Origin of the sequence: Streptomyces sp. NPDC008317, from assembly GCF_042955955.1 — a bacterium.
GTDB lineage: Bacteria > Actinomycetota > Actinomycetes > Streptomycetales > Streptomycetaceae > Actinacidiphila.
Genome location: NZ_JBIBFQ010000006.1, coordinates 398547 through 453078 on the forward strand (window position 1 = coordinate 398547; position 54532 = coordinate 453078).

General features: G+C 72.1%; 57 protein-coding genes and 1 riboswitch (2 of these 58 only partly in view). Of the genes, 21 read left to right on the top strand and 36 right to left on the bottom strand.

Annotation, left to right across the window (positions count from 1 at the left end):
• From ACFY9V_RS21925 to ACFY9V_RS21935, 3 genes are all read left to right on the top strand, one after another.
• Nucleotides 1-345, top strand: partial view of a hypothetical protein gene (locus tag ACFY9V_RS21925; RefSeq protein WP_355337414.1) — the 3' portion only. The gene continues 147 nt to the left of window position 1, outside the view; 345 of the gene's 492 nt are visible here — the last part of the coding sequence; the start codon falls outside the window, past its left edge; its stop codon occupies nucleotides 343-345.
• A 77-nt stretch (nucleotides 346-422) separates the two neighbouring features.
• Nucleotides 423-1085 carry a futalosine hydrolase gene (locus tag ACFY9V_RS21930; RefSeq protein WP_391162483.1) on the top strand — a complete coding sequence of 221 codons (663 nt, stop codon included), beginning with the start codon at nucleotides 423-425 and terminating at the stop codon, nucleotides 1083-1085.
• On the top strand, nucleotides 1075-1959 hold the full coding sequence (locus ACFY9V_RS21935; RefSeq protein WP_355337408.1) for a 1,4-dihydroxy-6-naphthoate synthase: 885 nt from the start codon (nucleotides 1075-1077) through the stop codon (nucleotides 1957-1959). The genes ACFY9V_RS21930 and ACFY9V_RS21935 overlap by 11 nt, the downstream gene beginning before the upstream one ends.
• Before the next feature lie 163 nt (nucleotides 1960-2122).
• Here ACFY9V_RS21935 and ACFY9V_RS21940 read toward each other — a convergent pair whose 3' ends face one another.
• A complete protein-coding gene (locus ACFY9V_RS21940; protein ID WP_033173507.1) occupies nucleotides 2123-2506 on the bottom strand; it encodes a cold-shock protein in 384 nt (127 codons plus the stop codon).
• Nucleotides 2507-2671: 165 nt separating this feature from the next.
• On the opposite strand from ACFY9V_RS21940, the gene ACFY9V_RS21945 reads away from it, so the two are divergent.
• Nucleotides 2672-2920, top strand: a complete 249-nt coding sequence (locus ACFY9V_RS21945) for a hypothetical protein (protein ID WP_355337403.1) — start codon at nucleotides 2672-2674, stop codon at nucleotides 2918-2920.
• A 58-nt stretch (nucleotides 2921-2978) separates the two neighbouring features.
• Here the strand turns inward: ACFY9V_RS21945 and ACFY9V_RS21950 are convergent, their stop codons facing one another.
• Entirely contained in the window at nucleotides 2979-3632 is a 654-nt protein-coding gene (locus ACFY9V_RS21950; RefSeq protein ID WP_391043085.1) for a haloacid dehalogenase-like hydrolase, read from the bottom strand.
• A gap of 363 nt (nucleotides 3633-3995) precedes the next feature.
• Nucleotides 3996-5018, bottom strand: a complete 1023-nt coding sequence (locus tag ACFY9V_RS21955; RefSeq protein WP_391162484.1) for a hypothetical protein — start codon at nucleotides 5016-5018, stop codon at nucleotides 3996-3998.
• 126 nt (nucleotides 5019-5144) lie between these two features.
• Here ACFY9V_RS21955 and ACFY9V_RS21960 point away from each other — a divergent pair, with 126 nt between their 5' ends.
• A complete protein-coding gene (locus tag ACFY9V_RS21960) occupies nucleotides 5145-7673 on the top strand; it encodes a helicase-associated domain-containing protein (protein ID WP_391162485.1) in 2529 nt (842 codons plus the stop codon).
• Here the strand turns inward: ACFY9V_RS21960 and ACFY9V_RS21965 are convergent.
• Together ACFY9V_RS21965 and ACFY9V_RS21970 are read right to left on the bottom strand one after the other, a co-directional pair.
• Complete coding sequence (locus ACFY9V_RS21965; RefSeq protein ID WP_391162487.1) at nucleotides 7636-8715, bottom strand: VanZ family protein; 1080 nt, start codon at nucleotides 8713-8715, stop codon at nucleotides 7636-7638. The two genes, ACFY9V_RS21960 and ACFY9V_RS21965, sit on opposite strands and share 38 nt — an antisense overlap.
• 74 nt (nucleotides 8716-8789) lie before the next feature.
• Nucleotides 8790-9617, bottom strand: coding sequence for an LPXTG cell wall anchor domain-containing protein (locus tag ACFY9V_RS21970; RefSeq protein ID WP_391162488.1), 828 nt, complete (start codon nucleotides 9615-9617; stop codon nucleotides 8790-8792).
• 44 nt (nucleotides 9618-9661) lie between these two features.
• Between ACFY9V_RS21970 and ACFY9V_RS21975 the strand changes: the two genes are divergently transcribed.
• Both ACFY9V_RS21975 and ACFY9V_RS21980 read left to right on the top strand, forming a co-directional pair.
• Nucleotides 9662-11308, top strand: coding sequence for a DNA repair helicase XPB (locus tag ACFY9V_RS21975; RefSeq protein WP_355337392.1), 1647 nt, complete (start codon nucleotides 9662-9664; stop codon nucleotides 11306-11308).
• Between the two features lie 109 nt (nucleotides 11309-11417).
• Nucleotides 11418-12005, top strand: a complete 588-nt coding sequence (locus ACFY9V_RS21980; RefSeq protein ID WP_391162489.1) for a hypothetical protein — start codon at nucleotides 11418-11420, stop codon at nucleotides 12003-12005.
• 76 nt (nucleotides 12006-12081) lie between these two features.
• On the opposite strand, the gene ACFY9V_RS21985 is transcribed toward ACFY9V_RS21980, so the two are convergent.
• From ACFY9V_RS21985 to ACFY9V_RS21995, 3 genes are read right to left on the bottom strand one after another with little or no spacing between them, the layout of a single operon-like run.
• Nucleotides 12082-12558, bottom strand: coding sequence for a hypothetical protein (locus ACFY9V_RS21985; RefSeq protein WP_391162490.1), 477 nt, complete (start codon nucleotides 12556-12558; stop codon nucleotides 12082-12084).
• Nucleotides 12555-13931: a glycosyltransferase 87 family protein gene (locus ACFY9V_RS21990; protein WP_391162492.1), complete on the bottom strand. Its 1377-nt coding sequence runs from the start codon at nucleotides 13929-13931 to the stop codon at nucleotides 12555-12557. Before ACFY9V_RS21990 ends, ACFY9V_RS21985 begins: the two co-directional genes overlap by 4 nt.
• 59 nt (nucleotides 13932-13990) lie before the next feature.
• Nucleotides 13991-14161, bottom strand: a complete 171-nt coding sequence (locus ACFY9V_RS21995) for a hypothetical protein (protein ID WP_391162493.1) — start codon at nucleotides 14159-14161, stop codon at nucleotides 13991-13993.
• A gap of 392 nt (nucleotides 14162-14553) precedes the next feature.
• Here ACFY9V_RS21995 and ACFY9V_RS22000 point away from each other — a divergent pair, with 392 nt between their 5' ends.
• Entirely contained in the window at nucleotides 14554-16668 is a 2115-nt protein-coding gene (locus ACFY9V_RS22000; RefSeq protein WP_391162494.1) for a HelD family protein, read from the top strand.
• Nucleotides 16669-16711: 43 nt separating this feature from the next.
• Here the strand turns inward: ACFY9V_RS22000 and ACFY9V_RS22005 are convergent, their stop codons facing one another.
• The 3 genes from ACFY9V_RS22005 to ACFY9V_RS22015 form a co-directional block, all read right to left on the bottom strand.
• Entirely contained in the window at nucleotides 16712-17116 is a 405-nt protein-coding gene (locus ACFY9V_RS22005; RefSeq protein WP_188285367.1) for a VOC family protein, read from the bottom strand.
• Nucleotides 17117-17168: 52 nt separating this feature from the next.
• The gene (locus ACFY9V_RS22010) at nucleotides 17169-17588 is read right to left on the bottom strand and encodes a helix-turn-helix domain-containing protein (RefSeq protein WP_391043567.1); all 420 of its coding nucleotides are present in this window, start codon (nucleotides 17586-17588) and stop codon (nucleotides 17169-17171) included.
• Nucleotides 17589-17691: 103 nt separating this feature from the next.
• Nucleotides 17692-18402, bottom strand: a complete 711-nt coding sequence (locus ACFY9V_RS22015) for a copper homeostasis protein CutC (RefSeq protein ID WP_391162496.1) — start codon at nucleotides 18400-18402, stop codon at nucleotides 17692-17694.
• Nucleotides 18403-18462: 60 nt separating this feature from the next.
• Between ACFY9V_RS22015 and ACFY9V_RS22020 the strand changes: the two genes are divergently transcribed.
• The gene (locus ACFY9V_RS22020) at nucleotides 18463-19143 is read left to right on the top strand and encodes a hypothetical protein (protein WP_391162498.1); all 681 of its coding nucleotides are present in this window, start codon (nucleotides 18463-18465) and stop codon (nucleotides 19141-19143) included.
• Between the two features lie 15 nt (nucleotides 19144-19158).
• Here ACFY9V_RS22020 and ACFY9V_RS22025 read toward each other — a convergent pair whose 3' ends face one another.
• Nucleotides 19159-19425 carry a DUF4031 domain-containing protein gene (locus tag ACFY9V_RS22025; protein WP_355337366.1) on the bottom strand — a complete coding sequence of 89 codons (267 nt, stop codon included), beginning with the start codon at nucleotides 19423-19425 and terminating at the stop codon, nucleotides 19159-19161.
• 25 nt (nucleotides 19426-19450) lie between these two features.
• Nucleotides 19451-19804, bottom strand: coding sequence for a hypothetical protein (locus tag ACFY9V_RS22030; protein ID WP_391043064.1), 354 nt, complete (start codon nucleotides 19802-19804; stop codon nucleotides 19451-19453).
• 89 nt (nucleotides 19805-19893) lie between these two features.
• Between ACFY9V_RS22030 and ACFY9V_RS22035 the strand changes: the two genes are divergently transcribed.
• On the top strand, nucleotides 19894-20862 hold the full coding sequence (locus ACFY9V_RS22035) for an SIS domain-containing protein (protein ID WP_391043062.1): 969 nt from the start codon (nucleotides 19894-19896) through the stop codon (nucleotides 20860-20862).
• Nucleotides 20863-20902: 40 nt separating this feature from the next.
• The gene (murQ, locus tag ACFY9V_RS22040) at nucleotides 20903-21847 is read left to right on the top strand and encodes an N-acetylmuramic acid 6-phosphate etherase (protein ID WP_355337360.1); all 945 of its coding nucleotides are present in this window, start codon (nucleotides 20903-20905) and stop codon (nucleotides 21845-21847) included.
• Nucleotides 21848-21865: 18 nt separating this feature from the next.
• Here murQ and ACFY9V_RS22045 read toward each other — a convergent pair whose 3' ends face one another.
• The 11 genes from ACFY9V_RS22045 to thrC form a co-directional block, all read right to left on the bottom strand.
• Nucleotides 21866-22630, bottom strand: coding sequence for an enoyl-CoA hydratase-related protein (locus tag ACFY9V_RS22045; RefSeq protein WP_391043565.1), 765 nt, complete (start codon nucleotides 22628-22630; stop codon nucleotides 21866-21868).
• A 47-nt stretch (nucleotides 22631-22677) separates the two neighbouring features.
• On the bottom strand, nucleotides 22678-23589 hold the full coding sequence (locus ACFY9V_RS22050) for a cytochrome P450 (RefSeq protein ID WP_355337357.1): 912 nt from the start codon (nucleotides 23587-23589) through the stop codon (nucleotides 22678-22680).
• Nucleotides 23590-24183: 594 nt separating this feature from the next.
• The gene (locus ACFY9V_RS22055) at nucleotides 24184-25533 is read right to left on the bottom strand and encodes a cytochrome P450 (protein WP_355337354.1); all 1350 of its coding nucleotides are present in this window, start codon (nucleotides 25531-25533) and stop codon (nucleotides 24184-24186) included.
• Nucleotides 25534-25587: 54 nt separating this feature from the next.
• Nucleotides 25588-26205 (bottom strand): ATP/GTP-binding protein, encoded by a 618-nt coding sequence (locus tag ACFY9V_RS22060; RefSeq protein WP_355337351.1) that lies wholly within the window; start codon nucleotides 26203-26205, stop codon nucleotides 25588-25590.
• Nucleotides 26180-26554, bottom strand: coding sequence for a DUF742 domain-containing protein (locus tag ACFY9V_RS22065; RefSeq protein WP_355337348.1), 375 nt, complete (start codon nucleotides 26552-26554; stop codon nucleotides 26180-26182). The genes ACFY9V_RS22060 and ACFY9V_RS22065 overlap by 26 nt, the downstream gene beginning before the upstream one ends.
• Entirely contained in the window at nucleotides 26551-26955 is a 405-nt protein-coding gene (locus ACFY9V_RS22070; protein ID WP_355338031.1) for a roadblock/LC7 domain-containing protein, read from the bottom strand. Before ACFY9V_RS22070 ends, ACFY9V_RS22065 begins: the two co-directional genes overlap by 4 nt.
• An 8-nt stretch (nucleotides 26956-26963) precedes the next feature.
• The gene (locus tag ACFY9V_RS22075; protein WP_355337346.1) at nucleotides 26964-28145 is read right to left on the bottom strand and encodes an ATP-binding protein; all 1182 of its coding nucleotides are present in this window, start codon (nucleotides 28143-28145) and stop codon (nucleotides 26964-26966) included.
• 297 nt (nucleotides 28146-28442) lie between these two features.
• Nucleotides 28443-30068 (bottom strand): chaperonin GroEL, encoded by a 1626-nt coding sequence (gene groL, locus ACFY9V_RS22080; RefSeq protein ID WP_188285378.1) that lies wholly within the window; start codon nucleotides 30066-30068, stop codon nucleotides 28443-28445.
• Nucleotides 30069-30376: 308 nt separating this feature from the next.
• Entirely contained in the window at nucleotides 30377-30583 is a 207-nt protein-coding gene (locus tag ACFY9V_RS22085) for a cold-shock protein (RefSeq protein ID WP_093715500.1), read from the bottom strand.
• A gap of 476 nt (nucleotides 30584-31059) precedes the next feature.
• Complete coding sequence (locus ACFY9V_RS22090) at nucleotides 31060-31335, bottom strand: MoaD/ThiS family protein (RefSeq protein WP_188285379.1); 276 nt, start codon at nucleotides 31333-31335, stop codon at nucleotides 31060-31062.
• Nucleotides 31332-32624, bottom strand: coding sequence for a threonine synthase (gene thrC, locus ACFY9V_RS22095; protein ID WP_355337341.1), 1293 nt, complete (start codon nucleotides 32622-32624; stop codon nucleotides 31332-31334). The genes ACFY9V_RS22090 and thrC overlap by 4 nt, the downstream gene beginning before the upstream one ends.
• A 17-nt stretch (nucleotides 32625-32641) precedes the next feature.
• Nucleotides 32642-32771, bottom strand: a riboswitch (SAM riboswitch).
• 205 nt (nucleotides 32772-32976) lie between these two features.
• Between thrC and ACFY9V_RS22100 the strand changes: the two genes are divergently transcribed.
• Together ACFY9V_RS22100 and ACFY9V_RS22105 are read left to right on the top strand one after the other, a co-directional pair.
• Nucleotides 32977-33945, top strand: a complete 969-nt coding sequence (locus tag ACFY9V_RS22100; RefSeq protein WP_391162499.1) for a glucosyl-3-phosphoglycerate synthase — start codon at nucleotides 32977-32979, stop codon at nucleotides 33943-33945.
• Nucleotides 33946-34062: 117 nt separating this feature from the next.
• Nucleotides 34063-35484 (top strand): trehalose-6-phosphate synthase, encoded by a 1422-nt coding sequence (locus ACFY9V_RS22105; protein ID WP_355337335.1) that lies wholly within the window; start codon nucleotides 34063-34065, stop codon nucleotides 35482-35484.
• Nucleotides 35485-35499: 15 nt separating this feature from the next.
• Here the strand turns inward: ACFY9V_RS22105 and otsB are convergent, their stop codons facing one another.
• The 3 genes from otsB to ACFY9V_RS22120 form a co-directional block, all read right to left on the bottom strand.
• Nucleotides 35500-36342, bottom strand: a complete 843-nt coding sequence (gene otsB, locus ACFY9V_RS22110; RefSeq protein WP_391043051.1) for a trehalose-phosphatase — start codon at nucleotides 36340-36342, stop codon at nucleotides 35500-35502.
• 71 nt (nucleotides 36343-36413) lie between these two features.
• The gene (locus ACFY9V_RS22115) at nucleotides 36414-36650 is read right to left on the bottom strand and encodes a DUF3263 domain-containing protein (protein ID WP_188285385.1); all 237 of its coding nucleotides are present in this window, start codon (nucleotides 36648-36650) and stop codon (nucleotides 36414-36416) included.
• Between the two features lie 74 nt (nucleotides 36651-36724).
• Entirely contained in the window at nucleotides 36725-37975 is a 1251-nt protein-coding gene (locus ACFY9V_RS22120; protein ID WP_355337328.1) for an extracellular solute-binding protein, read from the bottom strand.
• A gap of 406 nt (nucleotides 37976-38381) precedes the next feature.
• Here ACFY9V_RS22120 and ACFY9V_RS22125 point away from each other — a divergent pair, with 406 nt between their 5' ends.
• The 3 genes from ACFY9V_RS22125 to ACFY9V_RS22135 all read left to right on the top strand — a co-directional run bounded on the left by ACFY9V_RS22125 (nucleotide 38382) and on the right by ACFY9V_RS22135 (nucleotide 41652).
• On the top strand, nucleotides 38382-39314 hold the full coding sequence (locus tag ACFY9V_RS22125; RefSeq protein ID WP_355337325.1) for an ROK family protein: 933 nt from the start codon (nucleotides 38382-38384) through the stop codon (nucleotides 39312-39314).
• The gene (nagA, locus tag ACFY9V_RS22130; protein ID WP_391043049.1) at nucleotides 39314-40477 is read left to right on the top strand and encodes an N-acetylglucosamine-6-phosphate deacetylase; all 1164 of its coding nucleotides are present in this window, start codon (nucleotides 39314-39316) and stop codon (nucleotides 40475-40477) included. Before ACFY9V_RS22125 ends, nagA begins: the two co-directional genes overlap by 1 nt.
• Nucleotides 40478-40692: 215 nt before the next feature.
• The gene (locus ACFY9V_RS22135) at nucleotides 40693-41652 is read left to right on the top strand and encodes a 1-phosphofructokinase family hexose kinase (RefSeq protein WP_355337319.1); all 960 of its coding nucleotides are present in this window, start codon (nucleotides 40693-40695) and stop codon (nucleotides 41650-41652) included.
• 19 nt (nucleotides 41653-41671) lie between these two features.
• Here the strand turns inward: ACFY9V_RS22135 and ACFY9V_RS22140 are convergent, their stop codons facing one another.
• Nucleotides 41672-42706, bottom strand: coding sequence for a carbohydrate-binding protein (locus ACFY9V_RS22140; RefSeq protein ID WP_391162500.1), 1035 nt, complete (start codon nucleotides 42704-42706; stop codon nucleotides 41672-41674).
• A gap of 224 nt (nucleotides 42707-42930) precedes the next feature.
• On the opposite strand from ACFY9V_RS22140, the gene ACFY9V_RS22145 reads away from it, so the two are divergent.
• The 5 genes from ACFY9V_RS22145 (at nucleotide 42931) to ACFY9V_RS22165 (ending at nucleotide 48749) form a co-directional block, all read left to right on the top strand.
• Nucleotides 42931-43896, top strand: a complete 966-nt coding sequence (locus ACFY9V_RS22145; RefSeq protein ID WP_391162573.1) for an SAM-dependent methyltransferase — start codon at nucleotides 42931-42933, stop codon at nucleotides 43894-43896.
• A gap of 119 nt (nucleotides 43897-44015) precedes the next feature.
• Entirely contained in the window at nucleotides 44016-45677 is a 1662-nt protein-coding gene (locus tag ACFY9V_RS22150) for an Eco57I restriction-modification methylase domain-containing protein (protein WP_391162501.1), read from the top strand.
• A 65-nt stretch (nucleotides 45678-45742) separates the two neighbouring features.
• Nucleotides 45743-46471: a PaeR7I family type II restriction endonuclease gene (locus tag ACFY9V_RS22155; protein WP_391162502.1), complete on the top strand. Its 729-nt coding sequence runs from the start codon at nucleotides 45743-45745 to the stop codon at nucleotides 46469-46471.
• An 86-nt stretch (nucleotides 46472-46557) separates the two neighbouring features.
• On the top strand, nucleotides 46558-47700 hold the full coding sequence (locus ACFY9V_RS22160) for an NADH-quinone oxidoreductase subunit D (protein ID WP_355337313.1): 1143 nt from the start codon (nucleotides 46558-46560) through the stop codon (nucleotides 47698-47700).
• A gap of 80 nt (nucleotides 47701-47780) precedes the next feature.
• Nucleotides 47781-48749, top strand: coding sequence for a sigma-70 family RNA polymerase sigma factor (locus tag ACFY9V_RS22165; protein ID WP_391162503.1), 969 nt, complete (start codon nucleotides 47781-47783; stop codon nucleotides 48747-48749).
• Nucleotides 48750-48762: 13 nt separating this feature from the next.
• Here ACFY9V_RS22165 and ACFY9V_RS22170 read toward each other — a convergent pair whose 3' ends face one another.
• The 8 genes from ACFY9V_RS22170 to folP form a co-directional block, all read right to left on the bottom strand.
• Nucleotides 48763-49797, bottom strand: coding sequence for a hypothetical protein (locus tag ACFY9V_RS22170; RefSeq protein ID WP_391043041.1), 1035 nt, complete (start codon nucleotides 49795-49797; stop codon nucleotides 48763-48765).
• A 456-nt stretch (nucleotides 49798-50253) separates the two neighbouring features.
• Nucleotides 50254-50694, bottom strand: a complete 441-nt coding sequence (locus ACFY9V_RS22175) for a rhodanese-like domain-containing protein (RefSeq protein WP_391043039.1) — start codon at nucleotides 50692-50694, stop codon at nucleotides 50254-50256.
• Nucleotides 50691-51218 carry a cysteine dioxygenase gene (locus ACFY9V_RS22180; protein ID WP_355337304.1) on the bottom strand — a complete coding sequence of 176 codons (528 nt, stop codon included), beginning with the start codon at nucleotides 51216-51218 and terminating at the stop codon, nucleotides 50691-50693. Before ACFY9V_RS22180 ends, ACFY9V_RS22175 begins: the two co-directional genes overlap by 4 nt.
• Nucleotides 51219-51675: 457 nt before the next feature.
• Complete coding sequence (locus tag ACFY9V_RS22185) at nucleotides 51676-52170, bottom strand: DUF3180 domain-containing protein (RefSeq protein WP_355337301.1); 495 nt, start codon at nucleotides 52168-52170, stop codon at nucleotides 51676-51678.
• A 106-nt stretch (nucleotides 52171-52276) separates the two neighbouring features.
• Nucleotides 52277-52900: a 2-amino-4-hydroxy-6-hydroxymethyldihydropteridine diphosphokinase gene (gene folK / locus ACFY9V_RS22190; protein ID WP_355337298.1), complete on the bottom strand. Its 624-nt coding sequence runs from the start codon at nucleotides 52898-52900 to the stop codon at nucleotides 52277-52279.
• On the bottom strand, nucleotides 52897-53256 hold the full coding sequence (gene folB, locus ACFY9V_RS22195) for a dihydroneopterin aldolase (RefSeq protein WP_355337295.1): 360 nt from the start codon (nucleotides 53254-53256) through the stop codon (nucleotides 52897-52899). Before folB ends, folK begins: the two co-directional genes overlap by 4 nt.
• A 136-nt stretch (nucleotides 53257-53392) precedes the next feature.
• On the bottom strand, nucleotides 53393-53926 hold the full coding sequence (locus ACFY9V_RS22200; RefSeq protein WP_355337292.1) for a nuclear transport factor 2 family protein: 534 nt from the start codon (nucleotides 53924-53926) through the stop codon (nucleotides 53393-53395).
• Nucleotides 53923-54532: the 3' portion of a dihydropteroate synthase gene (gene folP, locus ACFY9V_RS22205; protein ID WP_391162504.1), read on the bottom strand. 260 nt of this gene lie beyond the right edge of the window; the window shows 610 of its 870 coding nt (coding positions 261-870); its start codon lies off the right edge, out of view; the stop codon is at nucleotides 53923-53925. The genes ACFY9V_RS22200 and folP overlap by 4 nt, the downstream gene beginning before the upstream one ends.

The window sequence follows — 54532 nt, forward strand, 5'->3', positions numbered from 1 at the left end:
CACGGCAAGCTGCTCCCCCAGGCGATCTTCGAGGCGTGTCTGACGGCCGCCCCCAAGCACCACCTCACGGTCGGCCTGGGCGACCAGGTACGCATCGGCGTCGACCCGAAGCTGGCGAAGAAGGGCTGGCTGCTCGCCAACGGCACCCAGCTCGTCACGCAGGAACTGCTCAAGAACCAGACGTACTGGACGCTCGACAGCGGCACCCTGTTCACCGTGCAGGACCAGCAGACCGGCCAGTCCACGCAGGTCAAGGAAGTCACCTTGAACATCGTGGAGTCCGGCGACCTGACGGGCCGCAAGACGTACGGCATCTGGAAGATCAAGCTCGTCCGCGGCAAGTGACACCCGACCGCGCCGCCGGTCCCGCGCCCGGCCCGGAACCCGGTCCCGCGCCCGCGCCTTACGGCAGGCTCCTCGTCGTGACCGCGGTGGACGCCGAACGCGCGGCCGTCGAGGCCGGGCTGAGCGCGGCGCCACCGCCCACCGCCGTGACGGCGGACGTGATCGCCGCCGGCGTGGGTCCGGCGGCAGCGGCGGCGGGCACCGCCACCGCGCTGGCGCTGGCCGAGGCGGCGGGCGCTCCGTACGGCCTGGTGGTCTGCGCCGGGATCGCGGGCGGTTTCGCGCCGGTCGCGCCCGTGGGCCATGTGACGGTCGCGGAGACGGTCGTGGCGGCGGACCTGGGCGCGCAGACCGACGAGGGCTTCGTACCGGTCGTGGAGCTGGGTTTCGGCACCTCTGAGCACCGGCCGCCCGCGCGGCTGAGCCGGGGCGTGGCGCGGGCGCTGGGCGCGGCGTACGGCCCGCTGCTGACCGTGAGCACGGTCACCGGCAGCGGGGAGCGGGCCGCGGAGCTGAGCGGCCGTCACCCGGGCGCCGTCGCGGAGGCAATGGAGGGCTTCGGGGTGGCGGAGGCCGCCGCGGCGCGCGACGTGCCGATGCTGGAGATCCGCGCGGTGTCGAACGCCGTCGGCCCCCGTGACCGCGAGGCGTGGCGGATCGGCGACGCGCTGGCGGCCCTGACGGTGGCGTTCGGGAAGCTCCCGGCCGCCTTGGAGGTTGAAGCCACACATGACGACTGACACCGCGAACACGGGCCCGGCCGGGGCGCCGCACGACGCCGCGCTGCGGATCGCGTACTCCCCCTGTCCCAACGACACCTTCGTCTTCCACGCGTGGGCGCACGGCCTGGTGCCGCAGGCGCCGCCGCTCGACGTGACCTTCGCGGACATCGACATCACCAACGGGATGGCCGAGCGCGGCGAGTTCGACGTGCTGAAGGTGTCGTACGCGGTGCTGCCGTGGGTGCTGGACGAGTACGCGCTGCTGCCGTGCGGCGGGGCGCTGGGGCGCGGCTGCGGGCCGCTGGTGCTGACCCGGGAGCCGGGCGCGGACCTGGCGGGCAAGACGGTCGCGGTGCCCAGCGAGCGGTCGACGGCGTATCTGCTGTTCCGGCTCTGGGCGGCGACCGAGGTGCCGGGCGGGGTCGGGGCGATCGTGGTGCTGCCGTTCCACGAGATCATGCCCGCGGTACGGGACGGCCGGGTGGACGCCGGTCTGGTGATCCACGAGGCGCGCTTCACGTACCGGAACTACGGCCTGCACAAGCTCGCGGACATGGGTGAGCACTGGGAGGCGACGACCGGGCTGCCGATCCCGCTGGGCGCGATCATCGCCAAGCGCTCGCTCGGCAAGGAGCGGCTGCACGCGCTCGCCGAGTCGGCCCGTACGTCGGTGCGGATGGCGTGGGACGACCCGGAGCCGTCGCGCGACTACGTGCTGGAGAACTCGCAGGAGATGGACCCGGCGGTCGCGGACCAGCACATCGGGCTGTACGTCAACGAGTTCACCGCCGATCTCGGCGAGGACGGATACGCCGCCGTACGCGGACTGTTGACGCGGGCCGCCGCCGAGGGACTGGTGCCGCCGCTCGCCCCCGACGCGCTCGCATTCTGACCGAGATTTTCGTCGGGTGGCCGGAATTCACCGTGCCCGTTGCGCACTTGCGCACTTGCGCACTTCGGCACTTGCGTACTTCGGCACTTCGCCGCTTTACCGGAAGGCGGGCTTCCGGCAAAGCGGCGCTAAAAACGGTCGACTTCCCTACGTCATAGCGGACTCATACGTCGAGCTGATCGGCGACAACGCGCAGTACGGAAGCGATCTTGTGTCCGTGCGCCTTGTCGGGATACCGGCCGCGCTGGAGGGAACGCGCGACGTCTTCGAGCAGCGTGGTGAGGTCCTGGACGATCGGCAGCAGCTCATCGGGTTTACGGCGCTGTGCCGCCGCCACCGAGGGAGCGGGATCCAGAAGTGTCACCGAAAGCGCCTGATCACCGCGCTGTCCTGCGACGACGCCGAATTCCACGCGCTGGCCGGGCTTGAGCGCAGCGACTCCGTCAGGCAGCACCGACGAGTGCACGAAGACGTCGCCGCCGTCATCGCGGGAGAGAAAGCCGAAGCCCTTCTCGCTGTTGAACCACTTGACTTTGCCGGTAGGCACGTCCGACCTCGTCCTCATTGCTCGAAACGACTCTGAATAAGACTTCAGCGGGTCCATCGGAGACCCGCTGGCACCAAGGCTAATGGCCTGGTGCTGTGTGACAAGACGCCAAGGTCCCGTTCCCCGGCCGTTCGACCGCCCCCTGAACGGATCTACCCTTGTCCGGTGAGCAAACAAACCATGGGCGCCGGTGACCTCCTGGTCCGTGTCGGCGCGATCGTCTTCCTCGTGGGCGCGGTCGGCACTCTCGTCACCGTCGCGCCGCTGTTGCTGGGCACGCATACGCTGCCGACGCCCGCGTATTTCGTGTCCATGCTGATGGGCGTGGGTATGGCGGTGGCGCTGTGCGGGCTGCTGCGGTCCGCCCTCGCGCAGCGGCAGACCTCACGGGAGCGGGGCGCGGCCGGTTCCTGAACCGGCCGCCGGGCTCTCCCGCCGAAGCCGGCGGCGGCTTGCGCCGTCCCCGGTGCGCTCAGGCAGCCGCGGACGTGTGGGCCGCGAACCAGGCCGGAAATTCGGTGAGATCGTCCAGGACGACATCGGCTCCGGCCGCCCGCAGCTCCGCCGCGTCGCACGGGCCCGTGGCCACCGCCACCGACAGCGCGCCCGCCTTCCGCGCGCCGCGCACGTCCCCGACGTGGTCGCCGACGTACACGCTCGCGCCGTACTCGATCAGCGCCTGCGCCTTCTGCTCCGCCCACAGCCAGCCGCGCACCTCGGCCTCGATCCCGACGTGCGCCAGGTGCAGTTCCGCGTTGGGCCCGTACTTCGCCGTCACCACCACGGGCCGCCCGCCGCCCGCCCGCACCGCCGCGACCGCCTCCGCCGCACCGCGCATCGCGGGCGTCGGCGCGATGGCGTGGTCCGGATACAGCGCCCGGTACAGATCGCCGATCTCGGCCACGCGCTCCGCGGGGAACCAGTTCGCCAGCTCGTCGTCCAGCGGCGGGCCCAGCCGCGTGACCGCCAGCTCCGAGTCGATCCACACGCCGGTTTCCGCCGAGAGCCGGTCGTACACGGCCTTGATCCCCGGGCGGGAGTCGATGAGGGTCATGTCGAGGTCGAAGCCCACCGTGAGGGTGGGCCGGGGCGGTACGGGGCTGAGGTCGCTGGTCACGCCCTCCATTCTCCCCTGCCGGGTCAACCCGATTTTCGCCCCCGCAGGGGGCGCGGGGAACTGCGCGACCAGCCCCCACCGGCCGGTGGTCGGGACTCCATCGAATTGCCCCTCTGGGGCCGGTGGTGACCTGCGGGAGCATCGTGGCTGAGCGCGCAGTTCCCCGCGCCCCTAAAAGATCGGCCCGCCGCCCAGCGCAAAGGGGCCGCCTGGGGCCGCGCCCCTAAAAGATCGGCCCGCCGCCCAGCGCAAAGGGGCCGCCTGGGGCCGCGCCCCTAAAAGATCGGGCCGCCGCCCGGCGCAAAGGGGGCGATCGGGGCCGCGCCCCGGGGAGGACCCGCCTTCGCGAGGGGGGCGTACCGGGGCGGAGCCCTAGGCGCGGCGGCGGGCGCGGAGGATCAGGTAGAGGGCGGAGCCAACGGCGGCGACGCGGACCGCGAAGGGATAGGCGTCCTGGAAGGCGTGGCCCATCTGCCCCTGGGCGATGGGATCGCCCCACTTGCCGGTGTCGCGCCCCCAGACCCAGACGACGAGCCCGAGGGCGGCGGCCCCGGGAATCCCGAGGATGCCGAATTTGGCCTGGCGTCGGGTGAGTTGGCGGGAGAGATAACCGGCGAGCCAGCCGAGGCCGAGGGGAATCCAGGAGCCGATGACGGCGCCCGCGACGAGAAGGGCGGCGGCGAGCAGGAGCAGCGGGCTGCCCCAGGTGACGGTACGGGCGGCGCGGCGGCGCGGCAGCCAGCGGCGGCGCGGACGGGCGGCGACCTCCTCCTCGTACGCGGCCTCCTCCTCGGCCTCTTCCTCGACCGGCGCACGCGGCGCCCCGGGCCTGACCCTGGCCCGGGTGTCACCGTCGTCGTCCAGATCCTCGTCGTCGAAGGGGATGAAGACGCCGCCGGTCATACCGGGCAGGCCCGTGAGTTCGTCACCGGCCCTGAGGTGACCGTCGCGGCGCTCGTCCCGGTCCCACCAGTCGTCCTTCTTTCCCGCGCCCCCGCCGCCGCCCCTGCCGCCGCCGCCCTTGCCGCCGTCGGCCTTCTCCGTACCGTCCCTGCCCGCCGTCTTCCGCATCGACGGCACGCCGTACGGGCCGTAGGGGCCCCCGGCGGGCGCGGACGGGGACGAGGGCGGTGCCGGGGCCTCGGGGGCGGCGGCGCCGGACGAGGCGTCGCCGGAGCCGCCTGCCGCAGCCTCCACGACGGCGTCCGGGCTGCCGATCCGGCCCAGGATGCGGCGGACGGTCGCCGGGTTGTCGCTGTCCTTGCGCTCCCGGTCGATGTCGGTGCGGAGCTGCGCGACCAGCCGCATGCGCTGGGAGGCGGGCAGCGCGGTCTGCGCGAGGTCGCCGATCCGGCTGAGGTAGTCGAACACCATCTGGTCGCTCTCGACACCCACCGCCAAGCCCCTTTGTCCGCGCCCGTGTCCGACCCTGCACCGACCGTACCCGCCCGCCGTCACCGCTGTCCTCATCCGCGGCCGCCGTCCATGGCCGCCGCGACGAGGGGGGCTAATGTGGAACGGATGACGACCGGAGGGCAAGGATCTGTCCCGCGCACGCTCGCGGAGGACCTGCGCGCACGTGACGACGAGGCGCTGGGGCGGCTGCTGCGCGCCCGGCCGGACCTGCTGAGCCCCGTACCGAACGACCTGACGCAGCTCGCGACCCGCGCCTCCACCCGTACGTCGGTGGTCCGCGCGCTGGAGCACCTGGACCGCTTCACGCAGCAGGTCGCCGAGGCCCTGTCGGTGACGCGGGACCCGTGCTCGTACGGGACGCTGCTCACGCTGATGACGGGCGGCCCCGAGGGCACCGGCCACGCGGAGCCGCTGGACGCGGAGCTGGTGGCCGCGGTGACCGCCGCGCTGCCGCGCGCCGTGGACGTCCTGCGGGCGCGGGCGCTGCTGTGGGGCCCCGACGACCGGCTGCGGCTGGTGCGCACCGCGCGGGACGTGCTGGCGCCCGCCGCCACCGTGCCGTCCGCGACCGGCCTCGGGCCCTCGGTGAGCGAGGCGACCTCGGGCATGTCGCCCTCCCGGCTCCAGGAGATCCTGGCGGACGCCGGGCTCGATCCGACGCACGACCCGATGAGCGCGGTCACCGCGCTGGCCGGACTCTTCGCGGACCGCGACCGCACGGCGGCGCTGCTGGACACCGCGCCGGACGGGGACGCGCGCAAGGTGCTCGACCGGCTGGTGTGGGGGCCGCCGTACGGCGAGGTACGGGACGCGACCGTGCCGGTGCGGGCCGCGGACGCGGTGACGCCCGTGCAGTGGCTGCTCGCCCGCGGCCTGCTGCTGCCCGCGGGCCAGCACAATGTGCTGCTGCCGCGCGAGGCCGCGCTGAGCCTGCGCGGCGGCCGGGCGCACCGTACCCCGGAGCCGCTGCCGCCCGCCGTCGCGCCGGTGCCGCGTACCGAGCGGACCGTGGACATGACGGCGGCGGGGCAGGCGTTCACGGCCGTCAGCACGGTCGGCGAGCTGCTGAAGGAGTGGCAGACCGGCGGTCCTTCGGTCCTGCGCGCGGGCGGCATCAGCGTCCGCGACCTCAAGCGGACCGCGACCGCGCTCGACCTGACCGAGGCGCAGGCCGCCTTCTGGCTGGAGCTGGCCTACGCGGCCGGGCTGATCGCGACGGACGGGGAGCTGGACGAGGCGTACGCGCCGACGCCCGCGGCCGACGAGTGGCTGCTGCTGCCCGCGCAGGAGCGGTGGGCGACGCTGGCCGCCGCCTGGCTGACGGCGACGCGGACGCCGGGCGTGGTCGGCAGCAAGGACGCCAAGGGCCGCGCGCTGTCGGCGCTCGGCCCCGACCTCGACCGGTCGCTCGCGCCCCGGGTGCGCCGCCGCGCGCTGCGCGTCCTCGCCGATCTGCCGCCGGGCTCGGCGGCGGCCCCCGACGAATTGCTGGCCCGGCTGCGCTGGGAACGGCCGCTGCGGCCCGGCGCGGACGCGCTCCGCGCCGACCTGCTGCGCTGGACGCTCCAGGACGCCGAGAATCTGGGCCTGACCGGGCGCGGGGCGCTCGCCGCGCACGCCAGGCCGCTGCTGGGCGGCGCGGGGACCCGCACGGCGGCGGAGTCCGCCGCGGCGGCCGGTGCCGCGGCCGGGCTGCTCGCGCCGCTGCTGCCCGAGCCGCTGGACCACGTACTGCTCCAGGCCGACCTGACGGCGGTCGCGCCGGGGCCGCTGATGGCGCCGCTCGCCGAGACGCTCGGGGTGCTGGCCGACATCGAGTCCAAGGGCGGCGCGACGGTCTACCGCTTCACACCGGAGTCGGTACGGCGCGCCCTGGACGCCGGGCGCACGGCGGCGGAGCTCCAGGACTTCCTGACCTCGCACTCGCGCACGCCGGTGCCGCAGCCGCTGAGTTACCTGATCGACGACGTGGCGCGCAGGCACGGCACGCTGCGGGTGGGGGCCGCGTCGGCGTATCTGCGCTGCGACGACGACGCGCTGCTGACCGAACTGCTCGCCGACCGGCGCGCGTCGGGCCTCGGGCTGCGCCGCCTGGCGCCGACGGTGCTCGCGGCCCAGTCCGAACCGGCCGTGCTGCTCGACAAATTGCGCGCGATGGGTCTGGCGCCGGCCGCCGAGTCCGCGGACGGCGATGTGCTGATCACCCGCGCCGATGCCCGCCGCACCCCGCCGCGTACGCCGCCCACGCCCGTCACGGACGGGCCGCCGGTGCCCGCGGGGGCGCTGCTGGGGGCCGCGGTGAAGGCGGTCCGCGCGGGCGACCGCGCCTCGACCGCCGTGCGCCGCTCGCCGGACTCCGCGGTGTCCTCGACCGCCGCCGGGAGCGCGGACGGCGGCCTGCCCCGTACGCCAGCGGCCGACACGCTCGCCACCATGCAGGCGGCGGTGCTGAGCGGCGAGTCGCTGTGGATCGGTTACGTCAACGCGGACGGTGCGGCGAGTCAGCGGGTGATCGCGCCGGTACGGGTCGAGGGCGGCTATGTGACGGCGTACGACCACACCGTGGACGAGGTGCGCACCTTCGCGCTGCACCGGGTCACGGGCGTTTCGGAGCTGGCCGACGACCCGGCCTGACGCGCGCCCGCACGGTCCCTTCCGGCCGCACGGTCCCTTCCTGCCGCAGGCCCCGCCGGACGTCGCGGCGCCCGTCCTGGCGCGGTCCGCTGTCCGGGCGCCTGCGCTGCCACCAGTGGTGGCGGCGCGGGTAGAGGGCGCGGCCGAGGCGCAGGCCCAGCAGCAGGTAGCCGATGAGGGCGCCCGCGGTGTTGAGGATGACGTCGTCGATGTCGAAGGACCGGCCCACGATGATGACGCCCTGGGTGGTCTCCACCGTCAGCATCACCAGACCGGTCAGCACGCCCACCCTGAGCAGGCCGCGCGCCTTCGGGAACAGCATCGGCAGCAGGATTCCGAAGGGCACGCCGAGCAGGATGTTCCCGCCGATCTGCTTCACCGCGTCGCGCGTGCTCGGCCCGTTGAGGTAGGCCCTGATCGAGTGACCCGGATGCAGATTGGAGTGGATCAGCGAGACGGAGGCCGGTGACGGCACCAGCGTGACCTTCGCCAGCGCCACCGCGAAGGCCACCATCCCGACGATCGCCGCCGCGAGCACCACCACGCGGGCGAGCGTCGCGCCCCACGAACGGCGTTGCAGCAGGGGGACGTACGGCTCCTCGACCGGCTCGGGCTCGACGACGGGGGCGGCCTTGGGCTTCGGCCCGAACCTGGACTTCAGCGTGGGCCTCGGCTCGGGCTGCGGGGTCGCCTTCGGACCGGCCTCGGCGGCCGGGGGCGCGGCCTTCGTCCAGGGCCAGGTCCGGGCGGGCGCCGTGTCCCGAGCCGTCGTCCGCGCCGTCGCTGCCGTCTTCGCGGGTGCTTTCGCCGGTGCCTTCTGACGGGTCCTGGCCTGGGCGCTGGTACGCGGCTGAGCGGCCTTGCGTACGGGGGTGCGTGCGGGCTTGGCCGCGGACCTCGCCGTGGGGGCCGGGTCCGCCGTGGCCTTCGGCGCCTTCGCCTTCGGCCCGTCCTTCGGTTCCTTCGGCGCCGTGCGGAACAGCGCCATCCTCACCGCCATGAACCCTTGCCCCCTCGCATAGGCACCGTCATGGCGGCGCATACCCGCGACCGGCCGCCGTACGCCGTCCGCACACGACGACTCGGACGGCCGATCTCCTTGGGCGGCAGGGGACTTCAGCCGTGGCGGCCCCTGCGGCGCGTCGCCGCGACGAGCAGCCCGCCCGCTCCCAGCGCTCCGGCCGCCGCGACGGCCAGCCACTCGGTCTCCGCACCGGTGTGCGGGAGGTGTCCGGGGGGCGAGGTCGGAGGTGACGTGGGCGGGGAGGTCGGGGGCGTCGTCCAGCCCGTCGTGGGCGGAGTGGTGGGGGGCGTCGTGGGGGGTGTCGTCGGAGGCGAGGTGGGCGGCGAGGTGGGCGGCGTCGTCCAGCCCGTCGTGGGCGGGGTCGTGGGGGGCGTGGTCGGAGGCGAGGTGGGCGGCGTGGTCGGCGGGGTCGTCGGAGGCGTCGTCCAGCCCGTCGTCGGCGGCGTGGTGGGCGGGGACGTGGGAGGCGAGGTCGGAGGCGTCGTGGGAGGCGTCGTGGGAGGTGACGAGTACGGCGGGGTCGTCGGCGGGCACGACGTGCTCTCGCCGGGCGACGGCCACCCGGTGTCGGGGGCGGACGACCATCCCGTATCGCTGTACGAGGGCCCGTCCGCCGGGCTCGGGGCCGCGCCGGCCGCCGAACCGGGGAGCAGCAGCCCGGCCGCGGCCATGACCGCGGCGCCGACGACGGCTGTGGAGGCCGCTACGGCCCGCAGCTTCCCCCGCTCACGCGGGTCTGCGGGGGGAAGCGCGGGGGGAGGAGACAGTGGGTTGTCCATAGCGGGCAGATAACAGCAGGTCGGGTGCGACGCGCCGGTCGCCACGTACGCGATCGGCGCAGCTTCGCTCGGATGGCGAACGGTTGCGCGCAGGGTTGGCCGCCATCGGGGTGAACCGCGACACGCGGTCTTGACCGCCATTCGCAGTACAATTCTCTGTTCGGTCCCGTCAGCGGAGGTAATGCGTGTCCTGTCTCATCGTGCAGAGCGACAAAACGCTCCTCCTGGAGGTCGATCACGAGCAGGCGGACGCCTGCCGCCGCGCCATCGCGCCCTTCGCGGAGCTGGAGCGCGCCCCCGAGCACATCCACACCTACCGGCTGACCCCGCTCGGCCTGTGGAACGCGCGGGCGGCGGGCCACGACGCCGAGCAGGTGGTGGACGCGCTGGTCGAGTACTCGCGCTATCCGGTGCCGCACGCGCTGCTGGTCGACGTGGCCGAGACGATGGACCGCTACGGGCGGCTGCGGCTGAGCAAGCACCCCACCCACGGCCTGGTGCTGACCAGCACCGACCGCCCGGTCCTCGAGGAGATCCTGCGCTCGAAGAAGATCCAGCCGCTGGTGGGCGCCCGGATCGACCCGGACACGGTGCTGGTGCACCCCTCCGAGCGCGGCCAGATCAAGCAGGTGCTGCTCAAGCTCGGCTGGCCCGCCGAGGACTTCGCCGGTTACGTGGACGGCGAGGCGCACCCGATCGAGCTGGACGAGACCGGCTGGGCGCTGCGGCCGTACCAGCGGCAGGCCGTGGAGAACTTCTGGCACGGCGGCTCCGGTGTCGTCGTGCTGCCCTGCGGCGCGGGCAAGACGCTGGTCGGCGCGGGCGCGATGGCCGAGGCCAAGGCGACCACGCTGATCCTGGTGACGAACACCGTCTCGGCGCGGCAGTGGAAGAGCGAGCTGATCAAGCGGACGTCGCTGACCGAGGAGGAGATCGGCGAGTACAGCGGCACCCGCAAGGAGATCCGGCCGGTCACCATCGCCACGTACCAGGTGCTGACGACCAAGCGGAAGGGCGTCTACGCGCACCTGGAGCTGTTCGACTCCCGCGACTGGGGCCTGATCCTCTACGACGAGGTGCACCTGCTGCCCGCGCCGGTCTTCAAGTTCACCGCCGACCTCCAGGCCCGGCGGCGGCTCGGCCTGACCGCGACGCTGGTGCGCGAGGACGGCCGCGAGTCCGACGTCTTCTCCCTCATCGGCCCGAAGCGGTTCGACGCGCCCTGGAAGGAGATCGAGGCGCAGGGCTACATCGCGCCCGCCGACTGCGTCGAGGTCCGCGTCAACCTCACCGACTCCGAGCGGCTCGCCTACGCGACCGCCGAGCCCGAGGAGAAGTACCGCTACTGCGCCACGACCGCCACCAAGCGGCGCGTCACCGAGGCCCTGGTCGCCCAGCACAAGGGGCAGCAGACCCTCGTCATCGGCCAGTACATCGACCAGCTCGACGAGTTGGGCGAGCACCTCAACGCCCCCGTCATCAAGGGCGAGACCACCAACGCCCAGCGCGAGAAGCTCTTCGGCGCCTTCCGCAACGGCGAGATCTCCGTCCTGGTCGTCTCCAAGGTCGCCAACTTCTCCATCGACCTCCCCGAGGCCACCGTCGCCATCCAGGTCTCCGGCACCTTCGGCTCCCGCCAGGAGGAGGCCCAGCGCCTCGGCCGCGTCCTGCGCCCCAAGGCCGACGGCCACGAGGCCCGCTTCTACTCCGTCGTCGCCCGCGACACCATCGACCAGGACTTCGCCGCCCACCGCCAGCGCTTCCTCGCCGAACAGGGCTACGCCTATCGCATCATCGACGCCGACGGCCTCCTGGAAGGCGAGACGGCCTAGACCGTTTCCGATCTCCTGGCCGTTTCCGATCTCCAAGGCCACGAAGGGGATCTCCGTATACGCGGGCACGGCGTCCGACGACCGGGGAGAGGGCGGTGAGCAGCGCTTCATGCCACACGGGACTGCGCTCACCGCGCTGAGGGACGCCGTCGCCGCCGGACGCGACCAGTACGAGGTGCGGCTCACCTCTCCGGGCCTGAGGAAACTCGCCGCCTACGCCTATGTGGCCGAGCAGTTCGGCTACCGGTACGCGGGCCCGGCGCCCGGCAGCCGTTCGATGAACCAGCCGCTGATGACCTTCCGGCGGAGCCCGGAGTCGGGGGATCTCGCCGCGCGGACCGCGGCCCGGTATCCCGACCCGGCCGGGGGCGGTCCACTGCCGGGGATGGTCGAGGGACGCGGGCTGCGGCCCGCGAGGTCGGCGGCGGGTGACGTGCACCTGATCCATTCGCGGATGGTCGTCGACGCGTGCCTTCGCTACGGCCGACGGGTGCTGAAGAACATCCTGGTGCTGCTCGTCGTCATAGCGGTCGTCCTCTTCTTTCCCGGATACACCGTGCGTCACGTCCTCGTCGGCGCGGGCGTATGGCTGGCTTTCTTCGCCGTGTATCTGATCGGGCTCGGCATCGCGCGGCTCAGACTCGCGCGGCATCGGAACCGCTTGGCGGCAAGCGGAGTCCGGTGGCCGCCGCCGTAGATCCAGGCGGCGGGCGGAAGTCCGCGGAGGCGACTGCGACCGCTGCCGTGCGGGCCCGGCGTCATGACGACGGGGCTCAGCCGGCGGCGGGGAGGTGGATGTAGATCAGGAGGGTGGTGACGGCGAGGAGCGGGGCGGCGAGGGAGGCGACGGCGCGGGTCGTGCGGTGGCGCAGGCGCCAGGGGAGGGCCCAGGACACGACGAGCGCGACGACGGCGAGCAGGAGGACGGCGGGGGCGACCAGGAGCATGGTGGTCAGCGCCTGGCAGCCGTTCGGCGTGCAGGAGTCCGTCGCCATCGGGGAGAACATCGCGATCAGGCCGCAGAAGGCGATGACCGGGCCGCCGAGGACGGTGGCGATCAGCGGGGCGACGTAGGCGTGGCTGTCGTGGTCCGGCGGCCTGAAGCGGGGCACGAAGGGAGGCATGACGGGGGCGGGGCCGTAGACGGGGCTCTGCCGGACCTGCGGACGGGTGCCCGCGCCGTGCTGCCACTCGTGCGGCTGCGGCGGGCCGTACGGGTCCTGCGGGACGTACGGGCGGCTGTTGGTCATGTCATCCATTCAACGGACCGGACGGCCGGGCCGGATCCGGCGTCGTACTCAGGTCGGCGTGGGCGGGTACTCAGGGCGGTGCCGGCCAGCAGGGCGAGGCCGAGCAGGGGGTAGGGGGCGGCGAGGGGCTGTTCCCACCAGGAGAAGCGCAGGTCGCGGTCGCCCTGGTGCGGCACGAGCCACATGCTGCGGCCGTAGAAGACGGCGGCGCACCCGAGGAGCACGGCGCGGCGGCCGAGCAGGACGGCGGCGCGCGGGCCGCGCGACCGTGCCGTACGGGAGCCGGGGCCGGGACCGGGCCCGCTGCCTGGGCCTGGGCCCTCTGCGGACAGGCGCGTGGCCAGGAACGCCAGGAGGGGCACGCACCAGACCCAGTGGTGGGACCAGCTCACCGGCGAGACCAGCAGCGCGGTGACGGCGGCGCAGAGCAGGCCGAGCGCGGGCCGGCCGCCGCGGTGGGCGCGAGCGGCGACGGCGAGTCCCGCGGCGGCGGTGACCAGGGCGGACGCGGCCCAGAGCAGGCCGGGGGCCGGGGTGTGCAGGACACGGGCGAGCAGACCCTGGAGGGACTGGTTGTCGACGATCCAGACCTCGCCGACCCGGTCGGTCTCGTAGAGCCGGGCGGTCCAGAAGTCCAGCGAGGCGCCGGGCAGGACGGCGAGCCCGAGCGCCGCGCTCGCGGCGAATCCGGCGGCGGCGCGGGCCGCCTCCCGGCGGCGGCCGGTGAGCGCGAGGTGCACGGCCAGCAGCGCGGGCGTGATCTTGACGCCCGCCGCGAGGCCCAGCGCGAAACCCTTGCCCCGCGCGCCCTCGGGGCGGGTGAGGTCCCACAGGACGAGGACGGCGACGGCGAGGTTGATCTGCCCGAAGACCACCGTCTGGAAGACGGGTTCGAGCCAGAGCGCGCCCGCGGTGCCGAGCAGGACGGGCGCCGCGTACCGCCGGGACCGTACGGCGTCGGCGGCGGCGGTCCCGGTGTCCGCGGCCAGCCGCAGGGAGAGGCGGACGAGGGCGGCCAGCAGGGCCAGATTGGCGGCGACGCAGGCCGCGCGGGCGGCCGACAGCGGGAGCCGGGCGACCGGGGTGAAGAGCAGGGCCGCGAAGGGCGGATACGTGGCGGGCAGCCGCCAGCGAGTGACGCGGAATCCGTACAGGTCCCGGCCGCCGAGTACGGCGGCGCCTTCGGCGCGGTAGACCTGAAGGTCGGCCATCGGGACCGGGCGGCGGAGCCACCAGGCAGCGAAGAGGGCGAGGGAGAGCGCGAGCGCGGCGAGCGCCAGCGCGGTGGTGCCGGGACAGCGGGCGCTACGGGGACGGCGAGGGTCGGCGGGACGGTCGGCGGGGCGCGCCGGGCCGAGCGCGGGAGCGGTCACCGCGGCGACAGTAGTGGACCTGCCCGCCGGTGATCGTCAACGCGGCGCGGGGCCGCCGCTCAGTGGCGCTTGCCCTCGTTGCCGAGCAGCACCACTTCGACGGCCGTGACGGCGAAGACACGGACCGCGCGCAGCGTGCTTCCCAGCAGGTGGCGGGGGTGATCGGGGCGGGCACCGAGAGCGGTGCCGCCGTGGACGGTGGGACCTGGGGCAACGGTGGTGGTGGTCATGAATCCACCGTACGAAATCAGGCATACGGCCTACGTCGGGCTCAGGGCTTAACTCGCACGCTCCGTGTCCGACTCTGGTCTGACACCGGACCCTGACCCGGGTATCAGGGTCACCCCTGAGGCCCTACGACCTGCGGCTCCCCCGGGCCCCCGGGCCCCCGATCCCCCGCGCCGCCGCGCTGCCCGAGCCCCGCCCGCGCCGCGTCCCCGCCCCGTCCGACCGCAGGTCGAACGGGGGGTGAAATTCGTTCGCGGCTCCCCGCGCGGACGCGTATGATCGCCGGTCTTGCCGCCTCCCCACGGGAGTGCCGCCGGCCGGACGGAAACCGGTCGGCTCGTCGCCTCGCCGACGACCCCTCGCGTACGCACTCGTATCAGCCGGAGGCAAAGCCGTGCCCTCGCACGTCCCGACCCAGGGCAGCAGCCCCAGCCCGCAGGACCGCACCGACCACTCCCCCGACCCGCTCGGCAGGGAACGCTCCCACCTCGCCTCGTCCCGTACCGCGCTGCGCGCCATGCGGCACGACGTGGAGTCGCTCGACATCACGGACGTGACGGGAAACTGGGTCAACGCCAAGATCCTCGCCGCCGAGATCGACGACCGCATCAAGGCGCTCTCCGACCTCGCCGACACCCCGCTCTTCTTCGGCCGCCTGGACTACCTGCACGCGCCCGGCACGGAACTGGCCGAGGGCGCGACCGGCGAGCAGTTCTACATCGGCCGCCGCCATGTGCACGACGCGGACGGCGACCCGATGGTGATCGACTGGCGCGCGCCGGTCTCGCAGCCCTTCTACCAGGCGTCGCGCCGCAAGCCGATGGACGTACGGCTGCGCCGCAGGTTCGGCTACACCGGCGGGGACCTGACCGCGTACGAGGACGAGTACCTCACCGACCCGCCGGAGGGCGCGGCGGATCCGGGGACGTCGAGCAAACTGCTCCAGAGCGAGATCGAACGGCCCCGCGTCGGCCCCATGCGCGACATCGTCGCCACCATCCAGCCCGAGCAGGACGAGATCGTCCGCGCCGACATCACCGGGAGCGTCTGCGTGCAGGGCGCGCCCGGCACCGGGAAGACCGCCGTCGGCCTGCACCGGGTCGCGTATCTGCTCTACGCGCACCGCGAGCGGCTGGCGCGGACCGGCACGCTGGTGATCGGGCCGAACCGGTCCTTCCTCCAGTACATCGAGCAAGTGCTGCCCGCGCTGGGCGAGTTGCAGGTCAAGCAGGCCACCGTGGACGACCTGGTGGCCCATGTCGAGGTGCGCGGCACCGACTCGGCGGCGGCGGCCACGGTCAAGGGCGACGCGCGGATGGCGGAGGTGCTGCGACGGGCGGTGCGGTCCGGCATCCGGATGCCCACCGAGCCGGTGATGGTGGTGCGCGGCTCGCGGCGCTGGCGGGTCCCGGCGTACGAACTGGAGGAGATCGTCAAGGAGTTGGCGGCCCGCGACATCCGGTACGGCGCCGCGCACGACGCGCTGCCGCAGCGGATCGCGCACGTCGTCCTCGTACAGATGGAGCGCTCGGGCGAGGCGCCGGACGACCGCGTGCAGGACGCGGTGGCGCGAACTCCCGCCGTGAAGGCGGCCGTCAAGGCGTGCTGGCCCGCGGTCGATCCGGCCAAGACGGTGCTGCGGCTGCTGTCGGACCCGGAGTTCCTGGCCGAGGCGGCGGACGGGGTGCTGGACGCCGAGGAGCAGCGGACGATCCTGTGGGCGAAGCCCGCGCGGGGGCTCGCGTCGGCCAAGTGGTCAGCCGCCGACGCGGTGTTGATCGACGAGGCGTACGACCTCGTGCAGCGGACGTCGTCGCTCGGGCATGTGGTGCTGGACGAGGCGCAGGACCTGTCGCCGATGCAGTACCGCGCGGTGGGGCGGCGCTGCTCGACCGGGTCCGCGACCGTGCTCGGCGACCTCGCGCAGGGCACCACGCCCTGGGCCACCGGCTCGTGGGCCGAGGCGCTGGGCCATCTCGGCAAACCGGACGCCCGCGTCGAGGAGTTGACGGCCGGTTTCCGTGTGCCGCGCGAGGTGATCGCGTACGCCACGCGGCTGCTGCCGCAGATCGCGCCGGGCCTCGCGCCCGCCACGTCCGTCCGTGAGGCGGCCGGCACGATGTCGGTACGGGCCGTCGCCGCCGGCGCGCTGGACGCGGCCGTGCTCGCGGCCTGCGACACGGCGCTCCGGCACGAGGGGTCCGTCGGCCTGATCGCCGCCGACCCGCGGATTCCCGTACTGGCCAAGGCACTTGAGGCCGCCGGAATCCAGTACGTCTCGCCCGGTGAGGAGACCTCCGCCGAGGCCCGCGTCACGCTGGTGCCCGCGTCCCTGGCCAAGGGCCTGGAGTACGACTACGTCGTGCTCGACGAGCCCGCGGACATCGTGGCCGCCGAGCCCGACGTCCGCACCGGCCTGCGACGCCTGTACGTCTGCCTCACCCGCGCCGTCTCCGGCCTCGCGGTGCTGCACACCGCGCCGCTCCCCGAGGCCCTGGCCCCGGCCTAGGCCGCGTCCGCAAGGTCTCGTCTGGCGGGCGCGCCGCTGCGCGCTACGCCTGCTCGATGCGGAAGAAGTTGCCCGCCGGATCCCGTACGGCGCCGTCCCGCACCCCCCACGGCTGGCTGGCGGGCTCCTGGAGCACCTCGGCCCCCGCCGCCCCCGCGACGGCCTCGAACGTCGCGTCGAGGTCGTCGCTGCGGAAGTGCAGCGGCCGCAGTTCCCCCTTGGCCAGCAGCGCCGCCAGCGTGTCCCCGTCCTCCTTCGACCGCCCCGCGTGCGGCTGCGACAGCACGATCTGGATCTCCGGCTGGCTCTTGGTCGTCAGCGTGATCCACCGGAAGCCGTCGTGCTCGACCTCATTGCGCACGGTGAGACCGAGGGTGTCCCGGTAGAAGACGAGGGCGGCGTCGGGGTCGTCGACGAAGACGTGCACGGCACTGATGGAAACGGTCATACGGCCGATGCTAGGGGCTGTGCGGCCGATATCGGAGGCGACGGGCGCGGGCTCACAGCGGCGAGCGCGCGGCGGCGCCGCCCGTCTTGCGGGGGCGGGTCACCAGCATGACCTGGCAGCCGGGGACGACCTCCAAGTCGCTGTGGTCGCGGGCGCGGTAGGCGCTGGGGGTCTCGCCGACGATCTGGGTGAAGCGGGCGGAGAAGGAGCCGAGGCTGGTGCAGCCGACGGCGAAGCAGGCGTCGGTGACGCTGACGTCGCCGCGCCGCAGGAGGGCGGTGGCGCGCTCGATGCGGCGGGTCATGAGGTAGGAGTACGGGGTCTCGCCGTACGCCGCGCGGAACTGGCGGCTGAAGTGGCCGGTCGACATCAGCGCGGTCCGGGCCAGGGCCGGGACGTCGAGCGGCTGGGCGTACTCGCGGTCCATACGGTCGCGGGCACGCCGAAGGAGCCGCAGCTCGTCCAGGTCCATGACGCTCATGGCTCCATTGTGGCGCGGGGGTACGACAACCGCCGGTACGCGCCCCGGCCCGGCGGGACCGTCCGGGGCGGCGCGACGGCCGTACCGCCCGACCTCAGGAGACCGGGACCGGGGTGTCCAGGGCGGCGCGCCAGCGGGCGACCGCGCGGACGTCGACCGGGGAGGCCCAGCCCGCGGGGCGCACGGCGCCGCCGACGTGGAAGCCGTCGAGCCCGGCGCCGCGCAGGTGCGGCACATGCTCCAGGAGCAGGCCGCCGCCGACGAGGAGCTGGGGTTCGTACCCCGGCTCGCCGCTGCGCGCGGCCTCGTCGCAGAGCACCGGGAGCCCGGCGGGCACGCCGTCCGCGGCGCCCGCGGTGAGGTATGTGTCGAGGCCCGGCAGCCCGGCGAGCTGGAGGCGGAGCGCGTCGCGGTCGGCGGCGCGGTCGATGGCCCGGTGGAAGGTCCAGCGGCAGCCGTCGATGACGTCGACCAGCGCGTGCACGGCGTCGAGGTCGGCGCGCCCGCCGTCGTCGAGGAAGCCGAGGACGAACTCGTCGGCGCCCTCGGACCGCAGGGACTGCGCGGCGGCGCACAGGGCGTCGAGGTCGCGCGCGTCACCGGCGCTGAATCCGTCGGACAGCCGCAGCATGACGCGCAGCGGGATGTCGACGGCCGCCCTGATCGCCCCGAAGGTGGCGCGGGAGGGGGTGAGCCCGTCCGCGGCCATGTCGGTGACCAGTTCGAGGCGGTCCGCGCCACCGTCCCGGGCCGCTACGGCATCGTCCGCGCCGAGGGCGATCACCTCGAAGATTGGTCTAGACATATGAGCAAGGGTGCCACATGCGTCACTCCCGCGCGAGACGTGTAGCGCACAATTACCGGCATGTCCTTCACGCCCGCCGCCCCTCACCCCCGCTACGACGCCCTGCTCGCCGAGTGGTGCGACCTGCTGCGCCGCTGCCAGGAGCCGACAGCGGACGACGCGCCCGCCCCCGACCCCGCGCCGTACGGCGCCGATCTGCTCGGCCGCTGGGCCGAACCGCAGCGGCGTTACCACACGCTGGACCATCTCCAGGCGGTCCTGGACCACGCCACCGAACTGACCGCGTACGCCGCCGATCCGGACGCGGTGGCCCTCGCCGCCTGGTTCCACGACGCGGTCTACCGCCCCGACCGCTCGGAGAACGAGGAGCGCAGCGCCCACCTCGCCGAACGCGCCCTGCCCGAGGCGGGCGTGGCCGCCGACCGCACCGCCGAGGTCGCCCGCCTGGTGCGTCTGACGGTCACCCACGACCCGGCCGAGGGCGACCACAACGGCGAGGTCCTCTGCGACGCCGACCTCGCCGTCCTGGCCGGCGACCCCGCCGCCTACGCGGCCTACGCCGCCGCCGTCCGCTCCGAGTACGGCTTCGTCCCCGACGACGCCTTCCGCGCCGGCCGCGCCGCCGTCCTGCGCCAACTCCTCGCCCTCCCCGACCTGTTCCGCACCCCTTACGGCAAGGACCAGTGGGAGCGCACGGCCCGCCGCAATCTGACGACGGAGCTGGAGCTGCTCACGGCCTGACGGAGCCGGACCCGCTCACGGCCTGACGTATTTGCGCCGCCGCAGGCCCGCGGCGGTCAGCAGGCGGACGATCTCCTTGCTGCCGGTCTCGACCGCGCCGAGGGCGACCGCGTCGGCGTACCGCTCGGAGGGGATGTCGTAGTGGTCGCGTTCGAAGGCGCGGGACGGGGCGCCGAGGCGGGCGGCGAAGGCGTGCAGTTCGGCGTAGGAGACGTCGCTGACCAGGTGGGACCAGTGGCGGCCGTGGCCGGGCCAGGTCGGCGGGTCGATGTAGAGGGTCATGAGGGGTCCGACTCGGTGTCGTGGGTCATACCGGGTTCACCGGGGTCAGGGCGCCGACGGGGGCGACGACGGCGCCGCGGGCCTCGCAGACCCAGTGCGGGTCGGGGCCGAGTTCGGGTTCGACGGCCAGGGCGTGCGGGTCGTCGCAGTCCGGGCACAGCGGCCAGCGCCCGTAGCGTTCGAGCAGGGCGTCCTGGACGTCCTGGGCGAGCAGCCCGGGGATGTACTCCGCGCCGTCCGGCCACTGCTCCAGCCACCAGCGGCGCTTGCTGACGGCGTCCTCGACCAGCGAGACGATATCGGCCTCCGCGACACCGCGGGCGCTGAGGTCGGACAGCACGAGAGCGCGGGCACCATGCAGCACGGTTTCACCTTCCATCCCTCCATTGTCGCAAGCCCGGCGGACGCGGACGCCGTGATCGTCGGGTGCCTTGACGTACGGCCGTCTCTGAAAATACCTTTCAGAAGGTGACCTATAGCGTGAAGGAAACTTTCTCCCCGAGCGTCCGCGCCCTCCGCGGCGTGTCCGGCGCGCCCGTCCTCCCCGTCACGCCCCCCGACCCGGGGGCCCTCGCCGCCAAGGTCCGCACCCTCGCGCCGTCGATGACCCGGTCCATGCACCGGGTCGCGGAAGCCGTCGCGGGTGATCCGGCGGGCTGTGCCCATCTGACCGTCACGGCGCTCGCGGTGCGTACCGGCACCAGCGAGGCGACCGTCGTCCGCACCGCCCGGCTGCTGGGCTACCCCGGCTACCGCGATCTGCGGCTGGCGCTGGCCGCGCTCGCCGCCCAGCAGGCCACCGGGGCGCCGCCCGCCGTCACCGCCGACATCGCCGTCGACGACCCGCTCGCCGACGTGGTCACCAAGCTGGCCATGGAGGAGCAGCAGACCCTCGCCGACACCGCCGCCCAGCTCGACATGGGCCAACTGGAGGCCGCCGTCGCCGCGTTGGCCGCCGCGCGGCGGACCGACATCTACGGGATAGCCGCGTCCGCGCTGGTCGGCCAGGACCTGGCGCAGAAGCTGCTGCGGATCGGCCTGATCGCGCACGCGCACGCCGACCCGCACCTGGCGGTCACCAACGCCGTACAGCTCAAGCCGGGCGATGTGGCGCTGGCCATCACGCACTCGGGCAGTACGCACGACGTCATCGAGCCGCTGCGGGCCGCGTTCGACCGGGGGGCGACGACCATCGCCATCACCGGCCGGGCGGACGGCGCGGTCACGCAGTACGCCGATCTGGTGCTGACCACGTCCACCTCCCGCGAGAGCGAGCTGCGGCCCGCCGCGATGTCCAGTCGTACGAGTCAGCTCCTCGTCGTCGACTGTCTGTTCATCGGCGTCGCGCAGCGCACCTACGAGACCGCGGCCCCGGCGCTGTCCGCCTCGTACGAAGCGCTCGCGCACCGGCACAGTCCCCGCTCGGGCCGCGCCTGACGGCCGGTCCGCACCACTCCACGACCCCCACAGCAGAAGGATGAACGAGCCGCATATGTCGCACTACACCGAGCTGCGCCGCGAGCTGGAGACCCTCACCACCGAGGCGTTCCGGCCCGAGCTCGCCGAGATCGACCGGATGCCCACCCTGGAGATCGCGCGGACCATGAACGGTGAGGACGCCACCGTTCCGGCCGCGGTCGCCGGGCAGTTGCCCGTGATCGCCGCCGCCATCGACGGGATCGCCGCCCGGATGGAACGCGGCGGACGGCTGATCTACGCGGGCGCCGGTACGGCGGGCAGGCTCGGCGTGCTCGACGCGAGCGAGTGCCCGCCGACCTTCAACACCACGCCGGGACGCGAGGTGCTCGGACTGATCGCGGGCGGCCCGTCCGCGATGATCACCTCCATCGAGGGCGCGGAGGACAGCAAGGAGCTGGCCGCCGCCGACCTCGCCGCGCTCGGACTGACCCCGGCCGACAGCGTCGTCGGCGTCTCCGCCTCCGGGCGCACTCCCTACGCGGTCGGCGCGGTGGAGTACGCGCGCGCCACGGGGGCGCTCACCGTGGGCCTGTCCTGCAACGCGGACTCGCCGCTCGCGGCGGCGGCCGACCACGGCATCGAGGTCGTCGTCGGGCCCGAACTGATCGCCGGTTCCACCCGGTTGAAGTCCGGCACCGCGCAGAAGCTCGTGCTCAACATGCTCTCGACCATCACGATGATCCGGCTCGGCAAGACCTACGGGAACCTCATGGTCGACGTGCGGGCCTCCAACGAAAAGCTGCGGGCGCGCTCGCGGCGGATCGTCGCGCTGGCCACCGGCGCGGACGAGGAGGCGATCGAGGACGCGCTGACCGCCACCGACGGCGAGGTCAAGCACGCCATCTTGACGCTGCTCGCCCATGTGGACGCGGCCACGGCGGCCCGGCTGCTGACGGAGTCGGGCGGCCACCTGCGGCAGGCACTGGAGGCCGCGCCGAAGTAGCCGCGCGGGAGCGGGAGTTCACTGGCGCTTGGCGGACTCGGCCGCCATCATCACCGAGGCCAGCCATTCGCCGTCGAAGAGGGTGGCGTCCGCCAGGCGGTGGGCGCCGCCGTACGCGTTGAGCATCGTCTTGGCGGCGCGCAGCGCGGCCGGGGAGCGGCGGAGCATGGGCCGCGCCCACTGGTCGACGGCGGCGTCCAGCCCGGCCTCGGGCACGGCCTTGTGCAGGACGGACAGCTCGACGGCCCTGGCCGCGTCGAACGCCTCGCCGGTGAGGACGAGTTCGCGGATGCGGGCGGCTCCCACCTCGTTGAGCAGCCGGGGCAGGATGCCGCCCCAGGCGGGCGGCAGGCCCAACGCCAGCTCGGGCAGCCGGAACCGGCTGGTGTCGGCGCCGACCCGCAGGTCGCAGAACATCGCGAGCGCCACGCCCGCGCCGATCACGTCGCCGTGCACCCGCGCGACGGTGACGGCGCCGAGCGTGGCGAGCGCCTCGCACACCTGCCGCGCCTTGTTGCCCATGGTGCGCAGGCCGGACCCCGTGGGGTCGGCGGCCAGCGACTCGGCGAATTCCCTGCGGTCGCCGCCGAGGCAGAAGTGCTCGCCGGCGCCGGAGAGTTCGAGCACCCGTATGCCGGGGTGGTCCTGCACCGAGCGCAGTACGGCCAGCAGTTCGTCCAGGACCGGGCCGGTGACGGCGTTCCCGGTCTCCGGGGTGTTCAGCCGTACGCGCAGCAGCGCTCCTTCCTGGCTGACGCGCAGGACCTTGAAGTAGTTCATCATGCTGTCGTTCGCCACCGGTTCTCTCGTACGGTCGTGCCGCGTGCGGCCTACAGGTCTCTGGGGCCCGCCTGTTCGGGGACGCGGGCGGACGCGGAGTCGGACACCGTCAGTGTCGTCATCCGCCGGAAGGCGACCCGCGGCGCCCACTCGGGGTCGCGGTGGACGCTCAGTCCCGGCAGCTTCCTGAGCAGCGCGGTCAGCAGCGCGGTGGCCTCCATCCTGGCCAGCGGGGCGCCGACGCAGTAGTGGATGCCGCCGCCGAAGCTGAGGTGGCTGACCTTGCGGCGGATGTCGAAGATGTGCGGGTCGGCGTACTGCGCGGGGTCGTGGTTGGCGGCGGCGAGCATCAGGTGGACGGTCTCGTCCTTGGGCACCTCGATGCCCGCGAGCGTCATGTCGTCGCCCGCGACCCGCGTCACGACGTGTATCGGCGGGTCGTAGCGCAGCACCTCCTCGACGGCGCCGGGGATGTCCTGCGGGTGGGCGCGCAGCCAGCCCATCTGGCGGGGGTGCTCGGCGATCAGCCACGTCATGGTGGACAGCAGATTGGAGGTGGTCTCCAGGGCGGCGAGCACCACCAGCAGCGCGAGGTAGTAGACGGCCTCGTCGGCGCGGTCGCGGTCCGGCTCCAGCCCGTCCCAGGTGCGCAGCCACTGCGAGACCGGGTCGTCCCCCGGTGACCTGCGCCTTTCGCGCACCAGCGCGGCGAAGTACTGGTGCAGTGTCACGGTGGCTTCGTCGGAGATCGCGAGCTGGCTCGGGGTGGGCAGCAGCTCCTGGGTGAACACCTGGGCGTGGGTCAAGTCCCGCAAAAGGGGGAAGTCAGCGGAGGGCAAACCCATCCACTCCCCTATCGCGCGCACCGGCAGCTCCTCGCTCACCAGTGAGACAAAATCGGCCACTCCGTCGCGCAGGCGTTCCGCGAGCCGGCCGACCAGGCGGTCCGTTGTCTTTTCCACCGATATCCGAATGTCACCGAGCGCCCTCCGGTCGAACATATTTCCGACCGAGCGGCGCATCAATGTGTGATGCGGTGGATTGAGCCGGACCAGAGTCTGACCGATCTGCCGTGAGGAAGGCGCGCTCCAGCGCGTTCCCTGGCCTTGCCTGGCGGCCCATTCGTTGTCGGTCACACGCCAGGCCCGGTCCCTCAGCACCTGGTCACTGAGGCCGAACGACGTGATCAGGTGGCCGCCCCAGGGCGCTGGGACGACATCCCCCATCGAGCGAAGCTCGTCGTAAAGAGGCAGCGGACTTTCCTGTCCGCCGGGCTTACGGAGTCGGGAAAAAAGTGATACAACTCTTCGCCGGTCGGTGGGGGCGACCGAATACGGTGTGACCATGGCGGCATTTCTCCTTGGTCCTCAATGCCAGGCCGGATTGACCTGTCCTGCATACCCCGGGCGCGAGATGCGTATCCGATCGGACACTGCTCGTAATTGTGGCAAGCGTCACACCGTCGGCGATGATTTCCGGCCAGGTCCGTTCTTTATCGAAACCGGCCGACCGCGAAGCCGCGGTCGGCCGGTTTTCGACTTGTGCGTCGCCGCGTGTTACGCCTTGAGCCAGTTGAGGAACGAGCTCCAGCGGCTGGCCGCCTTCGGCTTGCCCTGCGTGTGGTCGGCCGGAGCCTGAGCCGACTGGCTCTCCTGCGAGCGGACCGGCTGCCGCGCCGGGGTGAACCGGGCGGGCAGCGAGGTGAGCGCGCGGTGGAAGGGGCCCGGACGCCAGGTCAGGCTCTCCACCGGCACCGCCAGGTCGATGTCCGGCAGCGTGTTGAGCAGCTTCTCGATGGCCCGCAGCGAGATCAGCGTGGCCGGGTCCTTGGCCGGGCAGACATGGGGACCCGCGCCCCAGCCCAGGTGCGCCCGCTTGCTCATCGTCTGGCCGCCGCCGCCCAGGCTCGGGTCGGTGTTGGCCGCCGCGTAACTGATCACCACGGGGTCGCCCGCGCGCAGCGTGATCCCGGCGAGGTCCACGTCGTGCACCGGGTAGTGCACGCCGTAGTTGGCCATCGGCGGGTAGTTCCACAGCACGTCGTTGAGCGCGTCCTCGACCAGCAGGCCCGCCATGTGCTGGCTGTCGGCGTACTTGTCGTCGGACAGCAGCAGCCGCAGCGCGCTGGAGATCATGTTCTGCACCGGCTCGGTACCCGCGGCGATCATCGGGAAGAGCTGGTGGATCATCTCCTCGGTGGTCAGCGCGGAGCGGTGCTGCATCATCCAGGAGGTGATGTCCTCGCCCGGCGTGGTCCGCTTCAGCTCGACCAGTTCGACCAGCGCCCCGGTCAGCACCTCCAGCGACTTCTCGACATCGATGCCATCGAAGATGCCGGAGATCCCGAACACCAGCCGGTTGCCGATGTCCTCGGTGCAGCCGAAGAGGTCGTTGAAGACCAGCAGCGGCACCTGCTGCGCGTAGTCGGCGACCAGGTCGGCCCGCCCCTTGGCGCTGAACTGGCTGATCAGATACGAGGCGACCTGGTCGACGTGCCGGCTCAGCCGGTGCGAGTCGACCATGGCCAGGCTGTCGGTCGCCGCCTGCCGCAGCCGCATGTGCTCGGCGCCGTCGGAGAACAGCAGATTCGGCCGGTAGGCCATCATCCCCATCACCGGGCTGTCCGCCGGTATCTGACCCTCGTTCATCGCGCGCCAGCGGCGCGAGTCGCGGGCGAAGGTGCCCGGGTTCTGGAGGACCCGCAGCGCCTCGGTGTAGTCCGTGACGAGTTCGGCCTCCACGCCCGGCGCCAGCTCCACCGGAGCGCTCGGGCCGAACTGCCGCATGTAGGAGTAGAACGCCTCCGGAGCGGCGGCGAACTCCGGGCCGTACAGCGGCACACTCTGGCCGCTGTCGTGCGCGGGGCAGCCGGGCGGCGGGGCCTGGAAGTCCGGAGGGGTCTGCATGCCTGTGCTCCTCGTTGAAATACCTGAGCTACCTGAACTACCTGCGGTGACCTACTAGTTGAGGCGAGACTGCAAATACTGCACCAGAGCGATCAGTGAACCCGCCGATGACCGCTCGTCGCGTGCGTCGCACGAGACCACCGGGGTCTCGGGAAGCAGATCCAGCGCCTCGCGCACCTCTTCGAGCGAGTGCGGGGGCGCACCGTCGAAGCGGTTCACGGCGATGGCGTACGGCAGACCGTGCCGCTCCACGAGGTCCATCACGGGGAAGGACTCCTGGAGCCGCAGCGGGTCGACCAGCACGAGCGCGCCGAGCGCGCCGCGCGACAGGTCCTCCCACAGCCGCACGAACCGCTGCTGGCCCGGCGTACCGAACATGTACAGCACCAGTTCGTCGCTGAGGGTCAGCCGGCCGAAGTCCATCGCGACCGTGGTGGTGGTCTTGTTGGGCGCGCCCCTGAGGTCGTCGATGTCCGCGCTGGCCTGCGTCATCACTTCCTCGGTGCGCAGCGGCGGGATCTCCGACATGGTGCCGATGAACGTCGTCTTGCCCACGGCGAAGTGCCCGACCACGAGGATCTTGGCGACCGTCCGTACCGAACTGGGCAGATAGACGTTCTCGCGCGGCGTCTGGGGAGCACTGTCCCTATCCGAAGCGAGCCCGGAGCCCATGCAGCACCTCCTCCAGCAGTTCCCTCTCGACCAACTGCGCGCGGGGAACGGGTGCCCGCGCGAGCAGATACCCGTCCTCCACCAGATCCGACAGAAGGATCTTGACCACGCCCATCGGCAGCCCGGTGTGCGCGGCGATCTCCGCGACCGCGAGATAACCGCCCGAGCACAGTTCCATCACCCGCAGCTTCTCGGGATCAAGAACCCTTGTCCGGGGCGCGTTTTCGGATACGGCGACCAGTGTGATCATCGTGAAGCCGCCGTCGACCGGAAGCTCGCGACCGTTGGTGATCACATACGGGCGTACTAATTCCGTGGCTTCTAACTCCAGCTCCGGTTCGCCCGTCAATTGACGTCAGCGTTCTCGCGAGGAGGTGTGGTCAGCACCTTGCCGAGTTGGCCGACGAGCTGCTGCATCCGGAAGGTGATCTCCGCGAGGTCCGCGTCCGGGGACGCGGAGACCGCGAGATAGGCGCCTTCACCTGCCGAGATGAGGAAGACCCAGCCGTGGTCGAACTCCACCAGGGTCTGCCGCCACTCCTGGCGGCGGTCGTCGCCGCCGACGAAGTCGGACACCGTACGGCTCAGCGACTGCATGCCGCTCATCGCCGCCGCGACGGTGTCGGCGTGGTCCCTGCCGACCTCGTTGGAGCGGGCCATCAGCAGGCCGTCGGCCGACACCAGGATCGCGTGCCGGGCCTCGGGCACCTCAAGGGCGCTGTCGAGCATCCACGACAGATCTCTTCCGATCATTGGGCTCATTGGGCGTCCTGCCCTTCGCTGCTCGCGCCGATGGAACGGCGGCCGGACTGAGTGCCCCGCTGGAACGCGCCCATGCGGGAGGCGACTTCGTGGCTGTCGCGCACCGGCTCGGGCGCCCGCTCGACTCTGTCCCCGGCCCTGTCACCGGTTCTGTCGTCGGACCGCTCCTCGGCCGTGGGCACTATCGAGATCGGGTGCCGGAAGCGCCGCCGCTTGGGCAGGCCGCCGAAGGTGGTGGCGGGCACCACCGGCTCGGGCGCGCTCTGCTCCACCGGCTCGGACGCTTCACCCACGACGGGAGTCTCCTCGGGCTCGATGGTGGTGGTGAGGAGTTCGTCGGGGAGCAGCAGCACGGCGCGCACTCCGCCGTACGGCGAGGTGGAATCCACCGAGACGCTGAATCCGTAACGGTTGGCGAGTACGCCGATCACCGCGAAACCGAATTGCGGCGGATTTCCGAGGCCGGAAACACCCGGAGTGCGCTGGCCGGTGAGGAGTTCTCCCGCCAGCGTCTTCTCTTCGTCGCTCATGCCGACACCCGCGTCGTCGACGACGATGCAGACGCCCTTGGGCACGGGCTGGATATTAATTTCGATGGACGTTTCAGGGGCCGAATAACTCGTGGCGTTGTCGAGCAGTTCGGAAAGGGCGAGTGCGACCGGTTCGACCGCGCGGCTCACCACCGCGAAATTGCTCTGCGAACGGATTTCCACGCGCGTGAAATGCCGGATGCGGCCCTTGGCGCTGCGGACCACGTCGTAGACGGACGCCGCGTTCTTGCGGCGGCCGAGCCAGCCGTCGCAGAGCACGGCTATGGACTGGGCGCGCCGGGTGAACTGCGCGTTGCCGTGGTCCACGTCCAACAGGCCCTGGAGCGCCGCGTGCTCGCCGTTCTCCCGCTGGAGCTTCGCGATGGCGACCTGCTGCTCGCCCGCCAGACCCTGGAGGGTGCGCATGGCGGCCTTGAGCACGCTCTTGGTGCCCTCCTCGGCCCGGCGTCTGGCCTCATCCACGATCTGCTCGCGGCCGACTTCCAGGGAGGCGCGGCGCGCCGACTGCTCGGCGAGCGCGGCACGGAGCTTCGCATTAGTTTTCCGGCTGAGCGCAATCGCGGTCGCGGCGACAGGAGTACCTGCGATCAGGCCCCAAAGTGCTGGATCATGTAAGTAGGACGTCATGAGGCTCTCTTCAGGCGAGGGGCCGCCATTTGCGGAATCTCTTTCAAATCCGAACAAAAATGCGGAACACTTGCGCATGACACTTGCCAAGCAATGAGAGCCTAGCAGCAGGTTTGACCCCGGTACCCCCCGTACTTGTCCTGCTACCGGCATCTGACGGTAATTCAAAATTGCCCCGTTTTGGGACAGTCTTGGTGAATTGTTCCGAACAATGCGCCGGACACAAAGACGGCACCCCCCGGGTGACCGGGGGGTGCCGTCGTGCGGTCCTGCTGATCCGGGCTCGCGCCCCGTGGATCAGAAGTCCATGTCACCGCCGGGCATGCCGCCCGGAGCGCCGCCGGGGGCGGCCTTCTCCGGCTTGTCGGCGATGACGGCCTCGGTGGTGAGGAACAGCGCGGCGATGGAGGCCGCGTTCTGGAGCGCGGAGCGCGTGACCTTCGCCGGGTCGATGATGCCCTCGGCGATCATGTCGACGTACTCACCGGTCGCGGCGTTGAGGCCGTGGCCGACGGGCAGGTTGCGCACCTTCTCGACGATGACGCCGCCTTCGAGACCACCGTTGACGGCGATCTGCTTCAGCGGGGCCTCCAGCGCGAGCTTCACGGCGTTGGCACCGGTCGCCTCGTCGCCCTCGAGCTCCAGCTTCTCGAACACCGCGGTCGCCTGGAGCAGGGCCACGCCGCCACCGGCGACGATGCCCTCTTCCACGGCGGCCTTCGCGTTGCGCACCGCGTCCTCGATGCGGTGCTTGCGCTCCTTGAGCTCGACCTCGGTGGCGGCACCGGCCTTGATGACGGCCACGCCGCCGGCCAGCTTCGCCAGGCGCTCCTGGAGCTTCTCGCGGTCGTAGTCCGAGTCGCTGTTGTCGATCTCGGCGCGGATCTGGTTGACCCGCCCGGCGACCTGGTCGCTGTCACCGGCACCGTCGACGATGGTGGTCTCGTCCTTGGTGATGACGACGGTACGGGCGCGGCCGAGCAGGTCCAGGCCCGCGTTCTCCAGCTTGAGGCCGACCTCTTCGGAGATGACGGTGCCACCGGTGAGGATGGCGATGTCGCCGAGCATGGCCTTGCGACGGTCACCGAAGCCGGGCGCCTTGACGGCGACGGACTTGAAGGTGCCGCGGATCTTGTTGACCACCAGGGTCGACAGGGCCTCGCCCTCGACGTCCTCGGCGATGATCAGCAGCGGCTTGCCGGACTGCATGACCTTCTCCAGCAGCGGGAGCAGGTCCTTCACCGAGGAGATCTTGGAGTTGACGATCAGGATGTACGGGTCGTCGAGCGACGCCTCCATACGCTCCAGGTCGGTCGCGAAGTAGGCGGAGATGAAGCCCTTGTCGAAGCGCATGCCCTCGGTGAGCTCGAGCTCGAGCCCGAAGGTCTGCGACTCCTCGACGGTGATGACGCCTTCCTTGCCGACCTTGTCCATGGCCTCGGCGATCAGCTCGCCGATCTGGGTGTCGGCGGCGGAGATGGAGGCGGTCGAAGCGATCTGCTCCTTGGTCTCCACGTCCTTGGCCTGCTCCAGCAGAGCGGCGGAGACGGCCTCGACGGCCTTCTCGATGCCGCGCTTGAGGGCCATCGGGTTGGCGCCGGCCGCGACGTTGCGCAGACCTTCCTTGACCAGCGCCTGGGCCAGGACGGTCGCGGTGGTGGTGCCGTCACCCGCGACGTCGTCGGTCTTCTTCGCGACCTCCTTGACCAGCTCCGCGCCGATCTTCTCGTACGGGTCCTCGAGCTCGATCTCCTTGGCGATGGACACACCATCGTTGGTGATCGTGGGGGCGCCCCACTTCTTCTCGAGGACGACGTTGCGGCCCTTCGGGCCGAGGGTGACCTTGACGGCGTCGGCGAGCTGGTTCATCCCGCGCTCGAGACCGCGCCGTGCCTCCTCGTCGAACGCGATGATCTTTGCCATGTGAAGTGTCCTCCGCGGACTGGGGTTCCCCCACCGGAGCAGGGGGCGACGGCTCGGACCGTGTGGTGCCCGCGACGGACGGCCGACCTGGTCGCCGGTTCCTTCCCGGCGGCCGGGCGGGCCTCACCGACCCGGTCCTTCAGCACTCTCACTAGGAGAGTGCTAACGCCAATGATTAGCACTCGACCCCATCGAGTGCAAGCGCCTGTGGACAACTCCGGGCCACGCACGAAGGGCCCGTCCCCCCTGAGAGGTACGGACCCTTGGTGCGTGAGTGCGTCGTGTCGGTCGCCGAGCGCGCCGGGCCGTCAGGCGGTGGCCAGCCGGACCATGTCCGCCTGCGGCCCCTTCTGACCCTGCGAGATCTCGAACTCGACCCGCTGGCCTTCTTCGAGGGTGCGGTAACCGTCCATCTGAATCGCGCTGTAGTGGACGAAGACATCCGCACCACCGTCGACCGCGATGAAGCCGTAGCCCTTCTCCGCGTTGAACCACTTGACGGTGCCCTGAGCCATTCCTAACTCCCCTATTACTGGCCCTATCGCGGCCCCGCACTCCGCGGGTCCGGGTCAGACCTCACCGCCGGGGAAGCCGTTGTCTGAGCGACAGGGGATCCCTGGTGGTGTGCGCCGGAACGCGTCGACCGCGGCTGAATGTATCTGCACGGATGCCCTCTGCAACAGGTCAATCGGACGAGAATTCGGGGAGCGACCGATCGGAAATACACCAGAATAGGGCGCTATGGCGGGGCATCTCGGACCGGACATACGTCGCCTATGCGACAATCCACACGTGAATTTGGCGATAAATCGCCGCACTGACCGTTCGCGGCGGCAACTTGCCCGTGGCAACAGTACAACCTTTCAACTACCGCCCCGGACACGGCCGTTCGGCCCGGTCCGGCCCCCCTACAGCACTGTGCCCCATCCACCGCAAAAGGGTGAACGGGGCACAAAACGGCAGGTGTAGCCGGGCCGTTACGGGAAGTTGATCAGCCGCCCGCTACCGCCGGAATGATCGAAACGCTCGCGCCGTCGGGGACAGCGGTGGCGAGACCGTCGGAAAAGCGAACATCGTCGTCGTTGACATAGACGTTCACGAAACGACGGAGTTTTCCGGTGTCGTCGAGAACGCGCGCCGAAATGCCCGCGTGATTCTTCTCCAGCGAGTCGATCACCTCGGCCAGCGTGCCGCCCTCGGCCGGAACCTCGGCCTGGCCGCCGGTGTAGGTGCGGAGAATGGTGGGGATACGAACAGAAGCACTCATGCGAGGCCAGCCTCTCGGAACGCGTCAAGGGTCGGGCGGATGGTGGCGGTCGGGCCGGTGGTCGGTGCCACCGCGTCCAAAGTCTTCAGTCCGTCGCCGGTGTTGAGGACGACGGTCTCGGCGGCCGGGTCGAGCTGCCCGGTCTCGATCAGCTTCTTCAGCACCCCCACGGTCACCCCGCCCGCGGTCTCCGCGAAGATCCCCTCGGTGCGCGCGAGCAGCTTGATCGCGTCCACGACCTGCTCGTCGTTCACGTCGTCGACCGCGCCACCGGTCCGCCGGGCGATGTCCAGCACGTACGGGCCGTCCGCCGGATTGCCGATCGCCAGCGACTTGGCGATGGTGTCCGGCTTCACCGGCCGCACCACGTCGTGCCCCGCCTTGAACGCCGCCGAGACCGGCGAGCAGCCCTCGGCCTGGGCGCCGTAGATCTTGTACGGCTTGTCCTCGACCAGGCCGAGCGCGATCAGCTCGCGCAGGCCCTTGTCGATCTTGGTGAGCTGGGAGCCGGACGCGATCGGGATCACCAGGTTGTCGGGGATGCGCCAGCCGAGCTGTTCGCAGATCTCGTACGCCAGGGTCTTGGAGCCCTCGCCGTAGTAGGGCCGCAGATTGACGTTGACGAAGCCCCAGCCCTCGCCGATCGGGTCGCCGATCAGCTCGGAGCAGAAGCGGTTCACGTCGTCGTACGAGCCCTCGATGCCGACCAGTTCGCCGCCGTAGACCGCGGCCATGACGACCTTGCCCGCCTCCAGGTCGTGCGGGATGAACACGCAGGAGCGGAAACCGGCGCGCGCGGCGGCGGCGCCGACGGCGCCCGCGAGGTTGCCGGTGGAGGAGCAGGAGAGCGTGGTGAGGCCGAAGGTGCGAGCGGCCTCCAGGGCGATGGCGACGACGCGGTCCTTGAAGGAGTGCGTCGGATTGCCGGAGTCGTCCTTGATGTGCAGGCCGCCGGTGATGCCCAGTTCACGGGCGAGGTTGTCGGCCTTGACGAGCTTGGTCCAGCCCGGGTGGAGGTTGGGCTTGTCGGTGACGTCGGCGGGGACCGGCAGCAGCGGCGCGTACCGCCAGATGCTGGTGGGTCCCGCCTCGATCCGCTTGCGCAGCGACTCGGGGTCGCCGAGCGGCAGGTCGTACGCGACTTCGAGGGGCCCGAAACACTCCTCGCAGGCGAAGATCGGGCTCAGCGGGAAGCGGGTGCCGCACTCCCGGCAGGACAGCGCGGAGGCGGGTCCGAAGGGGGGAGTGCTGGTGCTGTCGTGGGTGCTGGCGACGGTCTGCACAGCCATGATGGCGAGGCCCTTTCTCCTCATCTTCCTTGTGACGTACGTCGCCACAAGACGGAATTGGCACCTTCCCCACCGTGTGACCTCGCGGTCGGCGGGAGGGTTGCCGGGGCTTCAACGGGCCGTTCCCTCTGCCCCTCTGGATGAGCGGTATGGCGCCTGCCCGCCTTCTGTGCGGCGGCGACGCGTTTGTCCCGCGCTACGACCCCCGGCATGCGGCGGTCATACGCGTTGTTCAAGACTGTAACCGACAAGCGTGACAGTTGAGATAGTCGTCCGAACGGCGAGATGGCCGCTGGGGCGGCCGTCCGGCTGGTTTCTGAGGGCTCCCACCGTACGAAAAGGGGACGGGATCGTGCTCGATGAGGTGGAGCGGTGGCTGGAGCGGCGGTCCTGGTCCGCCGCCGACCGGCCGCTCGACCTGCTGCTCGCCGCGAAGCGGGCCGCGGGGCCGCAGGGCACGGTCAGCGTGGTGCTGCCCGCGCTCGACGAGGAGGCGACGGTCGGCGAGATCGTGGCGACGATCCGCCGCGACCTGATGACCGACGAGGTGCCGCTGGTCGACGAGCTGGTCGTGGTCGACTCCGGCTCCCGCGACCGTACGGCGCAGGTCGCGGCGCGGGCCGGGGCGCGGGTGGTGCAGCGCGACGCGATCCTGCCGCGGCTGCCCGCGCTGCCCGGCAAGGGTGAGGTGCTGTGGCGGTCGCTGCTGGTCACCCGCGGCGAGATCGTCTGTTTCGTGGACGCGGACCTGCGCTCGTTCGACTCGCGCTTCGTGTCGGGGATCGTCGGGCCGCTGCTCACCGAGCCGGACGTGGAGCTGGTCAAGGCGATGTACGACCGGCCGCTGGAGACCGGCGGCGCGGTGGTGCCGGCGGGCGGCGGGCGGGTCACCGAGCTGGTCGCCCGGCCGCTGCTCAATCTGCACTGGCCGCGGCTGGCGGGCTTCGTCCAGCCGCTGGGCGGGGAGTACGCGGCGCGGCGCTCGCTGCTGGAGCGGCTGCCGTTCCCCGTCGGGTACGGCGTGGAGCTGGGCATGCTCATCGACGCCCTGTCCCTGGCGGGGCTCGACGCGCTCGGGCAGGTGGACGTGGGCGTCCGGCACCACCGGCATCAGGACGGGCAGGCGCTCGGGCGGATGTCGGCCGCCATCTATCGCACGGCGAGCCTGCGGCTGTCCCGGGCGCCCCTGGTCCGCCCCCGCCTCACCCAGTTCCACCGGGACCCCTCCGGGGGGTTCACCCCGCTCACCCACCCCGTCGACGTCGACGAACGCCCGCCCATGGCCCACCTCCCCGAATACCTCGCCCGCCGCGCCGCCTGACGGCTCCCCCGCCAGGCGCCCGCGCCGCCGGGGCCGCGGGGCTGACCGGCGCGGTCTCCTACGGAGCAGGAGGGTCCACGACGTTTGGGGCGGAGCCCACGCGGCTAGGCTGGCGGCATGGTCGAAACGCGTGCGGCACGGATTCTGGTCGCTTCGAATCGGGGGCCGGTTTCGTATGCGCTGGGGGACGACGGGGAGCTGAGCAGCAGACGCGGCGGCGGCGGCCTGGTGTCGGGCCTGAGCGCGATCGGACCCGAGGCGGACGCGGTGTGGGTGTGCGCGGCCCTGGGCGAGGGCGACCGTGAGGCGGTACGGCGCGGGGTCGGCGAGCCGGGCGCCCGGATGATCGCCGTCGAGGAGAGCGTCTTCGAGGCCGCGTACAACGACATCGCCAACTCGGTGCTGTGGTTCGTCCACCACCTGCTCTACCAGACGCCGTTCGAGCCGCTCTTCGACGAGGACTTCCGCGGCCAGTGGGCGGCGTACCAGGCGTACAACGAGGCGTTCGCCGAGGCGCTGGCGGAGGAGGCGGCGGACGGCGCGCACGTCCTGGTGCAGGACTACCACCTGTCGCTGGTCCCGGCGCTGCTCCGGGCCCGCCGCCCCGACCTGCGGATCGGCCACTTCACGCACACCCCGTGGGCGCCGCCGGACTACTTCCGGCTGCTGCCCGACGACATCGCCGCAGAACTGCTCGAAGGCATCCTCGGCGCGGACCGCGCCGCGTTCCTGACCCGGCGCTGGGCCGACGCCTTCGCCGCGTGCTGCGTCAGCGTGCTGGGCGCCACGCTCGGCGACGACGGCCGGGCGGTCACCCACCGCGGCCGTACGACCCGGCTCGGCGTGCACGGCCTCGGCGCCGACGGCGACTTCCTGCGCGAGCGCTCGCACCGCCCGGACGTCGCCGAGCGCATCACCCGGCTGCGGTCGGAGACGGGTGCCGACCGCAAACTGATCGTGCGCGTGGACCGTACGGAACTGTCCAAGAACATCGTGCGCGGCCTGCTCGCCTACCGGCAGCTCCTCCAGGAGCACCCCGAATGGCTCAGCCGGGTCGTCCACGTCGCCTTCGCCTACCCCTCCCGGCAGGATCTCGCGGTCTACCGCGAGTACACCGAGGGGGTCGCCCGGCTGGCCGAGGAGATCAACGCCGAATTCGGCACGCCCGACTGGCAGCCGGTGCTGCTCAAGGTCGACGACGACTTCGCCCGCTCCCTGGCCGCCTACCGGCTCGCCGACGTGGCCCTGGTCAACCCGATCAGGGACGGCATGAACCTCGTCGCCAAGGAGGTCCCCGTCGTCTCCGACAACGGGGTGGCCCTGGTGCTGTCCCGCGAGGCGGGCGCCTTCGCCGAGCTGGGCGACGACGCGATCGTCGTCAACCCGTACGACATCCGCGAGACCGCCGCCGCCCTGCACACGGCCCTCACTCTCCCGGAGGCGGACCGCGCCGAGCGCACCAAGCGCCTCGCCGACGCGGCCACCGCGCTCCCCCCGTCCCGCTGGTTCCTGGACCAGCTGCACGCCCTGGACGGCTGAGCACCGGGTCCGGGCTCAGTCCAGGGCGTCCGCGAGGGCGTCGAGGAGGGAGACGACGCCCTCGGGGCCGGGGACGGCGAGGTCGGCGGCGCGGAGGACTTCCTCGGGCGTCTCGGGCGCGGCGCTGGCGACGAGCAGGCCGGGCAGGCCGTCCTCGCGCAGGGCCTGGACGGCGGCGAAGGCGGCGAGGTCGCCGAGGTCGTCGCCCGCGTAGAGCACCGAGCCGGCGCCGACCTCGCGGAGGTAGGCGGCCAGGGCGACGCCCTTGTCCACGCCGGGCGGGCGCAGTTCGAGGACGAAGCGGCCGGGCTCGACCATGAGGCCGTGCCGGGCGGCGAGTTCGGCCAGCGGACCGCGCAGCGCCTCGAAGGCGGCGTCGGGGTCCTCGGCGCGGCGGGTGTGGACGGCGACCGCGCGGCCCTTGTCCTCCACCCAGGTGCCGCGCCAGGCGCCGTTGCGGTCGAGGAAGCCGGGCAGCTCGGCGCGGACCGAGGTGACGCCGGGGTGGTCGCCGGGGGTGTGGACGGAGCCGGTGGGCGCGTCCCAGCGCTCGGCGCCGTAGTGGCCGAGCACGACGAGGTGTTCGAGTCCCGCGACCCCGGCGAAGCCGCCGTAGCGTACGGCGACGCCCGCCGGGCGGCCGGTGACGACGGCGACGGCGGCGAGGTGCGGGGCGAGCCTGACGAGGGCGGGGACGGCGCCGGGGTGGGCGCGGGCCTGCTCGGGGTCGGGCACGATCGGGGCGAGGGTGCCGTCGAAGTCAAGGGCGACGACGGCGCGTTCCGGCCGCGCGAGCAGCGCCGCGAGACCTTCCTTTCCCTCGGGCGTGGTGGGGGCGGGGATGTCGGCGGAGGCCATGCAGCCGACCCTACCCGCGTCCCCCGGGCGCATGCCCGGCGTACGGTGGCACGCGCGCCCCGCGCGGGCCGTCAGCGCAGGTCGCGGCGGGCGTCGCGCTCCTTGCGCAGCCGGTTGACCGTCACCGGGTCGTGGGCGACGGCCCGGGGGTCGTCCAGCAGGGCGTTGAGGAGCTGGAAGTACGCGGTCGGGGACATGCCGAGGCGTTCGCGTATGGCCCGTTCGCGCGGTCCCGGTCCGGTCCAGGTGCGGGCGGCGATGGCCAGGACGGCGATGTCGCGCGCGGAGAGCGGTTCTTCCCGTGTCATGGCGCCCCTCTCCCCTGTCGGTGCGGTCGGGCCGTCGGCGTACCCGACGGCCGTCACCGTACCGCCGAGGGCCGCTACTTGCCGGAGTCCGTCGTGAGCGCGAAGCGCTGGAGGTCGGACAGGACCGTCTTCGGGTCGCCGTGCACGGCCTGGCCGATGTTCTTCTTGACCTCGTCGCTGACCGGGCCCCACGAGGTCTTGTTGACGGGGTAGAACACGGCGTCGGGCAGCAGGTTCAGGAACTGGACCAGGTCCTTGTTGGCCGGGTTTTTCCGCATCGCCTGGGACGCGGTGATGGTCACCGGCAGCAGCCCGTACTGGTTGAGGAACTTCAGCGAATTCTGCTCGTTGAAGACGAACTGGAGGAATTTGCCGTCCGCGTCCCGGTTGCCGTTCTGCTTGAACGCCATCATCCAGTCGGCGACGCCGAGGGTGTCGCTGCTGGGGCCGCTCTGGCCGGGCAGCGGGACGACGCCGACGTCGATACCGGCGGCCTTGGCCTGGGTGAGCAGGGTGGGGTGGCCCATGACCATGCCCGCCTTGCCGGCCAGGAAGGCGGCGAAGGTGTCGCGGCGGTTGGTCTTGGCGGGGTCGGTCGGGCCGACCAGGCCGGTCTGGACGAGGTTCTTCTTGACCCAGGCGAACGCCTCGACGTTGGGCGCGGAGTCGAAGGTGTAGCTGCCGACGGTGTCGGTGTAGCCGCCCTGCGCGCCGAGCATCCACATCAGGGACTCGGCCTGCGCCTCCTCGGGGGCCAGCGGCAGTCCGTAGGGCACCTTCACGCCGTCGGCCTTGAGCTTGACCGCGTCGGCCTTGAGCTCGTCCCAGGTCTCGGGGGCGTGCTTGATGCCCGCGCTCTTGAAGAGCTTCTTGTTGTAGAAGAACATGCGCGAGCTGGAGACGAAGGGTATGCCGTACTGGGTGCGGTCCACGGAACCGGCGTTGACCATCGAGGGGATGAAGTCCGACTGCATGCTGATCGGGAACAGCTCGTCGGCGCTGTAGAGCTGCTTGCCGGCGGCGTAGGCCGCGTAGGAGCCGATCTGCGCGACGTCGGGGGCCTTGTTCGCCTTGACCATCTGGGCGACCTTGTCGTCCACGTGGTCCCAGTCGATGATCTCGACGTTGATCTTGATGTGCGGGTTGCGCGCCTCGAAGGAGCGCGCGAGGTCGTCCCAGTACGTCTTGGAGCTGTTGTTCGTCTTCGGGTCGCCGTAGTCGGCGGCGACGAAGTGCAGGGTGACGTCGCTGTTCAGCGGTGAACTGTTGCCGCACGCCGTAAGAGTGGTGATCGCCAGGGCCGACGTGATGCCGATCGCCGCCAAGCCGTGAAGTCGTCGCCGCTGCACCGTTCCTACCGCCTTCTTGCACACTTGCTCGCGTACCGCTACGGAAGCGTCGAGTCTTCCCCACACCTTTGCCCAAGGTCTACACCATGAGTGGTATCGCTTGCGCAACGGGTCCGCGCGCGGACCGGCGACGGGCACGCTCCGGGACCGGCGGGAGACCGGCACGCGAGCGGCACGCGACCTGCGCGGGACCGGCCCGGAAAGCGGCACGGAAAGCGGCACGGAACCGGCGTACGTCCGGCGGGCGTCCGTCGTGTGTCCCCCGGATGTCCCGTCGCGGCGCGCCCGAGTGTCCCGTTGCTCCGCAAACGCCGCCTGACGCGTGATCTTTCCTCGCCGAGTGGACTAGACCTTTTTAGGTGTTAGCCGCGACACTGTCCCCGTGAGACATGTCATCGCTCTCGATGTGGGCGGCACCGGAATGAAGGCCGCGCTGGTCGGCGCGGACGGAACGCTCCTGCACCAGGCGCGCCGTCCGACCGGCAGAGAACGCGGCCCCGACGCCGTGGTCGCCGCGATCCTCGACTTCGCGGCCGAACTGCGCGACCACGGCGTGCGCGAGTACGGCGAACCCGCCGCCGCGGCCGGGGTCGCGGTGCCGGGCATCGTCGACGACGTCAACGGGATCGCCGTCTACGCCGCGAACCTCCGCTGGAAGGACGTCCCGCTGCGGGCGTTGATGTCCGAGCGGCTGGACGGCGTACCGGTCGCGCTCGGCCACGACGTCCGCACCGGCGGCCTCGCCGAGGGCCGGATCGGCGCGGGCAACGGCGCCGACCGCTTCCTCTTCCTCCCGCTGGGCACCGGCATCGCGGGCGCCATCGGCATCGAGGGCCGGATCGAGGCGGGCGCGCACGGCTACGCGGGCGAGATCGGGCACATCGTGGTCCGCCCCGGCGGCCCGGAGTGCGGCTGCGGGCAGCGCGGCTGTCTCGAGGCGCTGGCCTCGGCGGGCGCGGTCTCGCGCGCCTGGGCCGAGGCGAGCGGCGACCCGGACGCGGACGCCGCGGACTGCGCGCGCGCCGTCGAGACCGGCGACCCGCGGGCGCTCGCGGTGTGGGGCGAGGCGATCGGCGCGCTGGCCGACGGCCTGGTCACCGGGCTCACCCTTCTGGACCCGCGCGTGCTGATCATCGGCGGCGGGCTCGCGGAGGCCGGGGACACCCTCTTCGGGCCGCTGCGCGCGGCCGTGGAGGCACGTATCACCTTCCAGAAACTCCCCCTCATCGTCCCCGCCGCGCTGGGGGACACCGCTGGATGCCTGGGCGCCGGCCTGCTCGCCTGGGATCTACTCTCCGTGGAGGTAACCGCCTGATGGCCCCCGTAACGACAACGCAGCGCACGGTGCTGGCGGGTGCCCGTGTGGTCCTGCCGTCAGGTGTGGTGGAAGGCGGCCGGCTGACCGTCGAGGGCACCCGGATCGCGGCGAACGAGGCCGACGAGCACGTCTCGACGGCCACCGTGGACCTCGCGGGCCACACCGTCGTGCCCGGCTTCGTGGACATCCACAACCACGGCGGCGGCGGCGCGTCCTTCACCTCGGGCACCGCCGACGACATCCTCACCGGTGTGCGCACCCACCGCGCGCACGGCACGACCACGGTGGTCGCCTCGACCGTCACCAACGCGCTGGACGTCCTGGCCAAGCAGGCCGGGCTGCTGTCCGAGCTGGTGGAGCAGGGCGACCTCGCCGGAATCCACTACGAGGGCCCGTTCATCTCGCCGTGCCGCAAGGGCGCGCACGACGAGGCGCTGCTGCGCGACCCCGACCCGGCCGATGTGCGCAAGCTGGTCGAGGCGGGCCGCGGGGCCGTCCGGATGGTCACCCTGGCGGCCGAACTGCCCGGCGGAATCGATTCCGTACGGCTGCTGGCCGACCTCGGCGTGATCGCGGCGATCGGCCACACCGACGCCACGTACGAGCAGACGCTGGAGGCCATCGACGCGGGCGCGACCGTGGCCACCCACCTGTTCAACGCGATGCCGCCGCTCCAGCACCGCGCGCCCGGCCCGATCGCGGCGCTGCTGGAGGACGAGCGGGTGACCGTCGAGCTGATCAACGACGGTACGCATCTGCACCCGGCCGTCCTGGAGCTGGCCTTCGGGAGCGCGGGCGCCGGGCGGGTCGCCTTCATCACCGACGCGATGGACGCGGCCGGTTTCGGCGACGGCCACTACGACCTGGGCCCGATGAAGGTCGAGGTGCTCGACGGGGTCGCGCGGCTGGTCGAGGGCGGCTCGATCGCCGGGTCGACGCTCACCCTGGACACCGCCTTCAAGCGGGCCGTCACGCTGGACGGGCTGTCGCTGACCGACGCCGTACGCGCCATCTCCACCAACCCGGCGCGGCTGCTCGGCCTGGACGACCGCATCGGCACGCTGGAGCCCGGCAAGGACGCGGACCTGGTGGTGCTGGACGCGGCGTACGACCTGGTGGGCGTCATGCGCAAGGGCGAGTGGGTCGTCCGGCCCGACTAGCCGTCGCCGGAGGGTGCGCCCGGCAGGTGTGTTCGGGGGCGTCCGGCAGGCGTGTGCGGGGGTGTCCGGGCGGTGAGTTCGGGGGCGTCCGGCAGGCGCGTGCGGGGGCGCCCGGGCGGTGAGTTCACCCGATTTTCGCGGATTCTCGCTAAAAGCTGCGTAACGGCGGTCGGCGCGCACTGGGCCGACCGCCGTACTTTTGTCATCATCGTCAGGTGATCATCACCGTCACGCTGAACGCCGCCCTCGATGTGACCTACCGGGTCCCGTCGCTCCGACCGCACTCCACCCACCGGGTCACCCACACCGCGGAACGCCCCGGCGGCAAGGGACTCAACGTCGCCCGCGTGCTGGCCGCGCTCGGCCGCCCCGCCGTCGTCACCGGCTTCGTCGGCGGCCCGGTCGGCGCCGAGCTGCGCGAACGGCTCGCCGAGCGGGCCGCCGAGTACGACGACGGGCTGCTGACCGACGCGCTGGTGCCCATCGCGGGCACCACCCGCCGCACGGTGGGCGTCGTGGACGACACGACCGGCGACACGACGATGTTCAACGAACCGGGGCCCACGGTCACCCCGCGCGAGTGGGGCGGGTTCCTGGAGCGCTACCGCGCGCTGCTCGCCGACGGCCGCGCGACGGCCGTGGCGCTGTGCGGCAGCCTGCCGCCGGGGCTGCCGGTGGGCGCGTACGCGGAGCTGGTGCGCGAGGCGCGGGCCGCCGGGGTGTTCGTGCTGCTGGACACCAGCGGGGAGCCGCTGCGCCGCGGGCTGGCCGCGCGCCCCGACCTGATCAAGCCGAACGCGGTGGAGCTGACCGGCCTGACCGGCTTCTCCGAGCCCGCCCGCGCGGCCGGTGACGCCCGGCGGCGCGGCGCCCGCGCGGTGGCCGCCTCGCTCGGCGAGGACGGGATGCTGGCGCTGACCGAGGAGGGCGGCTGGCAGGCGCTGCCGCCCGCGCGCCTGGCGGGCAATCCGACGGGCGCGGGCGACTCGGCGGTGGCGGGGCTGCTGTCCGGGCTCGCGGAGGGCCTGACGTGGCCGCGCCGGCTGGCGCGGGCCGTCGCGCTGTCGGCGGCCACGGTCGCGGCGCCCGCGGCGGGCGAATTCGACGCGGCCGTCTACGCGGAGCTGCTGCCCCAGGTGACGGTGGTGCCCGCGGAGCCCGGCGCGGCGGTGTGAGGGCGGGCCCCGGCGGCGGCTACTCGGTGACCTGGCCCTGCTTGAGTTCGAACTGGTCCAGGTTGACCGCGCACTGATTGCCCTGCTGGCAGCTCAGCGTCACGGTGTTGGAGCCCTCCTTGAGGTCGATCCAGGAGTAGGTGTGGTTGTTCCACGCCTTCGCCCAGTCCGTGTAGTGGCCGTAGTTCTTCAGATTGACGGGGCCGCTGCGCGCCTTGCCGTTCACCCCGAGGGTGAGCGTCGCGTCGTCGCCCGCGTTCCCGTAGTACGTGAAGAGCGTGTACGGGCCGTCCTTCGGCACCGTCACCGTCCACGTCACGGTCGCGCCGACCTGCGTCAGGTGGTCGACATAGGTGCCGCCCGCCGCGCTCGCACCCGGGTGCTCGGTGCTCGTCTGCGCGCCGCCCGTCAGGACGAGCGTCGAGGCGTCGGTCTTCTTCGAGTCGTACGGGGTCGGTTCCGCGGAGGCCGAAGGCGTCGTCTCGGTGGGCGCGGCCGAGGTGACCGCCGGGCTGGACGGCTTGTCGCTGGCCTTCTTGTCGCCGTCGCCCGAGCCGTTGGTCATCGCGAAGGCGATGCCGATGGCCACGGCCGCGACCACGGCGACCGCCGCGATCAGCAGGCCCTTGCGGTTGGGCGCGCCGCCGCCCTGCTGGCCGCCGCCGCCCGCGCGACGGGTGTGCGGGGGCTGCGCGGGAGGCTGCTGACCGGGATAACCCTGCTGACCCGGATATCCCTGCTGGCCCTGCTGCCCTTGCTGGCCGCCGTACTGCTGCTGGCCGGGCTGCTGGCCGTACGCCTGCGTCTGCTGCTGGGTCTGCTGCGGATAGCCGTAACCGGCGGGCGACTGCTGCTGCGGGTAGCCGTAGCCCGAGGGCGTCTGCGGCGGCTGCGGACGACGCTCACCGACCCGCTGGATCTGGTGGTGCGAGGTACGCGGCATGCCCGGCTGCTGCACCGGGGCCTGCTCGGGCTGCTGCTCGCCGCCCTCCGACCGGTAGAGATAACCGAACGGGTCGTCGTTCTCAGGGGCGCCGTCGTTTCCGGCAGTCATCCGCTGTCCACTCCCTCACTGCACTGCACACACGCTGCACACGCCGTCGCGGCGCCTGTGGTATCTCCGGAACACTACCGGCCCCGAGAGACACCCCGCTCAAGCCTTCGACGCATCTCCAGGTCAGGAAGGTTCCCCTGTGAGCAGGCACACTTCACCGGACACGTACCGTTAACCCCGTGGACAGCGAGTGGCGGGAGCGGTGGGTGCCCTGGCGGGAGGCCATGGACCGCGCCCTGTACGGCCCCGAGGGCTTCTTCGTACGGGAGCGGCCCGCGGTGCATTTCCGTACCTCCGTGCACGCCTCCGCGCTCTTCGCGGGGGCCGTCGCCGAGCTGCTGGTCCGGGTCGACGCGGCCCTCGGGCATCCGGCCGAGCTGGCCTTCACCGACATGGGCGCGGGCCGCGCGGAGCTGTGCTCCGGGGTGCTGGCCGCGCTCCCCGCGCCGGTCGCCGGCCGCGTACGCGTCCACGCCGTCGAACGCGCGCCGCGCCCGCCGGGCCTCGACCCGCGGATCACCTGGAGCGACCGGCCGCCGCGCGGTGTGCGCGGCCTGCTCTTCGCCAACGAGTGGCTGGACAATGTGCCGCTCGACGTCGCCGAGACGGACGGGGCGGGCGTGCCCCGCCAGGTGCTGGTCCGCCCGGCCGACGGCGCGGAGCGCCTCGGCGAGCCGGTGCGCGGCGCCGACGCGCGGTGGCTGGAGCGGTGGTGGCCGCCGTCGCCGGAGCCCGGTGCCCGCGCCGAGATCGGGCTGCCGCGCGAGGCCGCCTGGGCCGAGGCGGTCGGCTCGCTGGACGCCGGGGCGGCCGTCGCCGTCGACTACGCCCACACGCGCGCGGCGCGGCCCCCGTACGGCACGCTCACCGGCTACCGCGACGGCCGCCAGGTGGAGCCCGTCCCCGACGGCTCCCGCGACCTCACCGCCCATGTCGCCCTCGACGCCCTGCCGGGCACGGCGCTCCCCCAACGCGCCGCCCTGCGCTCCCTCGGCCTCTCCGCCGCCCGCCCCCCGCTCGCCCTGGCCGCCGCCGACCCGGCCGCCTACGTCCGCGGCCTCGCCGCCGCGGGCGAGGCCGCCGAACTGACCGCCCGCGGCGGCCTCGGCGACTTCACCTGGCTGGTGACCCCGACGGGGTCACCAGCCGCAATCGCGGCCCTCCGCACGAAGGTCAGTGCATTCATCTAGGAGCGTGATCTGCACTCGGAACATGGCCACCTGTCCCCGGCTGGCCTCCGGTCGGTGTCATCCGGCGCGGGGGTACCGAGGTTCCGGCGGCTGTCAGCCGGTGCAACTAGTCTTCCTCCATGCGTCTCTCAGCGTCCGACTTCACCCCAGTCAGACCCCCTTCGGCCAATTTCGGTGCGGTGTTCACACGACGCTGGGTAGTCGAGTTGATCCTGGACCTGTGCGGTTATGAGGTGGAGAACGACCTGACCCGGCTGTGCGCGGTGGAACCCGCAGTCGGCTCCGGGGCGTTCTTCGCCGTCATGGTGGAGCGACTTACGGAATCCCGGCAAAAGCATGCGCCGGATCTCGACTGGCAAGACCTCGCCGGGTGCCTCCAGGGGTGGGACCTGCAGATCGATCAAGTGCACAACTGCCGCGAAGCCGCAGTCGAGGCCCTCGTCAAGGCAGGTTGTCCCGCCGCGTCCGCATGGGAGTTGGCGAGCGGGTGGGTCCGGTCGGGAGACTTCCTCCTAGCGGAACACAACGCGCAGACAGCGGATCTCGTCGTAGGCAATCCGCCGTACATCCGGATCGAGGACCTCGACGCGCGACTGCTGGCCGCATACCGGAGCGCCTGCCCGACGATGGGAGGGCGAGCCGACGTGTACATCGGCTTCTTCGAGCGAGGTCTCGACTTGCTCAAGCCAGGTGGCAAGTTGGGTTTCATCTGCGCGGACCGTTGGATGCGTAATCAGTACGGGAGACGGCTGCGAGAGAAGATCGTCTCCGGTCCGTTCGCCATGGACGCTTCGCTCGTCATGCATGACACACAGGTGTTTCTCGATGAAGTGAGCGCCTATCCGGCGATCGCCGTGCTCCGTCGCGGCGCCCAGGGACCGGCCGTCCTCGGCGACGCCGTGCAGTCCTTCGGAGCTGACGGTGCCGCCGAGTTCGCGGACTGGGCACACGGTACCGGCGAGAGCCTGCGAGGTGTCGGCGTCACAGCCAGCCGTATCCCGGCTTGGCACTCGACCAGCGAATCCTGGCCCGAGGGCTCGCCCGCCGTCCTCGCCTGGTTGGAGTATCTCGCCGAGCACTGCGCGCCATTGCAGGATGAGCGAACTGGTACACGGATCAGCATCGGCGTGGCCACCGGTGCCGACGCCGTCTTCGTGACCAAGGACCCGGACGTCGCAGAGAAGGAACGCATGCTTCCGTTGTCCATGGTCACCGACACCAAATCGGGTTCGTTTGCCTGGAGCGGCCACTACTTGGTCAACCCATGGGACGAGGAAGGGCTCGTCGATATCGCCCGCTGGCCGCGCATGAGCCGGTATCTGACAAACCACGCTGCCACGTTGCTGGGGCGGTCGATCGCACGTCGGAGTGGTCCCAACTGGTATCGCACAATCGATCGTGTCTCTATGGGGCTTATCGAACAGCCAATGCTCCTTCTGCAGGACATGAAGGCGTACATCCATCCTGTGCTGGCTCCGGCCGGGTTCTATCCACATCACAACCTTTACTACCTCGTGTCCGAGGAGTGGGATCTGGAGGCGCTGGGGGGCCTTCTCCTGAGTGAGGCGGTAGAGCGCCAGGTCTCGGCGTACTGCGTAAAAATGCGGGGCAAGACCATGCGCTTCCAGGCCCAGTACCTGAGGCGGGTCCGAGTACCGGAGCTGGCGAGCATCCCTGAGGACGTGCTGACAGAACTCAAAGCCGCGTTCCGGGAGCGAGACCGTGTGCGTGCGTCCACAGCCGCGCTGAAGGCATACGGGATGAGAGCGCTTCCGGAGTGACGCGACCCCGGTGACTTTCCAGATCTCGGCCCTGAGACGGGCAGACTCATCCAGCAGGAGAACGCATGAGGCACAGTGCGCGCAAACGGGTCGATTTTGCCTTGCGGAATTGGATCGATGTCCGTTTTCAGCAAGCAACACAGTCGACCGCGGCAGGGAAGGCTCAGGAGGGCAGCCGTTCAGCGGTTACAGGAGGCCGCCATCTTGACGCGGTGGACCGTCTCGTCCGAGAGGAGCTCACAGCCACCGGTGCGCGGGGGTTGAAGTTCCTCACAGGCCGGGATGCCACGCTGCCAGGCTTCTATCGAGCCACTAAGTCTTGGGACCTTCTCGCTCTCCAGGACGGAAACCCTGTGCTCGCGGTGGAGTACAAGTCCATGAAGGGCAGTGAGGGCAAGAACCTCAACAACCGCGCCGACGAAGTATTCGGTGTCGCGGAGGACCTCCGCCAAGCCGAGATCAGGGGCCTACTCCCGGCAACGATGCGCCGGGCATATGTCTTCGTGATGGGAGTGACTCCCGACAGTCTGGCCCCGCGTCGTACTCAGAACGTGGCAGCCGGGGAAACGGACCCGATATTCGACGGCGTCGGATACCTGGAGCGGGCCGCCATCATGTGCGAACGCATGCAGGAGACAGGCCTCTACCACTTCGCTTGGGCCGTGGGCGTACACGAGTCTCCGTTCAGTTGGGTGGAGCCTCGTCCCGCTGTGACCTGGGAAAATTTCGCACGTGGGTTGGGCGAGATGTTCGAGGACGGCGAGGTGAGACCGCTCCCGAAGCGCGCGGTCTGAAAGCTGAACAGGAGCTCACTACGCCCGCGGGGTGGTCGTGCGGGGAGCCCACCCAAGTGTGGAGGCGGGCCTGAGAGGATGGCGGCATGACGGAGACCACGATCGGAGTCGGCGGGGCGGCCGAGGGCACCGACATGGTGCTGAACATCGGGCCGCAGCACCCGTCCACGCATGGGGTGCTGCGCTTGCGGCTGGTGCTGGACGGGGAGCGGATCCGCAGCGCGGAGCCGATCGTCGGATACATGCACCGGGGCGCGGAGAAGCTGTTCGAGGCGCGGGACTACCGGCAGATCGTGATGCTGGCGAACCGGCACGACTGGCTGTCGGCGTTCGCGAACGAGCTGGGTGTGGTGCTGTCGGTCGAGCGGATGCTCGGCATGGAGGTGCCGGAGCGCGCGGTGTGGACGCGGACGCTGCTCGCGGAGCTGAACCGGGTGCTGAACCACCTGATGTTCCTGGGCTCGTACCCGCTGGAGCTGGGCGGGATCACGCCGATCTTCTACGCCTTCTCCGAGCGGGAGAACCTCCAGCACGTGATGGAGGAGGTCTCCGGCGGCCGGATGCACTACATGTTCAACCGGGTCGGCGGCCTGAAGGAGGACCTGCCCAACGGCTGGCAGGGGCGGGTGCGCCAGGCGGTCGCCGGGGTGCGGTCGCGGATGGGCCGCTTCGACGACCTGGTGCTCGGCAACGAGATCTTCCGCGGCAGGACCCGCGGTGTCGGCGTCCTGTCCCGCGAGGCCGTGCACGCGTACGGCGTCAGCGGGCCGATCGCGCGCGGCTCCGGCGTCGACTTCGACCTGCGGCGCGACGAGCCGTATCTGGCGTACGGGGAGCTGGGCGACACCCTGAGGGTGGTCACCAGGACCGAGGGCGACTGCCTGGCGCGCTTCGAGGTGCTGCTGGAGCAGACGCACAACGCGCTGGACCTCGCGGACGCGTGCCTGGACCGGCTGGCGGAGCTGCCGCCGGGGCCGATCAACCAGCGGCTGCCGAAGGTGCTCAAGGCCCCCGAGGGGCACACCTACGCGTGGACCGAGAATCCGCTCGGCATCAACGGCTACTACCTGGTGTCGAAGGGCGAGAAGACGCCGTACCGGCTGAAGCTGCGCTCCGCGTCGTACAACAACATCCAGGCGCTGGCGGTGCTGCTGCCGGGCACGCTGGTGTCGGACATGGTCGCGATCCTCGGGTCGATGTTCTTCGTGGTCGGCGACGTCGACAAGTAGCGCCGCCGGGCGGTCCGCGCGTCACATTCGGGGTCACTGGTCCGTCAGGAGAGTGACGACATGTGACGGAGGACCGACCGATGGACGCACCCATGGACGACGGCTTGGACGACGGTGGGCACGACGGCCTGGAAGACGGCAGGCACGACGGCAAGGACGACAGAGAGCTGCTGGCGGCGCGGTTCGAGGCGAACCGCGCCCATCTGCGGGCCGTGGCCTACCGGATGCTCGGCTCGGCCGACGAGGCGGACGACGCCGTCCAGGAGGCGTGGCTGCGGCTGAACCGCACCGACGCCGCCGAGGTCCGCAACCTGGGCGGCTGGCTGACCACGGTGGTCGGCCGGGTCTGCCTGGACATGCTGCGCTCGCGCCGCACCCGCCGCGAGGAGCCGATCACCGCGCCGGACGGATACGAGTACGGGTACGTGGGCGCGGTGACGCTGCCCGCGCCGGGGCCCGAGCAGCAGGCCCTGCTGGCCGACTCGGTGGGGCTCGCCCTGCTCGTCGTCCTGGAGACCCTGGACCCGGCCGAACGGCTCGCCTTCGTGCTGCACGACATGTTCGCCGTGCCCTTCGACGACATCGCGCCCATCGTGGAGCGCACCCCCGCCGCCGCCCGCCAGCTCGCCAGCCGCGCCCGGCGCCGCGTCCAGGGCGGCACCGAGGTCTCCGACCCCGACCCGGCGCTGCGGCGCGCGGCCGTCGAGGCGTTCCTCGCCGCGGCGCGCGACGGGGACTTCGACGCGCTCCTGGCGGTCCTGGACCCCGAGGTCACCGTCCGCTCCGACGTCCCCGGGCGGCCCGGCGTCACCTCCACCCGCCGGGGCGCGGCCAACGTCGCGCGCGGCGCGGTCAGTTACGCCGCGATGGCCTCCACGGCGCGGCTGGTGCTGGTCGACGGGCTCCTGGCGGCGGCGGTGGACCTGGACACCGCGGACGCGCGGGTCCTGACCTTCGCGGTCTCGGCGGCGGACGGGCGGATCACGGCCGTCGACATCGTCACCGAGCCGGGGCGGCTGGCCGCGCTGGACGTGCGCCCGCTGGCGTGAATCCCCCGCGCCGTCAGGCCTGGGCGCGCAGTTCCGACATGTCGAGCTGTTCGGTCTCGTCGTGGGCCGTGAGGTCGATGACCTCGGGGCCCGACTCCGCGACGGCCTGGGCGTGTTCCGCGACGGCCTCGTCCCCCACGACGTCGTCCAGGTCGGCCACGTCGTCCAGCGCGTCCACCCCGGAGACGTCCTCCGGGTCCGCACCGCCCGCGGGCTTCTGCGTGCCGAAGAAGTCGAAGCCGCCGATGGCCCGGCTGCCGTTGCCGCCGGGGGCGCCCGGCGAGCGCTGGGGCTGCGCGTAGGGCAGGACGGCGGCGGCGACGGCCGGGACGAGGCGGTGTTCGCGGACCGGCAGTCCGGCCGGTGACGTGGCGGGCGCGGCGGTCCGGGTGTGGCTCTCGGCCTCCGCCGCGTGGCGGCCCTGCGGCTCGTCCTCGGGGCCCGCGGTGTCGCGGCGGCGGGCGTCCTCGACGGTGCGCCTGGCCTGCTGGCGGGCGGCGTTGCGGCCGAGGTCCCGCAGCGCCTGATCGGCCTTGAGGAAGGCGGCGGGGCCGACCGGCGAGGCACCGCCGGTGAGGGCGAGCTGCCGCGGGGCGGAGTCCAGTTGGAGCTGACGGCGGCTCTCCAGCACCTGGGCGCGCTCGCTCTCGGCGGTGGCGTACCGGCGGAGCAGGTCGGCGTGCTCGGTGCGGAGCCTGGCCAATTCCCCGCGCTTGGCCCGGAGTTTCTTCTCCAGGCGCCCGCGTATCTCGCGGGACTCCTCCAGGTCCGTCTCCAACTCGGCGGCCCGCTCGTCGGTCCGCCACTCCTCGCGGACGCGCGCCGCTTCGAGTTCGGCGACCGTACGGCCGGCGGAGCGGTCCCAGGTGCGGGCGAGGGCGGCGCCCGCGCACGCGGTCAGCGCGGTGGCGACGGTGAGCACCCGGATCACGCCCGTATCGCCGGAGAACAGGGCGGCGGCGGCGAGGACCGCGGCGCTGCCGACGACGGTCAGCGGCGGCAGCATCCGGTGCAGCGGCTGCGAATGGCGGTGACGTCCACGGGGCATGGCCAGAAATTTAGCGTGTGTGAAGGGATCGTGGGGAGGCGGGTCCCGAATATCTGGGCGGATTCTCACGGCGATTCGTCCGGCGAATACGGAGGGCATTCGGCGCTGCACGATGTGTCCCCCCATGTGCCGTCGGCCAATGCCGTCCTCATGTGCCGCCGCGGCGGCGCCGAGGCCCGCCCGCGCCGCCCCACCGGGCCCCGGGGCCGCCCCCGTTGGGCCCGGCGCGGGGTCCGGTGCCGGGCCCAACGGGGGCGATTACGGCGGCGCCGATACCCAGGTTCGGCGACCTGGGTCCGACGTCAACTCCGGTTCGCGGAAGGGGTTGTTGGGGTATTCCCCGACGCACTCCGGGAATTTGATCTTGAGCTTCCCCGCGACGGGATCAGAGCCGCGATCAGAGCCGCGATCGGTAGCGGGATCAGTACCGCGATCGGTAGCGGGATCAGTAGCGGATCAGAAAGCGCCTTCGGCCTGTGCCGCGATGTGCGCGGTGGGGACCGTCGGGGTGCCGTCCGGCGCGGTGACCGGCAGGCCCGCCGCGCGCCACGCCTGGAAACCGCCGTCCAGGTCGGTGGCCGCGCGCAGTCCGAGGTCCTGGAGGGAGGCGGCGGCGAGCGAGGACGCGTACCCCTCGTTGCAGATCACCACGACGGTCAGGCCGGGGCCCGTCGCCTGCGGGAGGCGGTGGGTGCCCTCGGGGTCCAGCCGCCATTCGAGTTCGTTGCGCTCGACGATGACGGCGCCGGGGATCGTGCCGTCGCGGTCGCGCAGCGCGCCGTAGCGGATGTCGACCAGCAGGGCGCCGTCGTGTTCCGCGGCGCGGGCGGCGGCCTCGGGGCCCAGCCGGTCCAGCCGGGCCCGTACGGCCGCCAGGCGCGCGTCGAGCGCGGTCACCACTCCTCCGGGCGCTCGACCAGCTCCAGGCGCAGCGTGCTGCCCTTGCGGCTGTAGCGGCGGATCAGCGGCAGCGGCGGGTAGTAGGCGTGCACCGAGACGGCGTGCGAGGACGGGGAGCTGTTGGTGACCTGGTGGACGTGGTTGCGGCCGAAGGCGCGGCCGACGCCTTCCGGCAGCACGCGCCTGCGGTCCAGGCCCTCGGCCAGTTCCAGGGAGCGCCAGCCCTCGGAGGGCAGCGGCACGGACAGCGACTGCTCGGTCAGCTCACCGGCGGCGGTGACGAAGACGCCGTACGAGCCGCCGTGGTCGTGCCAGCCGGTCTCGGCGCCGGGCGGCCAGCCGATCAGCCACGCCTCCGCGCCGCCGGGGCCCTCCAGCCGTACCCAGGTGCGGCCTTCGGGGTCGAGCGGCAGATCGCCGACGACGGCGGGGTCGGCGGCCACCTTGCGGGCGAAGTCGAGGAGATCGGCGGCGGTGGGAGCGGCGGGAGCGGTCGAGGGCGCGGTGGAGACAGTGGACACGGCGGAGGCGGAAGCGGCGGCGGGTTCGGACGAGGGAGCAGCGGAATTCAAGGGACACCACCCGGGGATACGCCGCGTCGGCGGGCAGCGGGGGCGTGCGTACGAGAGATCCCTTGAGAATGAAGCGTGCCGGGTTCGTACGAAAATCAGGCCGGGGCTGCGGCTACGACGCGAAAGATGAACGAAGGACGTCGGAGGCGCGCGTCAGCGCGCGGTCGTACAGATGCAGCCCGCGTACCGGACGAGGTCCAGGTGGACCTTCCGGTGCAGATGCCATCCGGGTTCGCTCACGTAGCGGACTGAACCACGCCACCCGCCCACCGGTCAAGCCGGACGTCCGAGTGGTGGCGTCGGCCCCGCAACGGCGGGGACCACGGGTGTCGGATACGTCTCAGGATGCGGGATACGTACCCGGGGGCGGGAGGTGCGGCCGGGACACGGGCACCTCGGGCGCGGGTCAGCGGCGGTGCGGGGTCGTGCCGTGCGGCACCGTGTCGTCGTCCTCGGGGAGGCGGCAGACCCGCTCAAGGAAGATCGCGGCGGCGATCACCGCGATCCCGGCGACGACGGCCAGGCCCGCGTAGATGGCCTGCTGGCGGCGCGGGTCCATGTCGAGGTCGTACATCACCAGGTAGAGCCCGGTGCCCGCGTACATGCCGACGACGAGGGCCGCGACCAGGGCGCTGGCCTGGCCGAAGACGACCGCGCGGGCGGCGGCCAGCGGGTCGACGCCCTTGGCGCCCGGGTGCCGTTCGCGCTGCGCCTTGAGCCGGGCGCGCAGCGACAGCGCGGTGGCCAGGAGCGCGACGGCGATCAGCGCGAGCACGATCGGCGCGGCGACCGGCACGCCCGGCAGCGTCCCGACGTGGTCCCACAGCCGCGCGGCAGCCCATGAGAGCACGCCCGCCACCGCGAAGAGCCCCGCCAGCGTCCTGATCCGCAGCGTCCTCACCGAGTGCCCGCCTCCACTTTCTGTGCAGTGCGCCGTCCGCGCGCCTGTGTGCGCTCGTCCGCCCGCGCCCGCCCGTGGCGGATGCGCGGTACGCAGGTCCCAACGATTATTCGGGCAGCCGGAGTTCCACGTCCGTGCGCCGTCGCACCCCCGCGGAGCCGACCGCCCCGATCAGTTCCGCGACCGGGCCGTGCCCCGGCAGTTCGGCCGCCGGGTCCACGTCGTACCACGGCACGAGCACGAAGGCACGCTCGTGGGCGCGCGGGTGCGGAAGTGTCAGCGCCGGGTCGTCGGAGGCCACGTCCTGGTACGCGATGATGTCGACGTCGATGGTGCGCGGCCCCCAGCGCTCGGTGCGCACCCGCAGGAACGCCTCCTCGATGGCCTGGGCGCGCTCCAGCAGCGACTCGGGCGGCAGCGTGGTGCGCACCAGCGCCACCGCGTTGAAGTACGTGGCCTGGGAGCCCTCGGGGACGCCCCAGGGCTCGGTCTCGTACACGTGCGAGACGGCCTTGACCCGGACGCCCGGGGTGTCCTCCAGCGCGTCGACCGCGCCCTGCAGGGTCTCCAGCCGGTTGCCGAGGTTGCCGCCGAGGGCGATCACCGCGGTCTTGGGGTTGTTCAGGGTGAAGTCCGCCGCGTCGACCTGCGCGACCACGGAGGCCGGTACGGGCTGCACGGTCGGGTCGAACGCGGGCTTGTGGGCGTGCTCCCGACGGGGGGAGTTCACGGGCGCCTCCGGGTGATGGTCACGGTCACGTCGTCGAAGGGCACGGTGATCGGCGCGTCCGGTTTGTGCACGGTCACCTCGACCTCTTGCACGACGTCGTGCGCCAGGCACGTGTCGGCGATGCGCTGGGCGAGGGTTTCGATGAGGTCGACCGGTTCGCCGGAGACGACGGCCGTGACCTCTTCGGCGACCACACCGTAATGCACGGTTCTGGTGAGGTCGTCATCGGCCGCCGCGGGGGCCGTGTCGAGGCCCAGCACGAGGTCCACGACGAAGACCTGGCCGTCCTCGCGCTCGTGCTCGAACACACCGTGGTGGCCCAGGGCCTTCAGGCCCCGCAGCGTGACACGATCCACGAACTCTCTCCCGCCGGTCGGTCGGACGGCCGCCGTCCGGGGTGTCCCGGCCGGCGGCGGACGGGGCGGTCCGCCCCGTCGTCTGCTCCGAATCTACCGTCGGTCACCGACAGAGCCGGTCACGGGCGGCCCCCGGTCACGCTCCCGCCGTTCCGTCGAAGCCCTCGTCGTCCAGCAGATCGTCGCCGGGACCGCCGGATCCGCCGGGGCCCTCGCCGTCCTCGTCGTCCTCGTCGTCGTCCTCCGCCAGCACCGGCGAGCCGTGGTGGACCCACATCCGCCAGCCGTCGGCGGTGCGTCGGAAGACGTTGGTGGCCACCACCAGGCCGCCGACGAGCGAGCCCGCGGAGCCGTCCTCCTCGGCGGGGCCGCCGGTCAGGATGTTCTCGGTGCAGGTGACCACCGCGCTGTCGCCGTCAACGGCGACCTCCACGTCGGTCAGGAAGAACTGGATGTAATCCGTGTTGGCCATGATCAGCGCGTACGACCGCATGACCTCGCGGCGTCCGCGCAGCACCGGCCAGCCGGGGTGCACGACGGCCACCGACTCGGCCAGCGGCCCGTCCAGGACCACCGACTCCAGCGCGTCCAGGTCCGAGGTCTCCACGGCGTCGTAGAACGCCTGGTTGGCCCGCTCGACGGCGCGGGCCTCCGCGGTGCGCGGCGTCATGCGCGGACCCCCCCGATCTCGATGGCGCGGGCGACGCGGACGGCGTCGGCGCTGGCGTGCACCTCGTGGACGCGGACCGCCCAGGCGCCCTCGCGGGCGGCGATGGCGGTGACGGCCGCGGTGGCCGCGTCGCGTTCCCTGGCGGGCGGCGGTTCGCCGTTGTCACCGGCCAGGATGCGGCCGAGGAACCGCTTGCGGGAGGCGGCGACCAACAGCGGACGGCCCAGTTCGCGCAGCGCGCCCAGGTGGGCCAGCAGCGTCAGGTCGTGGTCCGCGGTCTTCGCGAAGCCCAGGCCCGGGTCGAGGATCACCAGGCCGGGGTCGATGCCGCCGGCCACCGCCCGGTCCAGGCCCGCGCGCAGTTCGGTGACGACCTCGCCGAGCACGTCGGTGTAGACGGCGCGGTTGTTCATGTCGATGCTCTGGCCGCGCCAGTGCATGACGACGAACGGCACCCCGGCGGCGGCGACCGCGGGGACCATCGCGGGGTCGGCGAGGCCGCCGCTCACGTCGTTGACCAGCCGGGCGCCCGCGGCGACCGCCTGCTCGGCGACCGAGCCGCGCATCGTGTCGACGCTGACCAGCACCCCGGCCGCGGCCAGCTCC

What these genes read in the sequence shown, in the direction of transcription:
- ACFY9V_RS21935 (WP_355337408.1), top strand. Translation starts at nt 1,075, where the DNA reads ATGACGACTGACACCGCGAACACGGGCCCGGCCGGGGCGCCGCACGAC.
- ACFY9V_RS21950 (WP_391043085.1), bottom strand. Translation starts at nt 3,632, where the DNA reads ATGGAGGGCGTGACCAGCGACCTCAGCCCCGTACCGCCCCGGCCCACC.
- ACFY9V_RS21960 (WP_391162485.1), top strand. Translation starts at nt 5,145, where the DNA reads ATGACGACCGGAGGGCAAGGATCTGTCCCGCGCACGCTCGCGGAGGAC.
- ACFY9V_RS21965 (WP_391162487.1), bottom strand. Translation starts at nt 8,715, where the DNA reads ATGCGCCGCCATGACGGTGCCTATGCGAGGGGGCAAGGGTTCATGGCG.
- ACFY9V_RS21970 (WP_391162488.1), bottom strand. Translation starts at nt 9,617, where the DNA reads ATGGCGGTCAAGACCGCGTGTCGCGGTTCACCCCGATGGCGGCCAACC.
- ACFY9V_RS21980 (WP_391162489.1), top strand. Translation starts at nt 11,418, where the DNA reads ATGCCACACGGGACTGCGCTCACCGCGCTGAGGGACGCCGTCGCCGCC.
- ACFY9V_RS21985 (WP_391162490.1), bottom strand. Translation starts at nt 12,558, where the DNA reads ATGACCAACAGCCGCCCGTACGTCCCGCAGGACCCGTACGGCCCGCCG.
- ACFY9V_RS21995 (WP_391162493.1), bottom strand. Translation starts at nt 14,161, where the DNA reads ATGACCACCACCACCGTTGCCCCAGGTCCCACCGTCCACGGCGGCACC.
- ACFY9V_RS22005 (WP_188285367.1), bottom strand. Translation starts at nt 17,116, where the DNA reads ATGACCGTTTCCATCAGTGCCGTGCACGTCTTCGTCGACGACCCCGAC.
- ACFY9V_RS22010 (WP_391043567.1), bottom strand. Translation starts at nt 17,588, where the DNA reads ATGGACCTGGACGAGCTGCGGCTCCTTCGGCGTGCCCGCGACCGTATG.
- ACFY9V_RS22015 (WP_391162496.1), bottom strand. Translation starts at nt 18,402, where the DNA reads ATGTCTAGACCAATCTTCGAGGTGATCGCCCTCGGCGCGGACGATGCC.
- ACFY9V_RS22020 (WP_391162498.1), top strand. Translation starts at nt 18,463, where the DNA reads ATGTCCTTCACGCCCGCCGCCCCTCACCCCCGCTACGACGCCCTGCTC.
- ACFY9V_RS22025 (WP_355337366.1), bottom strand. Translation starts at nt 19,425, where the DNA reads ATGACCCTCTACATCGACCCGCCGACCTGGCCCGGCCACGGCCGCCAC.
- ACFY9V_RS22030 (WP_391043064.1), bottom strand. Translation starts at nt 19,804, where the DNA reads ATGGAAGGTGAAACCGTGCTGCATGGTGCCCGCGCTCTCGTGCTGTCC.
- murQ (WP_355337360.1), top strand. Translation starts at nt 20,903, where the DNA reads ATGAACGAGCCGCATATGTCGCACTACACCGAGCTGCGCCGCGAGCTG.
- ACFY9V_RS22045 (WP_391043565.1), bottom strand. Translation starts at nt 22,630, where the DNA reads ATGATGAACTACTTCAAGGTCCTGCGCGTCAGCCAGGAAGGAGCGCTG.
- ACFY9V_RS22055 (WP_355337354.1), bottom strand. Translation starts at nt 25,533, where the DNA reads ATGCAGACCCCTCCGGACTTCCAGGCCCCGCCGCCCGGCTGCCCCGCG.
- ACFY9V_RS22060 (WP_355337351.1), bottom strand. Translation starts at nt 26,205, where the DNA reads ATGGGCTCCGGGCTCGCTTCGGATAGGGACAGTGCTCCCCAGACGCCG.
- ACFY9V_RS22075 (WP_355337346.1), bottom strand. Translation starts at nt 28,145, where the DNA reads ATGACGTCCTACTTACATGATCCAGCACTTTGGGGCCTGATCGCAGGT.
- groL (WP_188285378.1), bottom strand. Translation starts at nt 30,068, where the DNA reads ATGGCAAAGATCATCGCGTTCGACGAGGAGGCACGGCGCGGTCTCGAG.
- ACFY9V_RS22085 (WP_093715500.1), bottom strand. Translation starts at nt 30,583, where the DNA reads ATGGCTCAGGGCACCGTCAAGTGGTTCAACGCGGAGAAGGGCTACGGC.
- ACFY9V_RS22090 (WP_188285379.1), bottom strand. Translation starts at nt 31,335, where the DNA reads ATGAGTGCTTCTGTTCGTATCCCCACCATTCTCCGCACCTACACCGGC.
- thrC (WP_355337341.1), bottom strand. Translation starts at nt 32,624, where the DNA reads ATGGCTGTGCAGACCGTCGCCAGCACCCACGACAGCACCAGCACTCCC.
- ACFY9V_RS22105 (WP_355337335.1), top strand. Translation starts at nt 34,063, where the DNA reads ATGGTCGAAACGCGTGCGGCACGGATTCTGGTCGCTTCGAATCGGGGG.
- otsB (WP_391043051.1), bottom strand. Translation starts at nt 36,342, where the DNA reads ATGGCCTCCGCCGACATCCCCGCCCCCACCACGCCCGAGGGAAAGGAA.
- ACFY9V_RS22115 (WP_188285385.1), bottom strand. Translation starts at nt 36,650, where the DNA reads ATGACACGGGAAGAACCGCTCTCCGCGCGCGACATCGCCGTCCTGGCC.
- nagA (WP_391043049.1), top strand. Translation starts at nt 39,314, where the DNA reads ATGGCCCCCGTAACGACAACGCAGCGCACGGTGCTGGCGGGTGCCCGT.
- ACFY9V_RS22140 (WP_391162500.1), bottom strand. Translation starts at nt 42,706, where the DNA reads ATGACTGCCGGAAACGACGGCGCCCCTGAGAACGACGACCCGTTCGGT.
- ACFY9V_RS22145 (WP_391162573.1), top strand. Translation starts at nt 42,931, where the DNA reads ATGGACCGCGCCCTGTACGGCCCCGAGGGCTTCTTCGTACGGGAGCGG.
- ACFY9V_RS22150 (WP_391162501.1), top strand. Translation starts at nt 44,016, where the DNA reads ATGCGTCTCTCAGCGTCCGACTTCACCCCAGTCAGACCCCCTTCGGCC.
- ACFY9V_RS22155 (WP_391162502.1), top strand. Translation starts at nt 45,743, where the DNA reads ATGAGGCACAGTGCGCGCAAACGGGTCGATTTTGCCTTGCGGAATTGG.
- ACFY9V_RS22160 (WP_355337313.1), top strand. Translation starts at nt 46,558, where the DNA reads ATGACGGAGACCACGATCGGAGTCGGCGGGGCGGCCGAGGGCACCGAC.
- ACFY9V_RS22165 (WP_391162503.1), top strand. Translation starts at nt 47,781, where the DNA reads ATGGACGCACCCATGGACGACGGCTTGGACGACGGTGGGCACGACGGC.
- ACFY9V_RS22170 (WP_391043041.1), bottom strand. Translation starts at nt 49,797, where the DNA reads ATGCCCCGTGGACGTCACCGCCATTCGCAGCCGCTGCACCGGATGCTG.
- ACFY9V_RS22200 (WP_355337292.1), bottom strand. Translation starts at nt 53,926, where the DNA reads ATGACGCCGCGCACCGCGGAGGCCCGCGCCGTCGAGCGGGCCAACCAG.